We start from the raw sequence: 57,671 nt of genomic DNA, 5'->3' as shown, positions 1-57,671 counted from the left end.
CGCGGGTCACGACGGGGGTCGAAGAGCCGCTCGCGCCCCTGTCGGCGAGGGCCGTGCCGCCGAGCGTGACGCCGAGACCGAGGGTGACCGCGGTCACCGCCGCGACCGCCACCGCGGCCCTTCGCGGTGCCCTGCCGGACCACCTCGCTGCGGCTGCTGTGCTGCTCCGTGACATCGAATGCTCGCTTCTCTCGGGGGGTGAACTCCTGAAGACGTTCGAGGCGAGCGAACGCCATGAGGGTGAGGTGACATTAGGACTGCGATGCCCCGTTCCACAAGGCTCCTGCGAAATAGTTTCGCAATCTTGCTGTAGAGCTGCGTCAGTCTTGTGAATTCTTGCGCGGCCTGCCGTGAGTGTTGCGACGTTTTCGCAACCGCCGCATGGCGGCGCCACGGGACGCAGGGAAGACCCGGACCTCGCAGGCGGCCGGTGATCGCGGGGTCAGGAAAGGCCGAGGCGTTTGCGGAGCTGCCGGGAGGTCGCGAGGACGTGCTCGACCTCTGACGGGGTCGGCCAGGGGGCCGTGCCGGGACGGACCAGGGTCATACGGACCGAGCTGAGGTGCTCGACGGCGCCGGAGTGCAGGCCGCTCTGCTCGGTCAGCCAGGCGATGGCGTCGATGGGTTCCCTGAGCCGCCGGGTGAGCAGGTCCCAGGTGCCGAGGATCTCGGTGAGATCGGCCAGGCGCAGGACGGTGCCGCCCCGCCGGCCCGCCGCCGCGACGGCCAGCTCGGCGCGGGCGACCAGCTCCGGTTCCACGGGGCGATCCCACGCCGGCGCCGCCTGGTCGGCCGTCAAGCGAGTGCTCTCCGCCGTCTGGTTTCCGATGACCGACTCCAGCGTGCCGAGCTCGGTAGCCGCCCCCTGGTGCCCGTACATGGCGGCCTGGCGGAACCAGTGCTGCCCGCCCCGCAGGTCGTTGTGCTCCGCGATCAGCAGCAGGCCGAAGTTGTAGGCCGACTCCGGGTCCCCGCTGGCCGCCGCGCGGCCGAACCAGTGGCTGGCCGCGCGAGGGTCCTCAAGCTCGACGCAGACGAAGCCGGCCATGCGCTGGTCCTCGACCCTGCCGAAGTGGGCGGCGCGCTCGAACCAGGCGCGGGCCGTGCGCAGATCCCGGCGCGCCAGCGCCAGCCTGCCGAGCTGGGAGGCCGCCGCGGGGTGGTCGACCTTGGCGGCCAGGCGGTAGAGGGTCTCCGCGCCCTCCGGATCGCGGTCGGCGTGCAGGAGCCGGCCCAGGTAGTACGCGGCGTCGGCGTGCCCGCCACGGGCGGCGTACTCCCACCAGCCGCGAGCATGCCCCTCGTCACCCGTGGCGTAGCTCATGAAGGCGAGGTCGTGGGCGGAGGAGAGATCTCCGGCCGACGCCGCGCGATGGTGCCAGTCGCGGGCGGCGGCGGCGTCACCGACGTCCTCGCAGAGCAGGGCGAGCCGCCGCGCCGCCGGACGTGAGCCGGCCCCGGCCGCGCTCTCGAACCACTGGCGCGCGCCGAGGACGTCTCCTCGCTGCTCCAGGAGCAGGGTGGCCAGGTTGACGGCCGCCTCGGCGTCTCCGGCTCCGGCCGCCAGCTCGTACCACGAGATCGCCTCGTCGAGGCTGCCGTGTTTCTCGTGCCAGATGCCGAGGTTGTAGGTGCTGTCGATGTTCCCGGCTCCCGCGGCCCGCTCCCACCAGTGGCGCGCCGCCGACCGGTCGCCGCGCTGGGCGTACAGGCGGCCGAGCCGGTGGGCTGCCCCGGAGTCGCCGGCCTGGGCGGCGTTCAGGAGGTCGGCCTCGCTGGGCTCGCCGGGGGGGAACGGCTCAGGCGCACGGGGCACCGGCACGGCGGGCCATGCGACGGCCGCCTCCGGTTCACCATGCCACCACGTCATGGGGGAAAGAGTCGCACGTGATCGAAAGGGAGGGAACATAATCGACAGCTTCTTGCCGTCCGGCGAAACGCGTTTGACTCGCCTATCGATACTGGTGGTGACCGTTCGTCAGGGTGACCACAGCCGGAAGCCTATGTCGGGTTATGTCGATAAATCCGGCATACATCCCCATCCCACAGACGAACCGGAGCCGTCCCGGCGCCTGCGGAGCCAGTCGCACCGTCGCCTCACCCGTGACCGGAAGCGTAAGGTCACGGCCCTGGATGGTCAGCGTTCGGGTGCATCCCCTGTTGTCCAGGGTGCGGAAGACGATCTCCGCGGGCCGGTCCGCCTCGATGGCCGCCACGGCCGGCCGGTAGCCGCGGTCCGTGGACCAGATGGTGACGACCTGCGTGCCGTCCGCACGCGTCTGTACGGGAGCCGCCGCGACGGGAGGGGAGAACTCGGGCAGCCACCCGCCCAGACGAAGCCCGGCGACGACGGTCACCGACCCGGCCACGAGTGCCGCGGCCGCGGCGAGCGAAGCCAGCCGCGTCGTGGCGAGGCGGCGGACCAGCAGGCCGAGCAGGGCGAACGCCGGGGCCGTGCCCGCCACGAACCCGGCCATGACGGCCGCCCCGCCGATCCAGGACCCGCTGGACACCGCGACGACCTCGGTGCTGAGCGTGACCCCGCAGGGGATCATTATGGTGGCCGCTCCCACCAGCGCCGGCGAGAGCGTGCGCGAGACCGCGCGGGAGTGGCGCGCGGAGCGGTCCGGGGCACGGCCGCCGTTCCTGACGAGCCGGACGGCGAAGAAGATCACAGCGGTGCCCGCCCCTGTCAGGAGCACCGCACGTGCCTCGGGCGGGATCCGCACCACGCCGCCCAGCAGCCCGAGCAGCGCGCCGGCCAGCACATGGGACGCGAGGCGTCCCAGGATGAACGCCGTCACCATCGCGGGGCCGGACGAGGGCTCGCCCGTGGCCGCGCGACCGGCTCCGCACGCGCCGGACACTTCGCAGGGGCGGGGAGGATGCCCGTCCGGTGGCCGGTCGCGGCCCGGTGGGGAAGGCGGGGCCCGGTGGCCGGCGCGGGATCCGGTGAGGGCGATGAGAACCCCTCCCTGCACCGCCGTGCAGGAGGCGGTGCCCGCCACCAGCCCGGCGGCGAGCCCGCCCGCGAAGAGGGCCGCGGGTGTCATCCGTCGCGGCCCAGGGGCGCCGCGGTCTCCCGTGGTTCTGTGCTCGGCGGCACGCGATCCTCCTCCGTAAGGGGTTCCTCGCGGAACGTAACGGAGCGAGGCGGTGACGACCAGTGACACTTCGCTAACCCTCAGGTGCCCCCGCCATGTCAAGCGTCACCCCGCCCTCCGGGCCGCGCTTATGCCGAGCCGCCCTTCAGCACCGAGATCCGCTCGAAGTACTCGTCGTCGCTCAGCTCGCCGCGCGCGTACCGCTCGGCCAGGATCTTCTCCGCCGATGCGGTGGGGGAGGCCGTCGCCCCGCCGCCGCCCGCCCACGGGACCGTACGGCCCGCCGCGAACGGGCCCCAGCCCCGGCGACGGGCACGGATCACGAGCACCGCCATGGTGACCCAGAACAGTGCCCAGAACATCGGGATGATCGGCCACCACGGCCCCGGTCCGAAGTGTGTGTAAGGCATTTCCCTCTCCTCGCTGGTTGGATGCCCTCCACACTGCCCTTCCGCGGCGCGCCCGCAATCGCCCCACCGGCGCGTCCCGCGCTACCACGTCCGCCGGTGTCTGTCGGGTTCGCCCTACGCCCACGGTCGTACTCGCGGACGGGTCAGGGCCGGCCGATGGCGTCCAAGGGGTTGGCCGCGACGCGGCCGGCCATCCCCGAACGCACCGACCTCCCGGCGGAGCGACCGCGCGACCCCCGCACACAGGGCGGCCGGGTGTGGGGTGCCTCAGATCCAGCCCGGCTTCACCAGGCCCGACTCGTAGGCGATGACGACGAGCTGGGCGCGGTCGCGGGCGTGGAGCTTCATCATGGCGCGGCTCACGTGGGTCTTGGCCGTGGCGGGGGCCATGTACAGCTTGGCGGCGATCTCGTCGTTGGTCATGCCGGCCGCGACCAGGGTCAGGACCTCGCGCTCGCGGTCGGTGAGCTGGTCGAGCCCGGCGACCACACGCGGCTCCTTGGCCCGGGAGGCGTACTCGGCGATGAGCCGCCGGGTCACGCTGGGCGACAGCAGCGCCTCGCCGTCGGCGACGACGCGCACGGCCTGGATCAGCTCGGCCGGCTCGGTGTCCTTGACCAGGAAGCCGCTGGCCCCGCCGCGGAGCGCCTCGAAGACGTACTCGTCCAGCTCGAAGGTCGTGAGGATGATGACCCTGACGTCGCCGGGCATCCGGCGGGTCGCGGTGAGGCCGTCCGTCCCGGGCATGCGGATGTCCATCAGCACGACGTCAGGTCCGAGCCGCTCCGCCAGCCGGACGGCCTCGGCGCCGTCCGACGCCTCGGCCACCACGGTCATCCCGTCCTGGGCGTCGAGCAGGGCGCGGAAGCCCGCTCGTACGAGAGCCTGGTCGTCTGCCAGCAGGATCTTGATCACTCGGCGTCCTTGGAAGTGGTGCCCGCGATGGGCGGGATGGGAAGGCGGGCCTCGACGCGGAAGCCCGGCGGATGCGGCCCGGCGGTCAGCGATCCGCCGAGCGCCACGGCGCGTTCCCGCATGCCGGGGATCCCGTTGCCGCCGCCCTCGCCGGTCAGCGCGCTCGGCCCGGTCGAGCCGCTGTCGTCGACCTGGACGGACAGCTCCTCGGGGGCGTAGGTGAGCGTCACCGTGGCCCGGGCGCCGGGCGCGTGCTTGGTGACGTTGGTCAGCGACTCCTGGATGATCCGGTAGGCGGCCCGCTCGACGCCGGGCGGCAGCGGGCGGGGAGTCCCTGCGACCCGCTTGGTGACGGCCGGCCCCGTGCGTTCGATCAGCTCGTCGAGCTGGTCCAGGCCCGCCGTGGGCGACCGGGGGGCGTCGTCGCGGAGCACGCCCAGCACCGACCGCATCTCGGACAGCACGTCCTTGCTGGCCTGCTTGATGGTGGCCAGGGCCGTACGAGCCTGCTCGGGGTGCTCGTCCATGAGGTGCAGCGCCGTGGACGCCTGGACGTGGATGAGCGAGATGCTGTGCCCCAGCACGTCGTGCAGCTCCTGGGCCATGGTCAGGCGTTCCTCGCTGGCCTGCCGCCGCGACTCCTCCTCCGCGACGCGCTCCGCCTCCAGGCGCTGCTCGCGCCGGGCGCGGGCCACCTCGGCGGCGGTCAGCACGACCAGGATGATCGCGCCGATGCTCGCGTGGTGGAACCAGCCCTGCGACCTCGGGAGCAGCCAGGTCGAGTAGACGGCGAAGAAGGCCCACAGGGCGGTCGAGGTGATCCAGGCGGCACGGCGGTGCCCGGTCAGGACGGCGTTGACGATCGCGATGATCGGGCTGAGGAAGACGGGGCCGTAGGAGTAGCCCTCGTAGACGTAGACGCACGTCGCCGCGATCACCGTCACGAGCGTGGCGACGGGGTGCGCCCGGCGCATGAACAGAGCCAGAGGCCCGACGCACAGGAGCGCGAAGCCGAGCGGGTCGAGCAGCACGCGCGTGGTCGGGTCGGCGGCGTCGACCTGGCCCCTCTGCGCGCCCCAGGAGCCCCACACCTGTGCCATGCCCACGATGATCGGGAGCATGGGGTTGACCCAACCGGGACGTTTCGCGCGCACCTCAGAAAGGTATGTCAGCCCGCTTCCCGGTGCATCGTCCCCACGTGGCAGTGCCGCCTACATTGCTCGTCGTACCAGGTCCCGCTCCCGGTACCCGGCACCGGCGCGGCCACCTGGCCGGTTCGTGACGCTCTGATCATTGTTGACCTCGGTCGCGGAGCTGTGAGTCAATGCTGATGCGATCTAGGAATGAGGTCCACCATGAGCTTCCGCCGCCTGGCCCTCCCCCTCACGGGGATCGCCGTCTCCCTAGCACTCGTCGCACCGCCCGCGAACGCCCAGGACCCGGCCGCCGAGGCGCGGTCGGGCACCCACGGGCACGGGCAACCGGCGAAGGTCCCCGTCGCCGAGGGGTACGGCGGGGCGGTGTCGACCGTCGACCTGGACGCGAGCAAGGTCGCGCTCGCCATCTTGAAGCGAGGCGGCAACGCCATGGACGCGGCCGTCGCCGGGGCGGCCACGCTTGGTGTGACCGAGCCGTATTCCGCGGGCCTCGCGGGCGGGGGCTTCATCGTCTACTACGACGCCCGGCGTGGCAGGGTCGTCACGCTCGACGGCCGCGAGAAGGCTCCGCAGGCGATGACGGAGACCTCGCTCCAGGAGAACGGCGCCCCCATCCCCTTCGCCGACGCCGTGACCAGCGGCCTTTCCGCCGGCGTGCCGGGCAGCGTGGCGCAGTGGGAGGTGGCGCTGCGGCGCTTCGGCACCATCTCACTCAAGCAGGCGCTCCAGCCGGCCGCCGACGTGGCCGCCAACGGCTTCACGGTCGACCAGACCTTCCACGACCAGACCGCCCAGAACGCCGCCCGCTTCGCGGACATCACCTCCACCGCCGCTCTGTACCTGCCGAACGGCGCTCCGCCGCCCGTCGGCTCGGTCTTCCGCAACCCCGACCTCGCCGCCACCTACCGCGAGCTGGGGCGGCGCGGCGCCGAGTGGCTGTACGGGGGCAGTCTCGGCCAGGAGGTCGTGGCCACGGTCAAGGCGCCTCCGGTCAGGCCGGGCGCCACCCGGGTCGTGCGGCCGGGGCTGATGGAGGTCTCCGACCTGCGGGCGTACCGCGTGCTGGAGCGACCCCCGACCAAGATCGAGTACAACGGCATGGACGTGTACGGCATGGCGCCGCCGTCCTCCGGTGGCTCCACGGTCGGCGAGGCCCTGAACATCCTGGAGGCGCTGCCGAAGGCCGGGCTTCACGAGTACCTCGAGGCCTCCCGGCTCGCGTTCGCCGACCGGAACAAGTTCGTGGGCGACCCCGGCTACGTCGACGTGCCGCTCAAGGGGCTGCTCTCCGACGGGTTCGCCAAGGAGCGCGCCTGCCTGATCGGCGACGTCGCCATGCCGCATCCTGCCGCTCCCGGGTCCCCCGACGGCTCGTACGGCGGATGCCGGATCGAGGGCACGCCCTTCACGGGCGGCGAGGGCGCCGCGGCGCAGACCGGGCAGGGAGCCGAGGCCGAGAAGCCCGAAGGGCCGGAGACCACGCACCTGGTGGTGGCCGATCGCTGGGGGAACGTCGCGGCGTACAACATCACCATCGAGTCGACCGGCGGGAACGGCATCGTCGTCCCGGGACGCGGGTTCCTGCTCAACAACGAGCTGACCGACTTCACCTTCGGGCCGGCGCCGGGCGACCCCAACCTGCCCGCCCCGGGCAAGCGCCCCCGGTCGTCGATGGCGCCGACGATCGTCCTCAAGCACGGCAAGCCCCTGCTCGCCGTGGGCTCCCCGGGCGGGGCGACGATCATCACGACCGTGCTGCAGATTTTGCTCAACCGCTATGAGCTCGGGATGACCCTGCCCGAGGCGGTCGCGGCGCCGAGGGCGAGCCAGCGTAACGCCGCCGCGACGCAGGCGGAGCAGGCATTCATCGACCGGTACGGCGCGGAGCTGACCGCTCGCGGGCACACCTTCACGACCGTCCCCGGCCCGCCGGCCGGAGAGCTCGGCGCGGCCACCGCGCTGGAGTTCCTCGGCCGGGGCAAGATCCAGGCGGTCGCCGAGCCTTCCCGCAGGGGAGGCGGCAGCGCGCTGGTCGTCTCGCCGGACAGGCCCTAGCCGATCAGCTCGTAGGCCTCCGGCCGCACCCTGCGGGTACGGGCCCAGAACTCGAAGGTGAAGCCGGGCCACAGGGTGCGGTTGCGGCCTTTGTCGTCGAGGTACCAGCTGACGCAGCCGCCCTCGGACCAGACGAGCCGCGACAGCCGCTCCTGGAGCCTGTCGTTGTACGCCTGCTGGGCCGAGGGCCGGACGTCCAGGGCCTTCGCTCGTGTCCTGGACAGGAGGCGAAGGCAGGACATCACGTACCGCACCTGGGCCTCGATCATGAAGACGACCGAGTTGTGCCCGAGACCGGTGTTCGGGCCGAGCAGGAAGAACAGGTTCGGGAACCCGGCCGTGGAGGTCCCGAGGTAGGACTCGATGCCCTCCCGCCAGGCTTCCTGGATCTTCAGGCCGTTCCTGCCGATGATGCGCTGCTCGTTCAGCGCGTCGGTGACCTTGAACCCGGTGCCGTAGACGATCACGTCCACGGGGTGCTCCCGGCCGGTCGCGTCCACGATCGAGTGCTCCCGGATCTCGGTGATCCGGTCGGTGATCAACTCGACGTTGTCGCGGCCGAGCGCGGGATAGTAGTCGTCGGAGAGCAGGATGCGCTTGCAGCCGATCGTGTAATCGGGCGTCAGCTTGGCGCGTAGTGCCGGGTCGGGCACCTGGGCGGCGAGGTGGCGTTCCGCCATCACCTGATGCACCTTCATCAGCCGCGGGTCGACGGTGAAGCCGAGCGCGCGCGTCTCCAGGAGCCAGTAGACCGCGTTGCGCAGCGCGCGGCCCGCCAGGGGCATCGTCCTGAGGGCACTTCTCAGCCGCGGGGAGAGCGGGACATCGGGCTTGGGCTGGATCCACGGAGCGGTGCGCTGGAAGAGGTGCAGCCGCTCCACTTGGGCGGCGATCCGCGGGACGAACTGGATCGCGGAGGCTCCCGTGCCGATGACCGCCACCCGCTTGCCGGTCAGGTCGCAGGAGTGGTCCCAGTTCGCGGAGTGGAAGGCCCGGCCGGCGAAGCTCTGGCGTCCGGGGATCTCCGGCAGGGACGGGACGTGCAGCGCGCCGATGCCGGAGACCAACGCGTTGGTGGTGAACGTCTCGCCGTCGCCGGTGCCGACCCGCCAGCGGCCGGTCGCGTCCTCGTACTCCAGCCCGCAGACCTCGCGGCCGAAGCGAAGGTGCGGCGTGAGCTCGTACTTCTCGACGCAGCGCCGCATGTAGTCCCAGATCTCGCGCTGCGGGGCGAACAGCCGTGACCACTCCGGATTGAGCTCGAAGGAGAAGGAGTACATGGGGGAGGGGACGTCGCAGGCGCATCCGGGGTAGGTGTTGTCCCGCCAGGTGCCGCCGAGGTCCTGTTCCTTCTCCAGGATGACGAAGTCGTGGTATCCGGCCTCTTTCAGCTTGATCGCCATGCAGAGGCCGGCGAAGCCGGAGCCGATGATCGTGATCCCGGGGCCTGCGGCTGCCATTCCATCTCCTCCGGTCCGTATTGGACTCAGGGTCCAATTTAGCCGGGGAAGGTCCTTCTGGTCCACCCGCCTCTTACGGGCCCCGTCACTCTATTTCGGATGCGAGCTTCGCTTTCAGGCATGGGAAAAGCGCCGCTGGCGGTCGGCCGGCGGCGCGCTACACCTATGAGCGGTAGGACGTTACTGGAGCACCAGGAAGACCACCACGGCGACGACGATGACGGCGGCGATCACGACGATCGCGGGGACCAGGTAGGACCGCTTGGGCGCGACCGCTTCGGGCTCCTGGCGCTGGGCGAAGGCCTTGAACTGCTGGGTGTTTCCCGCAGGATCAATCTGAGGTTCGGACATGGCATGACTTTATCGACCTCAGAGGTGAGTTGACGCTGTTTATGCCAGTTCGGCCTTCGAGGTTGTGACCTTGCCCTGATATGCCCGAACCCGACCCTGATCGCGGATGTCGCGGCTTTCTTCCCTTCTGGTAGCCAAGGTGGATGTGATCCGAAAAGATGTCGTCGATGAACGGGGAGCAGCCATTACGGGAAGCCGCCCTGACCGACCCGCGAAGTGTCGGCCCCTACGTGATCCTGCGCCGGCTCGGTGAGGGCGGCATGGGCATCGTCTACCTCGCGCGGGACGACGCCGGGCGCCAGGTGGCGCTCAAGGTGATCCGCCCCAACCTCGCCCACCAGGAGCAGTTCCGCCGACGGTTCCGCCAGGAGGCGGAGGCGGCACGGAAGGTCGCCCGCTTCTGCACCGCGGCCGTCCTCGACGTGGGGCTGGAGGGCGAGCAGGCCTACATCGCGACCGAGTACATCGAGGGCCGGGACCTGTCGTCGGTGGTGGGGGCGCGGGGGCCGCTCACCGGATCGAACCTGGAAGCCCTCGCGGTGAGCGTGGCGACCGCGCTGGCGGCGATCCACCGGGCCGGCGTCGTCCACCGTGACCTCAAGCCCGGCAACATCCTGCTGTCCCCCCTCGGCCCACGGGTCATCGACTTCGGCATCGCCCAGCTGGCCGACACGGGCGGGGACACCGGCCTGGTGATCGGCACCCCTCCGTACATGTCACCCGAGCAGGTGAGAGGCGGCCGGGTCACCGGGGCCAGCGACGTGTTCGCGTGGGGTGGCGTGGTCACCTACGCCGCCACGGGCACCCCTCCGTTCGGCACCGGAGCCCAGGCCGAGGTGGTCTACCGGGTCGTCAACCACGTGCCGCGGCTCGACGGCCTGGATGAGCGGCTACGGCCGCTGGTCGAGCGCGCCCTCGACAAGGACCCCGCGAGGCGGCCGACGGCCCAGCAACTCATCGACCGGCTGCTCGGGCAGGAGGAGGTGACGGCCGAGGCCGCGACACGGCTCGTCAGCGCCACCTGGACCGCGCCGGAGGCCGGCCCGGCGTCCACCGCCACACCTCCGGTCCTGCCATCGGCCACGGCCACCGCCGGACCGGCCGAACCCGCGGCGGAGCCGGCTTCGGCCGCCCCGCCACGGCGGCCGCGCGCTCGCAGGCGGTGGGCGCCGCTGGTCGCCGTCGGGTCGGCGCTCGCCGTGTCCGCCGCGGTCCTGCTCGTGTGGCCATCGCTGCTGACCGGCGGGTCGGACGCTCCGCCCACGGGACGCCAGATCTATCAGGACGACTTCAGCGACCGTACGACCGACTGGTCGCTCTGGGACTACTCCACGGGCGGGTACAGCGATGGCTACCTCCCCGAGGGCGCCCTCGCGCTCGACGCCCCCAATCCGCCCTTCGAGACCCACATGCTGGTCTCGCCGTTCACCGAGGTGCCGGAACGGGTGTTGATCCAGGTCGAGGCGTCCACGCGCAAAGGGACGAGCCCGCGCTGGTCGTTCGGCCCGACGTGCATGGGCGAGGGCAACGACTCAGGCGACCGGTACGAATTCCTGCTCGACCACGACGGATTCACCCGGATCCGCCGGGTGATCGCGGGAACGGGCGGTGAGCTGGCGGTGTCCAAGAAGGCCGTCGTCCCCAAGGAGGCGCTCAACGGCACCCGCCACCGTCTCCAGGTGTCCTGCGAGCCGGGCCAGAGGGCGGGGGAGGTGCTCCTGCGGATGTGGGTCGACGGAGCCCTGGCCAACTCCGTCACCGACCCGAACGGGCTCAATAAGCGGGGGGTGGGGCTGATCGCGAGGGTTTCGGGTGGGGGGGCCGTCAAGGTGTCTTTCGACGACTACACGCTGTACGACCTGACGCCGGTGAAGAGCCCGTCCGTGGCGCGCGGCGGTGCCGCCGGGACGGGGATCCACGAGGGCGCGGGCGCGGCACCGACCGGCACCACTGGAGGGACCACCACCAGGGACGGATAGCGTGGGGGCATGCTCAGGACGCTGTTCTCGCCCCGCCTCGTGGGCCTCCACCTGGTGACGATCGGGGTGCTGATCTCGTTCACCCTGCTCGGGCGGTGGCAGCTCGGCGTCTTCGAGGACTCCGCCCGCCCGCACGCCCTCCGCGACCCGGCTCCGGTGGCGCTGTCGACGCTCGTCGAGCCGGGCAAGCGCGTGCCGGTGGAGGCCATCAGCCGTCAGGTGACGGTGCGGGGCACCTTCGACGCCTCACGGCAGTTGCTGGTGGCGGAGCGCGAGCCGACCGTCGAGTCCGGCGGCGGCGCGAGCAAGGACGGCGGCTACTGGCTGCTGACGCCGATGGAACTGGCCGACGGAAGCCTGCTTCCCGTCGTGCGGGGCTGGGTCGCCACCCCCTCCGATCCGGGGACGGCCGTGCCCGAGGGGACGGTGAGCGTGAGCGGACGGGTGCAGCCATCGGAGCCGACCGACTTCGCCAAGCGGCGGACCGCCCCCCTGCCCGCGGGCCAGGTGGCGACCGTCTCGACGGCGGAGCTGATCAACGTCTGGCACGGGGTTCGCGTCCAGGACGGGTTCGTGGTGGCCACCGCGCCGGTGTCCTCCGGGGCCGCCACCCGGCTCGTGGCCGTGCCCCCGCCCTCCGAGGGAGGCGGCTTCACCTGGCGGAACCTCGCCTACGCCGCCCAGTGGTGGATCTTCGCGGCGTTCGCCGTGTTCATGTGGTTCCACTTCGTACGAGACGCCGTGCGCACCGCCCGGGCCGGCGCGGCCCCGGCCCGGGAGCTCCGCGCCTCCCCGCAGGGCTGACCACCCCTCCACCGGGATATCGTGTGGTGACCGCTCAGCAAGCGAGGTAATGATCGTCGTGGAATCCGCGCTCAAGCCCTTCCGGGTGATGGCCTATGTCGTCGGCTGCATGCTGCTCGCCCTCGTGGTGGCCATGGTGGTGAAATACGGTTTCGGCAACGCCACGCCCGTGGCCGTCATCGGCCCCGTGCACGGCTTCGTCTACGCCGTGTATCTCCTGGCCGCGCTCAACCTCGGGCTCAAGGCGCGCTGGTCGTGGCCCTACACCCTCGGCGTGCTGCTGGCCGGCACCATCCCGCTCCTGTCGTTCGTGATCGAGCGCAAGGTGACGCAGCGCGTCCACGACCAGATCGCCGTCGCCACCGCCTGACCGTCCGGCCCGCCCGCACGGTCACGCGGTCGTCGCCCGCGTTCAGCGGCCGATCTGCCGGCGGCGGATCCGGCGCAGGCGGCGGCGCTGCGACTCGTCCAGCATGAAGTAGGCCGCGACCGGTGCGGCGAGCCCGGCGATGACCAGGATCCACGTGATCGTGGACGGGATTATGAGAAGCGCCAGGATCGAGACGATTCCCGCACCCAGGTAGTACTTTGCCAGTGGCGACATTGCCGGGCCTTTCTCTTCGCCGAGCGGGGGCGGTCCCCACCGCCCATTCTGCGTCGCCCCTTCAACGTGTGGCCCGCCGCGTGGAGTTCCTTTAGGCGACCCGCACAGGTGGCTACTCGGCGAGGGCCTTGAGCGTCGCCTCGCCGAAGGGGTCGGCCTCGGTGCTGACGGGCACGAGCGCCACCTCGTCCACACCCGCCTCGGCGTACGCGTCGAGGCGGTCCATGATCTCGACCGAGTCGCCGATCAGCGCGACGGACTCCAGCAGGGCGTCGGGGATGGCCGCGAGCAGCTCCTTGGGATGCGGCCCGGACCGGGCGTACCACACCACGTCCTCGAAACCGGCCTCGGCGAACATCTCGCCGTAGCCGGGCGCCGCCAGGTACGGCAGCACGCCCCGCCGGATCTGCTCGATCGCGGGGGCGTCGGGGTCCACGGCGGCCGTCACCCACGCGGCGACCCGCGTGGTCCGCGAGAGCAGCCGCAGGTCGGTGATGAGCCGGGCGGCGGAGGCCGGGGTGAGGAGGTTGAGCACCATGCGGTCGGCGAGCGCGGCGGCGCCCACCGCGGCCGGGCCGAAGGCGGCGACGGTGAGCTCCGAACGAGGAGCGGGCAGCCGCAGCCGGTAGCCCGTACTGCTGAGCCGTGTGCCGGAGAAGCCGGACTTCTTCCCGTCGAGCAGCGGCCGGAGCGCCATGACGGACTCGCGCAGCGCCGTGGCCGAACCGGCCCTGGAGCGTCCGTGCCACTGTTCCACCACCATCGGGCTGGACGTGCCGAGCGCGACGTTCACCTGCCTGCCGGTGAGTTCCGCGACCGACGCGGCCCCCATCGCGATCATCATGGGATCCCGCACGGTGACCGCCAGCGGCCCGACGGTGAGCGCGACATGGTCGGTCCGCATGCCGATCGCCGTGGCGAGCGCGAAGGCGTCGTAGGTCGCCATCTCACCCACCCATATCTCGGGGTAGCCGTGCTCGTCCGCGATCTGCGCGGTCCGCACCGCCTCGCCCGCCGGGCGGTCCTGCCACAGCCCGAGGGAGACGCTGAGCCTCATGTGTAACGCTCCTGCCATTGCCCGGGGACGCCGCCGTGCCTCGTACGGCAGGCCCTCGGCGCCGTCCTTACGAGACGCTTAGTCAACCTCATAACGGACGCTCTTTACTACTGCCTGTGCGAGCCCTTTATGGGCCATCTGAAGATCGGTCCGGCGGGGACGGGTCAGCGCAACTGGTCCGATCTGACCCAGGTGGCGTGGAACCCCAGGGGGACCCGCTGGGGGATCAGGACGCGGGCGATCGGCCCCGCGGCCAGGTCGGCGGCGGACAGGATCTGGACCTCGGAGGTGCCCTCGCGCTCGTCGGTCACGAAGGTCACCAGGTAGCCGTCGTCCTCGCCGGTCGCGCCGTCGCGGGGCGCGAACGGCGCCTCGCTGCCGTAGCGGTGCTCGCCGAAGTGGTACGCCTGCCTCTCGCCGGTCACGTTGTCGTACCGGACCAGGCCGTCGAAGAGGTTGACGTCCGCGTCCTTGACGGACACGTTGTACGCATATCGCGTGATATTTCCGGTTTTGCGGGCGTCGATCGACGGGAACTCGGTGTTGTGGTCCTCGTCCACGAACTCCTCCGAGGTCCGTCCGGTGCGCAGGTCGAAGCGGTAGCGGTACATCCGGGCGTCCAGCTTGAGATAGGACAGCATGCGCGTCAGCGGGCTTCCGGTGCCCCGGGGCACCGGGCGCGAGACCCGGCAGACGTCCATGACGATCTCGTCCCCGTACTCCCAGGCGTTGACCACGTGGTAGATGTAGCAGGGCCGGGCCTCGAACCAGCGGATCTCGTGCGCGAGACCCCGGCGCGGGATCACACCGAAGCGTGAGGGCAGCTCCCGGTCGAAGGTCAGCTTGTGCCTTCCCTGCCGCGCGGCGTCGAGGTCCTGGAAGAGCGGCAGGTCCATCAAGATGGCGTGGTTCTCGGTGATCGCCATGTCGTGCGGCAGCCGTGCCCCGGGAAGGTCCAGCTCCACGCAGTGCTCGACCGCGCCTCCCGCGCCGACCACCCCGTAGCGGAGGTACGGCTCGCGCGGCCCGTAGTCGAACCAGAACAGCTCACCGGTGCGCTCGTCGACCTTCGGATGTGCCATGACGTCGCCCGTGAGCGTGTTCAGGAAGTTCTCGACGCCGAGGGTCTCCAGAGAGAGCGGGTCGAGCGAGTAGGGCGAGCCGCACAGGTACCAGGTGGCGAGCACCTTGCCCCGGTGGAAGATCACATCGGTGTTGGCGGAGTCCTTCAGGTTCAGCCCGCGGGTGTTGCCGAAGGGGTTGCCCTTGGGGCTCTCCATGACGCCGGTCCACAGCGACTCCCCTGCCGCGGACTCCGCCTCGAAGGCGCGGGTGCGGACGTACCGGTTGCGGTAGCGCGCGCGGCCGTTCTCGAAGTGCATGGCGTGCACCATGCCGTCGCCGTCGAACCAGTGGTAGCGGCCCTTCATCGGGTAGCGCGCGTTGGGCCCGTTACGCAGGTAGACGCCGTTCAGGTCGCGAGGGATCTCCCCGATGACCTTGAGATTCACGGCGGTGATCTGCTCGTGGACCGGGGCGTGGACGCCGAGGAGGTAGGGGTTCGGCTCGCCCGACTCGTCCATGACCGTCGCGACCGCCGTCGGCTGTTCCCTCATTCCTGGAAACTACGATAGAAAAAGTCAGCTAGTCAACGCGCCGGCCGGCCTTCCATACCCGGGGCGCTGTTTAGAGTTGACGTGGTGGAGACGAAGGAGTCGCCGGTCATGGCCGGGGCCGAACACGCCGGTGACCGCGAAGCCGCCGAGCTCAGTGCCATCGGGCGCGCGCTGGGCATCCTGGGCGACCGCTGGGTCCTGCTGATCCTCCAGCGGGCCTTCCTGCTGCGCATCCGCACCTTCGCCGGATGGCGCGACGAGCTGGGCATCTCCGAGTCCGTGCTCGCGGCTCGGCTGAAGGAGCTGGTCAGGCACGGCATCTTCGTGCCGGCGGCCTACCGCGACGGACGCACCCGCTACGAGTACCGGCTGACCGGCGCGGGCCTGCGGTTGTGGGCCTTCCTGGTCGCGATCCACAGCTGGGAGCGCGACTGGGCCGACAGGCCGGGCCTGCTGGCGCCGGTCCACGACACCTGCGGCCACGACGCCCGGCCGTACCTCGCCTGCGGCACCTGCCGCAAGCCGATGAGCGCCAGGGACACCCATACACGGCGCGGTCCCCTCGCGTCGTTCGCCCGCATCGGTGTGCCGCGTCACCATCGCCGCACCGTGCGCGCCGACGACAGGACCGACTTCGTCGGCTACTGCCCCCACTCGATGGAGATCCTCGGCGACCGCTGGAGCACGACGGTCCTGGCCGCGGCGTTCCTGGGGATCAGGCGCTTCGTCGACTTCCAGAACGAGCTGGGCATCGCTCCGTCGGTGCTCACCGAACGGCTCAAGCGGTTCGTCGAGCTCGGCGTGCTCCAGACCGACGCCTGCCGTCTCTACCGGTTGACCGACAAGGGCCTGGGGTTCTTCGAGGTCTTCGCCTTCCTCACCGACTGGGCCCAGCGCGAGCTGCCCGCCCCGGAGGGGTCCGGCCTCACCATCACGCACAAGCCCTGCGGGGCCGCGCTCCAGCCCGTCCTGCTCTGCCGGTGGTGCGAGGAGGTGCTGGAGCGCCGGGAAATCCACTTCGACATGTCCGCGTACCCGGCTGAGAGTCGTGGTATCTAGCGAGTCCGCCGTGTCCGGCCCGGTTCGGAGTGGCGTTTCCCAATTCTTCCGGTCACGATGTGTTCGGCCACCATTGACCGGCTGGCTGCTGTCTTCGTAGTGTCGCTCCATCCACGATGGGAGTCGCGATGAGGCTGCACCCGGCCGAGCACGTCGAGCGCTTCACCTCGAGTGGATGGTGGACCGGCGACACCGTCGACGGGCTGTTCAGGAGCCAGGTGAGCGCGCGGCCGGACGCCGTCGCGATCATCGACCCCCTCAACAAGCCCAGCCTGATGGACGGCCCGGCCAGGCGGCTGACCTGGGGCGAGCTGGGCGACGAGGTCGACAGGATCGCGGCGCTGCTGCTGGAGACCGGCGTCGGCCAGGGCGACGTGGTGGCGGTCCAGCTGCCGAACAGCGTCGAGCTGGCGGTGACCTTCCTCGCGGTCTCCCGGATCGGCGCCGTGGTGACGCCCCTGCCGGTGCAGTACCGCGAGTACGAGCTCGCGCAGGTCATGGGCCTGGTCACGGTCAAGGCGTTCGTCACCGCCGAGCGTGTGGGCGACCGCGGCAACGCCGAGATCGTCCGAAGGCTCGAGGCGCCCGCGCCCCCGGCCGTGCTCGCCTGGGGCGATCCCGTACGGGACCTGGAGAGCGCGAGCGCCGACCCCGCGCTGCTGGCGGCCCACCTCAAGGGACTTGAGACCGACCCGAACGACTGCGTGACGATCTGCTGGACCTCCGGGACCGAGGCGACGCCGAAGGGCGTGCCGAGGTGTCACTACGACTGGTTCGCCGTCGAGTCGAACACCACCGCCGCGCCCTCGCTGACCGGCGACGACGTGGTGCTCAACCCGTTCCCCATGGTGAACATGGCCGGCATCGGCGGCGTCTTCCTGCCCTGGCTTCGCACCGGGTTCCAGATGGTCCAGCACCATCCGTTCGACCTGCCGGTCTACCTCGACCAGATCACCGAGGAGCGGGTGACCTACACGCTCGCCCCACCGGCGCTGCTGACGATGCTGCTTCGCAAGCCCGAGATGCTCGGCCGGTACGACATCTCCTCGCTGACGCGCATCGGCTCCGGCTCGGCGCCGCTCCCGCCGTGGATGGTGAAGGGCTGGCAGGAGCGGTACGGCATCGCCGTCATCAACTTCTTCGGTTCCAACGAAGGCATCGCGCTGCTCTCCGATCCGGTGAACATCCCCGATCCCGTGGAGCGCGCACGGTTCTTCCCGCGGCCGGGCGTCCCCGGAGGCGCCTGGCCCGGGACCCTCGACGCCACCCAGGTCAAGCTGGTGGATCCCTCCTCCGGCGAGGAGATCACCGAGCCCGGGCGTCCGGGCGAGCTGCGCCTTTCCGGACCGACCGTCTTCGCGGGATACCTCGCGGGCACGGCGGCCGAGGACCCGTTCGACGCCGACGGTTACCTCGTCACGGGCGACGTGTTCGAGATCGACGGGCCGGGCGGGCGGTACCTGCGGTTCGTCGACAGGGCCAAGGACATGATCATCCGGGGTGGCATGAACATCGCGGCGGCGGAGCTGGAGGCCCTGCTGGCCGGGCACCCGGCCATCGTGGAGGTCGCGATCGTGGGGTATCCGGACGAGGTGCTGGGCGAGAAGGTGTGCGCGGTCGTCGTGCCGCGGGACGACATCGACCTGCGGTCGGTCGTGGACTTCCTCCGGGACAAGGGCATCGCCTCCTACAAGCTCCCCGAGAGGCTGGAGATCGTCGAGGACCTTCCGCGCAACGCCGTCGGCAAGATCCTCAAGCGGGAGCTACGGGAACGGCTCTGAGCCGCCGGCCCGGGGTGAAAGATTCAGCCCTGCCCGAGGTCGGTGACGGCCGCAGGGGCGATGTCGTTGACACTCCGGTCGCTCGCGGAGCACGATCGGCGATCGAGCGCAGCTGAGCGATCCCGGTCCGGCGTGTGGGAGCGCTCCCATTGCTAGTGAGCCTCCGTAGAAAGCGAGCCGTCCCATGAGTGCTCCCGTTCCCGGCCGCGAGTTCCCACCGCCGCGATCCCGCCCGCCGACGCCCGGATGGCACGGGTCGGCGTACGTGGGGCGCGATGTCCTCGGCATGGTCGCCGTGCTGGCCGCGATCGCCGCCCTGCTCTTCCCGATCCGCGCCGCCTCGGCCGCGGATCCGGTCTGCCGGGTCGACTACCGCGTGAACCAGTGGGGCGGTGGGTTCACCGCGCAGGTCAAGGTGACCAATCTCGGGCCGGCCGTCTCGAGTTGGACGCTGCGGTGGACCTTCGGCGCCGACCAGAAGGTCACCTCCGGCTGGAACGCGAGCATCACCCAGTCCGGTGCCGCGGTGACCGCCGTCAACGCGCAGCACAACGGCTCGCTGCCGACCGGCGGTTCCACCGAGTTCGGCTTCCAGGGCACCTGGACGACCTCCAACGCCATCCCCACGGACTTCGGCGTCAACGGCGTCCCCTGTGAGGGCTCGGTGACGCCGACAGGCGGCCCGACCCCGCCGGTCACCCCGACGCCCACGGTCACCCCGACGGTGACGCCGACGCCCACGCCCACGCCGTCCGTGCCCGCGGGGTGCTCGGGAGCGGTGGTCTGCTCCGGGTTCGACGACCAGGCGACCACCACGCCCAGCGGGGACTGGCAGGTCGTGACGCCCAACTGCGCCGGCACCGGGACAGCGACGATCGATGGCTCCATGGCCCACAGCGGCACCAAATCGCTCCGGGTGAATGGCGGAGGGGGATACTGCAACCACATCTTCGTCGGCACCACCAAGAACGTGTCCACGGTCGGGCCCGTGGTCTACGCGCGGATGTGGGTCCGGCACACCACCGCCCTCCCCGCCTCGCACGTCACCATGATCACGATGGCCGACTCGGCCAACGGCGGCAAGGACCTGCGTATCGGCGGGCAGAACGCCGCGCTGCAGTGGAACCGCGAGTCCGACGACGCCACCCTCCCCGAGCAGAGCCCGGCGGGGGTCGCGCTCAGCACGCCGCTGGCCACCGGCCGCTGGGTCTGCCTGCGCTACCAGATCGACACCACCAAGCAGGCGATGAGCACCTGGGTCGACGGACAGGAGGTCGCGGGCCTGCACCTGGACGGGACCCCCACGCGTGACATCGACTCGCAGTGGCTGAGCCGTACGACGGCGGCGCGCCCGGCGACCCTGCGTCTCGGCTGGGAGAGCTACGGCAGTGACGCGGACACGCTGTGGTTCGACGACGTGGCCTTCGGCTCCTCGCCGATCGCCTGCTGATCCCGTAGGGTCCGGACCGCCGCGCCCGCGGCCGGTCCGGGCCCTGTCAGACCGAGGTGGCGAGCCATTTCTCGTGCGTCTCGGTGAGCCGTGTCCACAGGGCCGCCTTCTCCTGGGCGGTGACCTCGTCCAGGGTCAGCCCGAACACGTCGGCCAGCGCCTCGAAGTAGTCACGGTCGCTCGACAGCGTCGAGGTCCCCTCCCCGGAGCCGCGGCGGGACAGGACCAGGCCGCGCATGTAGTCCGACCCGGTGGCGTCGCGGCGCTGCGCGCACAGCACCTTCTGGAAGCTGGACTCCGGTGACGTCGACAGGTGCCGATGTTGCTCGTCGAAGGCCGACATCGGCGCCGGCTCGTGGCGGAAGTCCATCCCGAGGAAGCTGCCGCGCGGGTCGTGGTCGAAGCGCCAGCCGCCCGGCTCGGCCTCCGAGGGCCGCAGGCCGTACACGAAGGGCCCCTGCCGGTAGGTGCCCTCGACGAGGGGGAGCGGCTCGTGGATCGCGTCTCCCAGGCCGAGGTCGACGAACCACACGCCATCGGGGCACTCGGCCGACGGCAGCCCCGAGACGGTCAGCGCGAGGTGGTTTCCGGTGGCGCCGGCCGGATGCTCCGCGGAGCCCTGCACGCCTCCCACATGGCGGGTCACCTGGAAACCCAGTTCGGCCAGCAGTAGTGAGAACGCGCCGTTGAGATGGAAGCAGTAGCCGCCCCGCCCGCGCAGGATGCGCCCGGCCGACTCCAGCGGCTCGACCGTCGTCGGGTGCTCCAGCCAGATGTGGAAGTACTCGTACGGCACCCGCTCGACGTGCGCCGTGTGCAGGAGGATGAGCCCATCCACGCTGGGCGGCCCGGCGGGAGCGTCCAATCTGAGGCGGCGGAGATAGGCGGAGACGTCCAGAGATCTTGTCACGATCCCCAGCTAATCAAGATTGCATCGGATCTGCACATATCGGTAGGGAATGTCTGCACGAGTCGGTCCTAGGCTTCCGTGCGTGACAGACCAGCGGCGCATCCTCGTCGTCGAGGACGACAGCACCATCGCCTTGGCCCTGCAGAGCCGGTTGCTCGCCGAGGGCTTCGAGGTCCGTATCGCGGGCGACGGCATGGAGGCGCTCGCGGCGTACGCGAAAGCGGAGCCGGACCTGGTGGTCCTGGACCGGCTGCTGCCAGGGCTGGACGGGGTGGAGGTCTGCCGGCGCATGCAGGCCGCGCGGCCCGTTCCGGTACTGATGCTGACCGCCCTCGGCGAGGAGACCGACCTGCTGGTCGGGCTGGGCGTCGGCGCCGACGACTACCTCACCAAGCCGTTCAGCATGCGCGAGCTGGTCGCGAGGATCCACGCCCTGCTGCGCAGGGTCGAACGGGCGGCCCAGCTCGCCCACGAGGACCGGGTGATCCGGGTCGGCGATGTCGAGATCAACACCGCCGAGCGCAGGGTGTTCGTACGCGGGGCCGAGGCCCAGCTCACCCGTACGGAGTTCGACCTGCTCAGACGCCTCGCGGAACGTCCTGGGCACGTCTTCGAGCGCGAACGGCTGCTCTCCGACATCTGGGGCTTCTCCGAGGCCGCGGCGACGCGCACGGTCGACAGCCACGTACGCGCGCTGCGCCGCAAGCTCGGCGCGGGGGTCGTCCGTACGGTCCACGGTGTCGGATACGCGCTGGTCAAACCATGAGGCCGCTCGACTTCCTCGGCAGGATCAAGATCAAGCTGGGGCTGGTGATCCTGCTCGCGGTGGCGACCGCCTTCGCCATCAACGAGTACGGCCGCTCGCTCGGCGTCGTCGCGTCCGTACGGATGGGCCTCGCGGCGTTGCTCAGCGTCGGCATGGTGCAGCTGATCGGCCGTGGCATGACCAGGCCGCTGCGTGAGATGGCCGCCGCCGCCCAGACCATCGCCAAGGGCCGGTACGGCATGCGGGTCCGCGCCACCTCCCGCGACGAGGTCGGCGAGCTGGCGCGGGCCTTCAACGCGATGGCGGCCGACCTGGAGGAGGTGGACCGGCAGCGCCGCGAGCTGGTGGCCAACGTGAGCCACGAGCTCCGCACGCCCATCACCGGGCTGCAGGCCGTGCTCGAGAACGTCGTCGACGGGGTGTCCCCGCCGGACCTCGCCACGCTGAGCACGGCGCTGGCCCAGACCGAGCGCCTCGGCAGGCTGGTGGCACAGCTGCTCGACCTGTCGCGGCTGGACTCGGGAGCCCGGCCCATCGAGCCGGAACCGGTCGAGCTCGTGGCGCTGTGCGGCCAGGCCGTACGGGAGGCGAGCCTGGCACGTGACGACGTGTCGCTGTCGAGCGCGGTGTCCCCCCGGCTCGGTGTCCGCGCCGACCCGGCGCTGCTCGGCCAGGTGCTGGCCAACCTGCTGGACAACGGCGTACGGCACAGCCCGCCCGGCGGGCTGGTCCGGCTCGAAGCGCGTCCGGAGGGGGCGGGCGTACGGCTGAGCGTGACCGACGAGGGACCCGGCATTCCCGAGCCGGAACGGCCTCGGGTGTTCGAACGGTTCTCCCGCCTCGACACCGCACGGGCGGCCGACGCCGGAGGCGCGGGCCTCGGCCTGGCCATCGTCAAGGAAATCGTTGAACTTCACGGCGGTTCCATCAGGGTCGCCGAGTCCCCGGTCGGTTGCCGCATGGTCGTCGACCTCCCAGAAAGGACAACGATCATGAGTGACGTCCCGGACCAGGAATCACCGGGAGAGAAGGCGTCCGCCACCCCCACCGGGGACCGGGCAGGCCTTGCTGGGGACCGGGTCGGTCACTCCGGAAAGGCGGCAACCGTAGCCGGGCGCGCCGATGACGTGCGCGCCCCGGTGGACGCGGTAGCGAAACCCGTCGATGCCGCGGGCACCCCGGCGGACGTCGTAGGCGGGCCTGCCTATGCCACGCGCACGCCGGCTCCCACCGCGCCACCGGCCGATCGGGTGGGCACGCCGGTTCACGCCGAAGGCCCGCCGGTTCCCCCCGGGACGCCGGTTACCGGGACGCCGGTTCCTGGGACGCCGGTTACCGGGACGCCGGTTACCGGGACGCAGGTTCCCGGGACGCCGGTTAACGCAGGGGCGGCGGTTCACGCCGGGGGCGCTCAGGCTGATGCGGGAACGCCAATTCACCCCGGGGGCGTGCCGGTTCACGCCGGGGGCGTGCCGGATGCGGGAGGTGTGCCGGTGGACGCTGGAAGTGCGCCGGCTTATGCGGGGGGTGCCGGTGGTGCGCCGGCTTATGCGGGAGGGGTGCCGGTGGACGCCGGTAGCGCGCCGGCTTATGCGGGGGCGCCGGCGCACGCCCGGAGCGTGCCGGTGCAGGGCCTGGGGAGTGGTCTCACGGGAGGTCTGCTGGGGCTCGTCTGCGGCTTCGTCAGCGGGCTGTGCGCGGCCTTCTTCGTGGGCTTCTTCTTGGGTGGGCCCTACTCCCTCGCGGTGCTGCTGCTCTTCACCGTCGGCGGTACGCTCCTGGGCTCGTCGCTGGGGGCCGCGAGCGCCCGCTCGCACACCGCTCCCTTGCCCGAACCGGCGCTCGCCGGACGCGGGGTGTACCCACCGCCGGCCGACTACGTGCCGCCCCCGCTGTTCCCCCGCCCGGTCCTGCCGAAGACGCCCCGCGGGCTGTTGGTCCTGGCCGCGGCGGTAGGGCTCATCGCAGCGGTCGCGCTGCCGGACGCCAGGCCGGGACTGGGCATCGTGCTGGTGGCGGTCGCGACCGGCGCGGCCGTACTCCCGGCGGCCCGTCGCAGGATCACGCCGTGGACGGCGGTGTTAGGCCTGCTGGCGTACGCGCTGGTGGCCGTCGCCCTGTTCCGGGACGCCGAATGGCTGGTGCCCCCCATGCTGCTCGCCGGTTTCGGGCTCGCGGCCCTCGCGGTCTCGGGTGCCGGGAGCGGCTGGCTGGGCGTGATCAGAGGAGGGCTGTCGGTGATCCTCGCGCTTCCGCCGCTCCCGTGGTTCCTCCTCGTGCCACTGAAGAAGTTGAAGGATCGGTGGCGTATCGGGTCCGTGCTCGCCGCGCTCGGGCTGACGACCGTCCTGATCGTCGTCTTCGGCACGCTCTTCGTCTCCGCGGACGCCGTCTTCTCCTCCCTGGTCGCACGCCTGTTCACCGCTCCGGGGTGGGTCTCCTCGCTACCGTCGCGGCTGTTCGTCTTCGTCGCGTTCGCCACGCTGGTGGGGGCGGCTACGCTCGTCGCGCTGCGGCCCGTGGTCGAGCCCGCCACCCCGGGCATGCGCGCTCGTGTGAGCAGCACCCTGTGGATCACTCCTCTGGTGGCGCTTAACCTGCTGTTCGTCTTCTTCGTGGTCGTGCAGACCGCCACGCTGTTCGGCGGCAACCGCAAGGTGGTGGAGACGGCCGGGCTCACCTACGCGGAGTACGCGCGGTCGGGCTTCTTCGAGCTGGTCACCGTCAGCGTGTTCGTGCTCGCCATCGTGGCCGTGGCCGTGGCGGTGCTCGCCCCCGGGAGGACGGAGCGCTGGCTGCTCGCCGGGCTCCTCGGCCTGCTGTGCGCGCTCACCCTGGTGATCCTGGCCTCGGCGCTGCACCGCCTCGGGCTCTACATCGACGCCTACGGCCTGTCCAGGATGCGGGCGTCGGTGGAGGCGGCCATCTGGTGGCTGGCCGCGGTCTTCGCGATGGTGCTGGTCGCCGGGGGACTGCGGCTGGCGGGGCAGCGGACGAGTTGGCTGCCGCGCACGCTGGTGGCGCTGACGGGGCTGTCGCTGGTGGTCTTCGCCGTCTGGAACCCCGACCTGCGGGTCGCCGAGACACAGCTCCAGGTCCGCGGTGTCGGACGGGTGGACGTGGATTACCTCAGCGATCTCGGCGCCGAGGCCGTGCCGGCGGTCGACGGGCTGGCCGAGCCGTGGCGGAGCTGCCTGCTGGACAGGATGTCGGTCGTGGGCCGGCTGGGCGGCTCCGAGTCGTGGAACGGGTGGAACCTCGCCCGCGAGCACGCCCGCGATCTGCTCCGCGTCCGCCCCCTGCGGCAGCAGTCTCCGCTCGGCTGCGAAGATATAGGGTCGCCTGGGACATAGGTCATTCACAGCGGGCTCCTTGAAAGGCACGGCTGCGTTGGACGGTTCGGTTTACGTCTATGTCGAGGACGTGCGAGACGAGGGCATCGGCCAGGTCCTCGACCGGATCGCCGGCTACGGCGTGCGCGAGGTGACGGTCGCGGCCGCCGGACACGGAGCCCGCGACGTCACCCCGCACGGCGCCTCGCGGGTGACCATCCGCTTCGACGGCGTCCACTTCACACCGCCCGCCGATCTGTTCGGGAACCTGCGCCTGGCCCCGCCGGCGCAGCCCGGAGCCGAGGGGGAGCCGCTCGCCGCGCTGCGCGAGGCCGCGGCCGACCGGGGGATGGCCCTGCACGGCTGGACGGTGTTCCTGCGCAACATCACGCTCGGCCTGGCCAACCCGGACGTGACCGTGCACGACTGCTTCGGCGGGCGCGGCTTCCCCGCGGCCCTGTGCCCCGCCCACCCCGACGTCCGCCTCTACGCCGTCGCGCTGGCCCGGTCGGTGGCCCGGCACGGGGTTGCCAGCGTGGTCGCGGAGTCGCTGCACTTCGGGGGGTTCGCCCAGGGATACCAGCAGGAGAGGTGCTTCGTCCCGCTAGGCCCGATGGACGAGTTCCTGTTCGCGCTGTGCTTCTGCTCGTGGTGCATGCGGCGAGCGGCCGACCTCGGGGTCAGGGCCGACGTGGCGCGCGAGGAGTGCGCCCGCATCGTCGGCGGGGTGCTCGACGGCGACCCGCCCGCGCAGGGCGAGGTGACACGGGCCGCGCTGACCGCATACGCCGGCCCGGAGGTGGTGGCGTACGCGCGCGCCCGTTCGGAGACGGTGACGTCGCTGGTCAGCGAGGTGTCGTCCGCGGTGGCCGCCGAGGGCTCCAAACTCACCTTCCTCGACGGCACGGGCCACCAGAAGGGGTACGCCGACGGGCTTCCCCCGGCGGGCCTCGCGGCGCACGACGCCTGGCAGTTCGGCGTCGACCTGGTCGCGCTGGGCGACCTCGTGCCGTCCTTCGGCGTCCTCGCCTACGCGAGGGACGCCGCGCGGGTGGCCGACGACGTGGGCGCCTACCGCCGTTCCGTCGGCAACGACCGCGAGCTGCGGGTGGTCCTCCGACCCGGCCTGCCCGACACCGACTCCGAGGACCGGCTGGCCGCGAAGGTGCGCGCGGTCAGGGCGGCCGGTGGTGACGCCGTCGACTTCCACGCCTACGGGCTCGTGCCGTACAGCGTGCTGAACCGCATCCCGGGCGCGCTCGGCGTGAAGGGGTGAAGCGTCCGCTCGGCGTGAAGGCGTGAAGCGTCCGCTCGGCGTGAAGGCGTGAGCCTCGGTCAGAGGGTCGTGCGCCTCGGTCAGAGGGACGTGTGCCTCCGCCAGAGGGCGTGAGCCCTCGTCAGGCGGACTCGCGGATGACCAGCTCGCTGGGCAGGATGACGTGCTCGCTCGGGCGGTCCTTCGGCGGGGTGAGCAGCAGCCGCACCATCGCGGTCGCCTGCTCGGGGATCGGATGGCGCACGGTGGTGAGCGGCGGATCGGTGTAGCGGGCCGACTCGATGTCGTCGAAGCCCACCAGGGCCACGTCGTCGGGCACCCTGCGTCCGGCCTGCCGCAACACCTGCAGCGCGCCGATCGCCATGGCGTCGTTGGCCGCGAACACGGCGTCGAGCGAGGGGTCGTCCTCCAGGAGCTGCCGCATCGCGGCGACGCCGGAGGCGCGGGTGAAGTCGCCGACGGCGACGATCGACCGGCGGTCGGAACCGCGCAGGGCGTCCCGATAGCCGGTGAGCCGGTCCTGACCGCCGATCATGTCCTGCGGCCCCGCGATGGTGGCGATGCGCCGCCTGCCGGTGTCGAGCAGGTGCCGCACGGCCGCCGCGGCCCCGCCCACGTTGTCGTTGTCGACGTACGGCATCTCGACCGCCACCGCCGGCCTTCCGTAGGACACGACCGGCACGCCCATGCGGGTGAGGGCGGCCGGCAGGGGGTCGGCGCCGTGCATGGACAGCAGCAGGACCCCGTCGACGTGCCCGCCGGAGATGTAACGCTCCACACGAGCGTGGCTCCGCGGCGAGCTGGCCAGCATCAGCACGATCTGCTTGTCGGCGGCCTCCAGCTCGCTGCTCACCGTGCGGATCACCATCGAGAACAGCCGGTCGTCGGAGAACACCCTCGTCGCCGGCTCGGAGATCACCAGCGCTATGGAGTCGGTGCGCTGGGTGACCAGGCTGCGGGCGGCCGAGTTGGGGACGTACCCGAGCTCGCTGACGGCCCGCAGCACCGTGTCCCTGATCTCCGGGGTGACCGTCGCCTGGCCGTTGACGACCCGCGAGACAGTGGCCCGGGAGACGCCCGCGCGCGCGGCGACGGCCTCCAGGGTGGGTCGTTTCATTCGCAGAGCCTTGTCTTCCTCAAGTTGGAGGTCGTCGGGTGAGGTCATTCTCCCCGGACGACGTCTCAGTACCACAGCCCGCTGTCGCCGGGAAGCCGGTGCCGGGTCTGGAAGTCGACGTGCACGATTCCGGACCTCCGGCGGTACCCATCGTGCCACTCGAAGTCGTCCGGTAGAGACCATACGAGATTCGCCCGAAGATCGGCCCCGTCGGAGATCGCCGTGTGGGCGGCCCGCGGGTGCCCGTCATTTCTGGACCGACCCTCTCCGATCATCCGCCTCTGTGAGGCTCCCGGCCGGCTCCGGTACGTGCGGGAGCCGCCGAAGGCCGTCGCCACGGCGAGCAGGGCAGTGACGATCATGAGGACGCTGAACTCGCGGGCGGGAAAGGCGTGCCCGGTAGAGGCCGGTTAGGGATCTTTCAGAGAGAGCGTTCTCGGCTCGTGGTGGGGCCATGGCCGGTCGGCGTCCAGAGGCGTCCCGATGATGAAGCCCTTCGGTAACCGGTCCGCCGGATGCCTGCCAGAGCGCCTACCGGCCCGTTCGTGCCCGTGTCGTGCCTGGCGGAGGGGCCGGGGAGGCGGTGCGTCCCCGTGTCCGTCACACGCAAATAGTGGAGAGCGCTCTCACGATCTTCGAGAAACTTTTTCTTCCTGTTGACACCAGTTGTCAGCCCATCTAGCGTCAGCGGCGCTGAGAGCGTTACAAGCACGTTACGTCGACGCGAACATCTGGTTCCCAGCGCTGTGCGGGCATCGAACGGCCGTCGGGCCCGCGGTACGGAGTCGTCGCCGGCCACTGCCTCGTTGAGGCGGGCCGGTTCACCCCCCACGACGAAAGTCACGCCGCATGACCTGTGCCCCAGCTTCGAATCCCTCCTTCAGGAGACGGCTCACCGGCCTCGCCGTCGCCGCCTTGCTCGCCGGACTGCTCGCCACGGCGCCCGCCGCCCCCGCGAACGCCGCCATCGTCACCGTGGGGGCGGGCGGCTACACGACCGACCTGCCCGCCGGGGCGCTCGGCCCCACCAACAGCGCCGGCGCGCCGGTGAGCCCCAAGATCACCTCTGCGGTCACCGCCAAGGTCCCCACCAACGACTGGTGGTCATCGCTGGCCTTCCAGCGGTACGCGGGCAACCCGTACTCCGAGAACATGTACGCCCATCCGCTGGCCTTCCACGCCGTCGCCGGCGGCCTGGAGGTCAGCTACCCGACCGCGCCTGCCATCTCCGCCACGCAGTACAACCAGTCCCACGCCCGTGACCTCACCCTGGGCGTGACCGGGCTCAACGCGCCGAGCACGCAGGTCGACGGCTGGTCCGACTGGACCGTCACCCCCTACTGGTCGGACGGCACCCGCACCCTGCGCGCCACCATCGGCCACGGCCTCCCGTTCGTCTACGCCACGCCCTCGGGCGGCAACGCGCAGGTCGGCTTCGTCGCCACGCCCACCATCTGGGCCGACCGCGGCAACGTGCTGGGAGCCACGGTCAACGGGCACGACTACGCCCTCTTCGCCCCCACCGGCACCGACTGGACCGTCACGGGAACGACCGCGACCGTCCCCCTCGGCGGCAGGAACTACTACTCCGTCGCGGCCCTGCCGGCCCGCGGAGCCCTCGACCTGTTCGCCAAGTACGCCTTCTCCTTCGTCACCGGCACCAGGGTGAGCTGGGCGTACGACGAGGCGAGCGCCCGGCTGACCACCACCTACACGGCGACCACCACCGCCAAGGAAGGCACAGAGACCGGGACCCTCCAGGCGCTCTACCGGCACCAGTGGCTCGCGACCACCGACCCGCTCACCACCTACACCTACGTGTCGCCGCGCGGCACGATGAAGCTGCGTGAGGGCGCGTCGTTCAGCACCCGGCAGACCTTCCACGGCGTCCTGCCGTCGTTGCCGGACCTCGGCGCCTACGACCGGGCCCGGCTCGGCGACTTCGTGAGGCAGGAGGCGAACGCCGCCGACCCGTGGAAGGGCGCCGGGGACACCTACTGGTCCGGGAAGGCACTCGGGCGGCTGGCGCAGCTCGTCCCGATCGCCGAGCAACTCGGCGACATCGCCTCCCGCGACAGGCTGCTCGGCCTGCTCAAGACCGAGCTGCAGAGCTGGTTCACCGCCGGCGGCGAGCAGTTCCGCTACGACGGCGTGTGGGGCATCCTCACCGGCTACCCCGCCTCGTACGGCAGCGACACCGAGGTCAACGACCACCACTTCCACTACGGCTACTACCTGATGGCCGCCGCCACGGTGGCGCGGTACGACCGGGCATGGGCGGCCGACGGGCAGTGGGGCGGCATGGCCAAGCTCCTGGCCAGGGACGCCAACAACTGGGACCGCAGCGACACACGGTTCCCCTTCCTGCGCAACTTCGACGCCTACGCGGGCAACGGCTGGGCCTCGGGTCACCAGGGCTTCGCCGCGGGCAACAACGAGGAGTCCTCGTCGGAGGGCATGAACTTCGCGGCCGGAGCCCTGCTGCTGGGCGCCGCCACCGGAGACACCGCCCTGCGCGACCTCGGCGTCTACCTCTACACCACCCAGGCCGCCACCATCGCCCAGTACTGGTTCGACGTGGACAACGCGGTCTTCCCGGCAGGCTTCGGCCACGACACCGCGGGGATGGTCTGGGGCGACGGCGCCGCCTACTCCACCTGGTGGACCGGCAACCCCGAGGAGATCCACGGGATCAACTACCTGCCCATCACCGGCGGGTCGCTCTACCACGGCCTCTACCAGAGCGAGGTCAGGGCCGGGCTCGCCGAGATGGAGGCCAACAACGGCGGGCCGGCGGTGGAGTGGCGCGACGTGATCTGGCAGTACCGGTCCCTGGGCGATCCGGCGGCGGCCAAGGCCAACTGGGACGCGGGATGGAGCTCCTACGGTCCCGAGTCCGGTGACTCCAAGGCGCACGCCTACCACTGGATCTACAACCTGGCCAGGCTCGGCACGGTGGACGCGGCGGTGACCGCCGACACCCCGACGGCGGCGGTCTTCAGCCTGAACGGCACGCGGACCTACGTCGCGCACAACTTCGGGACGGCCGCTCGGACCGTCACCTTCTCCGACGGCAGGCGACTGGCGGTGCCGGCCGGCTCCACCGCGACCAGCGCGGGCACCACGCCGACACCCACGCCCACGCCCACGCCGACACCGACGCCGACACCGACGCCCACACCGACGCCTGGTTCGCCGACGCGGTACCTCCTGACCGGCGGGGGGATGGCCGCCACCGGCGGCGCGGCGGGTTCGGACGCGGTCTCCTCGGCCGGGGGCACCAACCACGACGGCACGCCGTACAACCCGCTCGTCTACACCTCGACCGGCCTCACCATGGCCCACACCGGTGCCGCCACCGCGTTCGACCTGTTCCTCGACGCGGGAACCTCGGTGGGCAACGGCGTCCAGGCCCGCGTCTCGTACGACCTGACGGGCGACGGCACCTTCGACCGCGTCGAGACCTACAGGTACTTCGCCACGGACCCGGTCGCCGGCTGGGAGCACTACACCCAGGCGGCGGGCCTGACGTCCTCGTCGGGCACGCTCGGCAACCTCACCAACGGCCGCGTGCGGGTCGAGGTGTGGAGCGCCATCGGCACGAATCCCACCTCGCTCGGGATCGGCAACCGTTCCGTGGTCACCATCCCCTTCAGCTGAGTCCAACGGCCCTCCGAGAGATGAGGATCATCAATGGGCACGTCCACCAACCCACCGGCGCGGGGCCGCCCGCGGCTTCGCGCCCTGCTGACCGCCATCGGCGCGGCGATGCTTCCGGTGATCGTGATGGCCGTCGCCGGCGGGCCCGCCGGCGCGGCCGTACCCCCCACGCCGAGCGGCTGGAGCCTGGTGTGGAGCGACGACTTCAACGGCGCCTCCGGATCCCTTCCGTCGTCCGCGAACTGGATCATCGACACCGGCCACGGATATCCGGGCGGACCGGGCAACTGGGGCACCGGTGAGATCCAGAACTACACCTCCAGCCCTTCCAACCTCAGCCTGGACGGCTCCGGCAACCTGCGCATCACCCCCATCGGCAGCGGCCAGAACTGGACGTCCGCCCGCATCGAGACCCGCCGCGCCGACTTCAAGCCCGCGGCCGGTCGCGTCCTGCGCATCGAAGGCCGCATCCAGATGCCCAACGTCACCGGCAACGCCGCCCTCGGCTACTGGCCGGCGTTCTGGGCGCTGGGCGCTCCGTACCGCGGCAACTACTGGAACTGGCCCGCCACCGGCGAGTTCGACATCATGGAGAACGTCAACGGGATCAACGCGGTGTGGGGCGTGCTGCACTGCGGGGTCAACCCCGGCGGCCCCTGCAACGAGACCAGCGGCCTCGGCGCCAACCGCCCCTGCCCCGGATCCACCTGCCAGTCCGCCTTCCACACTTACCGCTTCGAATGGGACACCGCCGTCACGCCCAACCAGCTCCGGTGGTACGTCGACGGGCAGCAGTTCCACAGCGTGAGCCAGAGCCAGCTCGACGCCGGCACCTGGGCCAACATGACCAGCCACGCCGGCTACTTCATCCTGCTCAACGTCGCCATGGGCGGGGCCTTCCCCAACGCGCTCGGAGGATCGACACCGACCGCGGCCACCGTGTCGGGACGTCCCATGGTCGTCGACTACGTCGCCGTCTGGCAGAGCGGCACCGGCACGACCAACCCGCCGACCACGCCGACTCCCACCACCTCGCCTCCGCCCGGTGGCGGGTTCGACGCGCGGTCCACCATCCAGGCCGAGAGCAACTCCGCCCAGTCGGGCACCGGGGTGGAGACCACCTCCGACAGCGGAGGCGGGCAGAACGTCTCCCAGATCGGCAACGGCGACTGGCTCCGCTACGACAGGGTGAACTTCGGAACCTCCGCGGCCACACAGTTCAAGGCGCGCGTCGCCTCCGGAGCGGCGGGCGGCGTCAGCGGCCTCGTCCAGGTGCGTCTGGACAGCCCCAGCGCGGCGCCCATCGGTGACTTCGCCGTCGGCAACACGGGCGGCTGGCAGAGCTGGCGCACCATACCGGCCAACATCGCCGGGGTCACCGGCACCCACACCGTCTACATCACCTTCAGCAGCGGCCAACCCGCAGACTTCGTCAACCTCAACTGGTTCACCTTCGGCAACTGACACCTCTCCGCCCGGAGTACGGCCTGCTCTCCGCACGGCGTACGGCCTGCTCTCCGCGCGGCGTACGGCCCGCGCCCTCTGACCGGGCGCGGGCTCCGCCGGGCGTACGGCCCGCGCCCTCTGACCAGGCGCGGGCCTCGTCCGGCGGGCCGGGGCGGATTCACCGGCTCTCGCCTGGGCGCCTGGTTAAGCTGGACAAGTGAAGATCGACAAGCTCGGTGTGGTGTGCGGGGGGCTCGCCCTGGTGGCCGCCCTGGCGGGATGCTCGGCCGGAAGTGCCTCACCGGCGGCCGGCCTGAAAGTCAGCAGTCCGGCGTTCGCCGAGGGCGCCGCGATACCCGAGAAGTACGTCTGCTCCGCCCAGGGAGGGCAGGACATCTCCCCTCCGCTGGCGTGGAGCGACGTTCCCGAGTCGGCCCGCGAACTGGCGATCGTGGTGGACGATCCTGACGCGCCCGGCGGGTCGTACATCCACTGGATCGTCACCGGCATCCCCGCCTCTGAGACCAGCGTGAGCGAGGGAGACCCGGTGGGCAAGGTGATGCCGGGCAGCGACGGCAAGCCCGCCTACGCCGGCCCGTGCCCGCCCGGCGGCACGCACCACTACCACTTCATCCTGTACGCGCTGCGCGACCCCATCACCCCCGCGGGCGACGCCGGCGCCGTCCACCAGCACCTCAAGGACACGGCCATCACCTCGGCCACGACGATCGCCACCTGGACCGCCGTCCGTCCGTCGTAGCGGCGGACGCCTGGTCTTTCACGCCCTTTCCGGGTCATGGGACCGGCGCGGTGAGCCGTTCACCATGGACTCCGCCACCGTTCACCACGGACTCCGCCACGGACGCGTTTGCAACCGCCATCGACAGGCTCGGCGGCCGGGCGTTGCTCGTGGGCCTGTCGCTCGGCGGATACGTGGGCATCGCCACCGCCGCTCGCTTCCCCGTCAAGGTCGCGGGCCTGGCCGCCATGGGCTGCATGGCCAGGCTCACCCTGCTGAACGCCTCCATCTACCGGCTCGCGGCCTCGCTCGCCGCCCGTTACCCCGATCTCGCCGACCGCGTCAGCGCGTACGGCTTCCGGCGGGCACTACCTGGAGCGCCCGGGGAAGCGGTCATCGCAGGGGCTCTCACCTGCCAGATCATGCCCTCGGTGGTCGAGGCGGTGGCCGCCCGGAACCCGCTGGCCGACCTGGCCGCCTACCCAGGGCGCGTATGGCTCGTGAACGGCTCCCGCGACCCCCTTCCGCTGTCACGAACGCGAATTCCTGCGCGCCTGCCGGAACGGCCGGTTCATCTGCGTCCCTCGGCGGGGCCACCTGACCGTGCTCGCCGAACCCATGCGCGTCGCCCGCCTCATCGAGGACCTCGCCTCCCTGGACGGCCTGGATGGCCTCACCCGCCTCGCCGATCAGCGGGAACGGCCGCTGCCCGCCAGCGCGGTGGCCACCCCCAGCCCCAGGTAGACGCATCCGCTGAAGTACTTCAACGGCTTCTGCCTTCCGCGCAGTAACCGGCTCAGCGTGCCGGCGCCGATGGCGTACACCATGTCACTGAGCAGACCGAGGAGTAGCAGCGTCACGCCCAGCACCACTATCTGCAGCGCGGGCGACCCCGCCGCCGGATCGACGAACTGGGGGAGGAACGCGAGGAAGAAGAGGATGACCTTCGGGTTCAGCACGTTGACCACCACGCCTTCGAGGAAGACCCGGTGGAGCGGCTGCCCGGTCGCGGCCTGTGCCGTCGTCTGGGGCTTGGCGGTCAGCGTACGGATGCCCAGATAGACGAGGTAGGCGGCACCCGCCCACTTGACCACGGCGAACGCGGCCGCCGATCTGGCGATCAGGTACGACAGCCCGGCCGCCGCGGCGGCGATGTGCACCAGCGTCCCCGTCTCCACCCCCACCGCCGACGCGATCGCGGCCGACCGGCCCTGGGCGATGCCTCGGGCGGTGATGTACAGGTTGTTGGGGCCAGGAACGACCACCAGCGCGAGAGCGGCCAACGAGAAGATCAGCAAGGTCGAAGGGGAGATCATGGCCCCGACCCTAGAACCCCCCACCCCCAGAAAAGAGAGCCACTTTTCATATCCAATCCAACAATCAAGCCATCAACCCGGCATTCACATCCTTCGAGTGATCCGTACCGTCGGCTCACCTTGTGCATTCGTGCCAGCTCGTACCGACGATCTTCATCGGTGGTCGTCCCTGCGTCCGGGATGCGTTTACTGGGGTTCGGCTGGGGGCGAGCGGGTGCGCAGAGCCGGATCGTGCCTTCGTGCTCGGCCGGAACGCGCTTCTCATGGGGGCGCTGATCTGTCGTTGGCGCGTGAAATACTCCCCAACGTGGTGTGGCGGCAGAACAACGCGCTGATCGGGCGGGCGAGCGAGCTCGACCGTCTCGTCGGCGTGCTCGATGCCGCGGCCGCGGGGCAGGCGGGCGCGGCGGTCATCGGCGGTGATGCCGGCATCGGCAAGACCCGCCTCGTCACCGAGCTGGTGAGCCGGGCACGCGCCCAAGGCTTCGCCGTGCTCATCGGGCAGTGCGCCGAGCTGGGCGACTCGTTGCCCTACCTTCCGCTGGCCGACGCGCTTCGCGTCGTGGGTGACGACCCCAGCGCCGGTCCCGATCTCGTCGAGGCGATCCAGGCCTGGCCCATGCTTCTTCGGCTGGTGCCCGGCTCGTCGGTGGGTTCCGGGCCTGAGTCCGGTTCCGGTCTCACCCAGCAGCAGCTGTTCGGCTCGACCCTTGGCTTCCTGGCTGAGCTGTCGGAGACCAGGCCGGTCCTGTTCGTCCTGGAAGACCTGCACTGGGCCGACACCGCCACTCGCGACCTGCTGGTGTTCCTCAGCCGCATGCTCCAGCGCGAGCGGGTGTGCCTCGTCGGCACCTACCGCACCGATGACCTGCACCGGCGCCACCCGCTGAGACCGCTTCTCGCCGAGCTCCAGCGGCTTCCCTCGGTGACGGCGGTTCGGCTCGATCCGCTCGGCACCGATGAGATGTCCGACTATCTCGTGGCGCTCGGCGGGGCCGATGCCAAGATGATCGGCGACATCATCGAGCGTGCCGAGGGCAATCCGTTCTACGCCGAGGAGCTCCTGGCCGCCGAGGGCCTTCCGTACGGTCTGGCCAGCCTGCTTCTGGCGAGGGTCGAGAGGCTTTCCGACCCCGCGCAGCAGCTGCTGCGCGCGGCGGCGGTCGCCGGCCGGCGGATGGACCACGACCTGCTGAGCAAGGTCTCCGGCCTTGAGGACGGCGAGCTGGAAGAGACCATGCGCGAGATCGTGTCGCGCGGGCTGCTGCTGCCCGACGGAGACTACGGCTACGCCTTCCGGCACGCGCTTCTCCAGGAGGCCGTGTACACCGATCTGCTTCCCGGTGAGCGCACCCGGCTGCATGGTCAGTTCGCCCGGCTGCTCGGTGGCTCTCCCGCCGAGCTCGCCTATCACCACCTTGCCGGCCACGACCTTCCCGGCGCGCTGGCCGCGTCCGTGGAAGCAGGGCGGCGCGCCGAGACCATGGGCGCGCCGGTAGAGGCGCATGGCCACTACGACCAGGCCCTGGCTCTGTGGCATCGCGTTCCCGACGCCGAGCGGGTCGCCGGCATCGATCGGGTGCGGCTGGCGGTGCTGTCCGCAGCCGCGGCCCACGAGAGCGGCGACACACACCGCGCGGTCCACCAGGTGCGTGAGCTGTTGACGACAGAGGAGCCGACAGCGGGGATCTGGGAGCGGCTCGCCTACTACCTCATCGACGCCGACGACGAAGCGGGAGCCATCGAGGCCGCCAAAACCGCCGTCCACCTGGCTTCCCAGCGGTCGGTGGGCCTGGCTTCCGAGCGGTCGGTGGGCGCGGCTTCCGCCCGCGATCACGCCGATCGTGACCTCGCCACGCATGGCGACCACGACGCCGGTCGTATCCTCGCGCGGGCGTTGGCGACGTACGCCCGGGCTCTCCTCTGGTCTTACCGGCACGACGAGGTCAAAGAGCTGGCCGGTCGGGCGCTGCAGGTCGCACGGGCGGCGGGTGTTCCCGATGCCGAGTCCAGTGCGTTGATCACCTTGGCCACGGTGGCCGACATCGACGGTGAGGTCGGGCAGGCTAAGGAGTTGCTCGCCCTGGCCAGTGGCATCAGCAGCGGCGATCTGTCCATCGACCTGCGGGCCATCTTCCATCACGCCCGGGTGCACTACGAGCACGGCGACCTGGCCGCCGCCGCGGACATTGCCGATCGCGGAGTGAAGCTGGCGCACGAAACCGGGCTCTCGTGGAGCACCTACGGCACCGACCTGCGGTTCCTCCGTCTGCTCATCCATTACGTGGCCGGAGAGTGGGAGCAGGCGAGCGCGGTGGCGGCCGAGTTCGCGGTACGGGTGAGCAGGCTTCCCGAGGCGGTCCTGTCCGGGTACGCGCTCTTCGTCGAGGTGGCGAGCGGTGATGCCACCGTCGAAGAACGCATGGCGTGGCTGAAGCACTTCTGGCACGACGGGTTCGTGGTCTACGTCGTGCGCGGGCTCGCCGCCGAGCATGCGCTCTGGAACGGCGACGTTCGCTCCGCCGTGCAGCACATCGAGGCGGTCCTGGAGGTCCTGGGGCCCTCCGAAGCCGCGGTGATCCGCATCGCCGCCACCGGGCTGTGGGCACTGGCCGAGCTGGGGGAGAGCCGCCCCGCTCAGGCGGACGACCTGCTGCGCCGGGCTCGCGTCGCGGCCACGACCGGGCCGGGCTCGGCCCCCCGAGGTGATCTGGGCCCCGAGGGGAAGGCCTGGCTGGCCAGGGCCGAGGCCGAGTGGCACCGCGTCCAGGGCACCGCCACCCCTGCGACCTGGAGAGCGGTCGTCGACGCGTTCGACTTCGGGTTCGTCTACGAGGTGGCGCGGTCGCGCTGGCGCCTCGCCGAGGCATTGCTGGCTTCAGGGAGCCGCGAGGAGGCACTGAAGGAGTGGGAGCAGGCCGTGGTCACGGCTGAGGCCCTGGGCGCCGCGCCTCTCCGCCGCGCCCTCGCCGAGCTTGGCCGCCGAGCCCGCTTCTCCCCACCTCCGTCACCCTCGTCGACCTCACCCTCGTCGGCCAAGTCCTCGTCAGCCTCATCTTCACCGGCCGATTCCTTCGCGTCATCGCCCGATGAAAGCGCGCTCGCCACGCTGACCAACCGCGAGCAGGAGGTCCTGGCCCTGGTGGCCACCGGCCTCTCCAACCGCGAGATCGCCGAACGACTGTTCATCGCCCAGAAGACCGTGAGCGTCCACGTCTCCAACATCCTGGCCAAACTAGGCGTCTCCTCCCGCACCCAAGCGGCCGCCTACGCCCACCAAGAAGGCCTCGCCTCCGAACGACCAGGCTCCTAAGGCCTCCCTTCAACGGGCAGCCTCCTAACGACTCGCCTTCTACCCACCCCGCCGAAATCGCCAACCCCGGACGTTTGGTTTCCGCATGCTGTGGCCGGGCCGCCGTCGTTGCCTCGGCACCGTGGTGTTTGGATCCGGCGCCGATGCGGTGAGTTGTGGGACGGTGATGTCGGCGCCGTTGTGCGGTGGTCGACCGTTGATCTTTTCGGGAAGCCGGACCTGGTCAAGGAGGGTCGGCGGCTTATGTCGGTGGTGGAAGCCGGTTGCTGGTCAGGCGCTGGTGGAGCGAGCGGCGAGGGCGAGATCCCGTACGACCTGGATCAGCTCGGCAGGATCGAAGGGCTTGGTCAGGTAGGCGTCGACACCGATCGCCAGACCCCTCTTCTTGTCGTCTTCCTGGGCCCGGGCTGTGATCATCATGATCTTGATGTGATTGGTGCTCTCGTCGCCACGAAGCCTGGTCGCCGTCATCCAGCCGTCCAGGCGCGGCATCATCACGTCCAGCGTGATCACGTCAGGTTGGACGGACCCCACCCGATCGAGGCAATCCTGCCCGTCGGTCGCCGTCTCGACCTGGAACCCCTCCAGGCTGAGATTGACGGCGATGAGCTGCCGAATAACCTCGTCGTCGTCCACAACCAGCACGCGTCCCAGAACGTCTTCCACGGCCGCGAGGCTAACTCCTGAGAGCATGTCCCGCGAGGTTTTCACGGAAGTTCGCCGCGCTCGGATACATACGGTGCCCCTCCTCACCCATGCCGCCGGCCTCGCGGACCTCAACTCCACCTATCCGACCGCACCCACTGGACCCCGTAGGGCGGTCCTCCCGCTGACATTGCGCCAGCCGTTCTGTTCGGCATGGCCAACGAACAACTCACCTTCGGCGATCTCAAAACAGTCCAACAGAAACGGCTGCAGCGCGATCTCTGAAACCAGGAGAGATGAAAGACAGTCATAACCCGTGGCTTCCGTCTCCGTCACGACCGCACCCTACGCACCCGTGCTTCCAGTACCTGGGTTATCCACAGCCGCGCACCTCTCACCTAGTCAGGCGTATCCATAACCGCAGATCAGACGGCAGTTACTCGTCCAACTTAGTTATCCACATTTTCGGATTATGCACAGAGCCTGATTCGGCCGGACGGTGACCAGGCCGCTCAACTGATCCTGGGGCCTCGATTACTCATCGAGCCCAAGGAGGGCATCCGTGATCACGATGCTCGTCACCACCGTCCTTGTCACGGGCGCGGCGCTTTCCGGAGGTCCCAGCGAAGGCGTGCAACGCCTGCCGGCCAACCGGTGCGCACAGGTCCGCTGGCTGACAGGCCTCGAGACCCATGGGGCCCTGCGAAGTCTTACCCCGACCCGATGGCACCGCGCTCCCTCGGCGCCATGGTGGGACCCCGTCCCGCAGCCGTTGGATCCGGCCCCGGCGCTCTGGTCCGACACCGCTCCCACGTCATGGTTCGACGCCGTCGTACCTCGATGGTCCGATGCCGCTCTGAGAAGGTGGCTCAGCGCCGTCCCCGCGGAGCTGCCTGACAAGGTGCCCGCACACTGGCAAGACGCCATCCGGGCACTTCGGCCCGACGTCACCTCGGCATGGCTACAAAGGTCCCTAGGCAACCCCATCGTCACCATCTGCCAGGACGACGACGCAACCACAACCACGACCGCCCTTCCCGAGCAAGGATCATCCACCACACTCCAAGACGGCGCGGGTGTCACTTCCATGGCCAACCCTGACCACCCTTCGGAGGACAGCCCCATCCTCCCTTCGCAGAGCGGTCCTCCCCAGAACCACTCGGTCGGCCCTCGCCACGCTTCGCAAGACGACCCCCGCCAAACTTCTGACGGCAGCTCACACCATGCTTTGAAGGCTGGCCCTAGCCATACTTCGCAGAGCGGTTCTCGCCAGGCCTCCTCGGTCGGCCGTCGCCACGCTTCGCAAGAGAGCTCCCGCCACGCATCCAAGGGCAGTCCCCACGACGCTTCTGAGGGACGCGAGCACGCAGTTGATCAGCATGCTGGAGGTGTGGCTGCTCATCGCGCCGCGCCTCGAGATGGATCCCGTAAGGCTTCCATGGGCAGTCCTCACCGCTCTTCGGAGTCCAGTCCTCATCCTTTCCAAGGGTCTGGGTCGCCGCCTCCGGCGCCCGTGCAACCGCCTGGGCCCTCAGATTGGCCATCTCACCGCCAGATCGACCCGCATGGCTCACCAGGTGCCCGCATGTGGAGATGGCCCGTCCATGACCTGGACATAGACGACACGGATGATCTTTCGGAGGAGAAGCCCATCATCAGGATCCACCAACCGGCAGCTCTCACCATGCCCGAGCACCGCCCTCCGGCTACGAGCGAGCATCGTCGTCCGGCCACCAGCAAGCACCGTCCTCCGGCCACTAGCGAACACCGCACGACCACTCGGACCAGATCACACGCCCGTCAGGCGATATCCGGGACTATCGCGGCGACGGCTGCGGTTCGACAGATCGGTACGCCGTACGTCTGGGGTGGAGGTTCCGGGACGGGGGCGACTCGTGGGGGATTCGACTGCTCCGGCCTCGCCCTCTATGCCTGGGCACGGGCCGGGGTGTCTCTTCCCCACTACACCGGCAGCCAGTTCACCAAGGGTACGAAGATTCCCTTCTCCCAGCTCCGCGCCGGCGACCTTCTCTTCTTCGGCGGCGGCAGCGGCGACCCAACCCACGTCGGCATATACCTCAAGAATGGCGTGATGGTGCACGCCCCCAAGACCGGCGACGTAGTCCGTAAAGTCGACTTCGCGCACTCCGCTTACTACCGGGCTCGCTACCGAGGGGCAATCCGACCGGCCAAGTAGGCCCAGTCCAACCCGATCCGGAGACGCTTTACCCCTCCCGATTGTGGTGAGGGGTAAAGCCGGACCGGACCGGACCGGACCACGGACCGGTGCCCAGGCCCATTTTGCGTGACCGACGGGGTATCGGAGTCCCCAGCTACCGCCACCAGCGCCCGGCGGTGCGTGTGGTTGAGCTTTGGGTGGTTGTGCCCCGGCTGCGGGCGGGCGAACGCGTCGGAGGCAGGGGTGGGCGGATGCGTCCGAGGTGCGGTCGGGCGGACGCGGCGAAGTGTGAGGGCAGGAGGATGTGTTGGAGGTGAGGGCGGGCGGGTGTCTCGGCGAGGCTGGTAGGTGCGTTCGAGGTGAGGGTGGGCGGGGCGTCTTGGGGTTGGCTGGTAAGTACGTTCGGTGGGGAATGATCGTCCGGTGGCTATCTGAGTAACCGAAGGTCCCCAGATGCTGGTAGCCTTACCACTCGGTGGGCCCCCTTAGCTCAGGGGATAGAGCACCGGCCTCCGGAGCCGGGAGCGCAAGTTCGAATCTTGCAGGGGGCACCAGATCAAGACCGGCTCACATGCTCTGTGAGCCGGTCTTCTTCATGTCTACGGTTGCCGCGATCTTGCCGTCCTACGACGGTGTTCGACACTTCGTGACGGGCTCTGCGGACAGCACAAGGGCGGCACGCAGGCGGCACGCAGGCAGCAATCGTCAGTAGGGTCGAGATCGGCGGTGAATCGTCTGCCTTAACTTAAGCGCCGACTCCGCGTCGGCGATCGATAGAGACTTTGGGTTGGCTGGGAAACTGGCACTACGTGGGACGCGCTCATGCATCCTGCGGTGAGCCCATCACCTGGAGCCAACGGCCGTGCGAGCCCGAGACCACGACCGCTCCACCAGCATCTGACCAGGAGCCCTGCCCCTCACGGCGAGGCTCGCAGGAGTTCACGGGCCCAGGTGCCGGTGTTGACAGTGGTGAGGAGGGCCGTCCACGGGGTGGCGGCCGGCGCCTGCCATCTCTGACCTGAGGGGCCGGATGCCGCCGGGTCGTCAGGCGTTGCTGACGTTGTAGGTGACGAGTGCCCAGTCACGTGGCTGGCCCTCCCTGAAGTTCCAGACCTTGATCTTGTACTGGGTCGACTGGCCGGCCCAGAGGTAGAACTGGTAGGCCACGCTGTGGGAGAGCTCATTGGTGTTGGATGTGGCGCCTTCGTAGAAGTCGACGCGTCCGGTGGTGAGGATGTTGCCGTTGGACACGAGCTTGTGGGTGGCGAAGACCTCGGTGCGGATCTCACCGCCGCACTTGGCATTGGGGCGGTAGCTCACGGTCCCGGTGACGGGTCGCGACAGCCGGATCGTCTGGCGGCAGTGTTCGTCGTCGGCCCAGAAACCGGGTTCGTAGTCGTTGGTCTCGATCACGAGCGTGCCGGAGATGTACCGGGCGAGGTTGGCCGACTCGGCACCGGCCGCCGGGGCCGCGCCCACGATGGCCAGGGACAGCAGTGCGGCGGCCGAGGCGATCCTTCGTCCGGCGTGAATGCCCGGGATTAGCTTCATGGCGTTACCGTCCTGATGGGTGGTGGGCTCTTCGGTCACTATTCAGTTGTAGCCAGGGTCGCTTGCAAGGACCTTGAGACCTCTTTGCGGCGGGGACACCCGCACCCCTGCCCCACGTGGGCGCCGACGGCAGGACAAACCGGAGCGGCCAGGTCGTCCAGATCCCGCTGCGGGACGCGCACGGTGAAGGGCCGCACTTGCCCTGGTGGCCCGTTCACCCGGCGGCCTCGTCTTCGGGTCGGCCCGACAGAGCGCGCGCGGCCGCCGCCTCGTCGTCGTCCCAGCCCCAGTGCCCGCCGTCACGGTGCCGGGCCTGTTCGTCGATCCACCGATTGTGCGCCTCCCAAGCCGCCTGCTTGGTGGTCCCCAGCGCGGCGCCGATCTGCGACCACGAGGCGCCGGCTGTACGGGCCGACCGCACGGTGAGCTGACGCCCGTGGATCGCCTTGCGCGCGATCACCTCACTCAGCGCCAGCAGTTCCAGGGCCTCCTGGCACGTCAGAGGCGTCATGTCGTCATCGGCGAGTGATCCGCTATCGGCGTCATCGTCCGGCGAAGCCAGGGCATCGCGGGTGCGCAGCGCGTCATACCGCGCGACCGCGGTCAGCAGTGTGACCTGGCGTTCAAGATCCTCAGGAGTGAGCATGCTCCCGAGTATTTCGTCAAGCCACCTTGACGTCAAGCCACCTTGACGTCAAGCCACCTTGACGAATGAGAGGATCGGCCGGCGCGGTGCTAGTGGGTTGGTGGTGTCAGGTTGTAGCGTGTCACGATGTCGGCGAGCCAGGTTGGGTCGCCGTAGGTGAGGCCGTATTTCATCGCGAGCTCCACGAATTCGGGTGACGCGTGGAGGTTCACGTCGGCCGTCGGTTCGACGGAGGTGAGCCGGTCTGAAGCTAGTGCCGGACGCGTGCCAGGGTGAAGAACTCCTGCCGGGTCGCCGGGTGTTCGCGGTGTAGTCCGAGTAGCGTCGAGGTGACCGTGTGTGCGCCGTGGGCGCGGACGCCTCGCAGTGACATGCAGAGGTGTTCGGCCTCCAGCACGACGGCCACGCCTTTGGCCCGTAAGTTCTCCTGGAGGCAGTTCGCGATCTGCTGCGTGAGTCGCTCCTGCACCTGCAGGCCGCGAGCGAAGTGCTCGGCGACTCTGGCCAGCTTCGACAGCCCGACGATGCGTTCGTCCGGCAGGTATCCGATGTGCGCGACGCCGTGGAAGGGAAGCAGGTGGTGTTCGCACAGTGACCGGAACGGGATCTCTCGGACCAGCACGAGTTCGTCGTACCGCCCGTCGTTCGGGAACGTCGTCAGTGTGAACGGCTCGGAGGTGAGCAGTTCGGCGTACGCGGCGGCGACTCGGCGCGGCGTGTCCTGTAGATGAACCGAGTGCACGTCCTGCCCGAGGGCCACGAGCAGGGAGCGCACGGCGTCCGCGGCCGCGTCCAGGTCGACCGGGACGCCGTCGCGGACGAGGCCTGGATGCGACGGTGACCGAAGGGCCCGATTGGGATCTATCTCGTCGATCCAGGTGGTGCTCGTCACGTGATCTCCTTCGATGTCGTAGGTCAGTTGCCAGGAAGCGCCGGCTGGTGGCGCACCGCCGCGGCGAGACGAGCGAGGGTGAGTGCGCCGAGCAGCAGCCCGAGGTCGCGCAGGGCCACGTCGTAGAAGTCCCCGAGAACGAGCAGGTTGATGATGATCCCGCCGAGCCACGCGGCGACGAGGTAACCGCCGAAGCGGGGCAGCGCGGCGACGGTGAGACCGGCGACGACCTCGATGACGCCGACGGCCAGCATCGCCTGGTGGGCCGTGCCGGGCGCCAGCCGGTCGAACGCCGGGGCGAGGTAGCGGTCCCAGTCGGTGAGCAGTCCGGCGAACTTGTCCAGGCCGAACAGGACGGGCGCGACGGTGAAGCCGATGCGCAAGAGCCAGAACGCCTGGAATACCGGGTCTGTCGTCAAGCGGTGGGACACGGAAGCGGCTGCGGGATGTCTGTGTTCGGCGGTACCGGCCATCGTCGGCTCCTTCTATCGGATACTTGACTTGACGTTAGAACGGAGAAGTTCAATTCGTCAACACATCTGTCCGTTAGAGTGAAGGAGGATGAGGGACTCCGGAGGTGAGCGATGTTCGAGGAGCTCGACGGCGACATAGTCAGCGTCGCGGCGCTCGGCGAGCCGGTGCGCCGGAACCTGTACCGCTACGTCGTCGCCCAGGATCGACCGGTCGGCCGCGAGCAGGCCGCCGCCGGCGTCGGCGTGGCGCACCACGTCGCCAAGTTCAATCTCGACAAGCTGGTCACCGATGGGCTGCTGGAGGTGGAGTACAGCCGGCCACCCGGCCGGACGGGTCCGGGCGCCGGGCGCCCGGCGAAGCTCTACCGGCGTGCCACCCGGGACATCTCGGTGACCCTTCCCGAACGCCATTACGACCTCGCCGGCCACGTCATGGGCGAAGCGATCACCATCGCCATGCGCGACGCCGTACCGGTAGGCGACGCGCTGCGGAAGGTGGCCAGAGCCACCGGCCGCCGACTGGGGGAGACCGCCGAACCGGCTGGGCTCACCGCCCCGCTCGAGGCGGTGAGCCACGTTCTGGCCTGCAACGGCTACGAGCCACGCGCCGCCGCGGACGGGCTCATCCTGGCCAACTGCCCTTTCCACCGCCTCGCCGAGAACTACACCGAACTGGTCTGTGGCCTGAATCTCGACCTCATCGACGGGCTCCTCGACGCCATCGGCCACGAGGGGGTGTGCGCGCGCCTCGACCCCGGCCCCGGCCGGTGCTGCGTCACCCTCGGCACGTCCGACGGTGAGCACCCCGCCGGACGCTGAGACAGGCGGCATCCATGACCGTCAATGGGTGGATCGGGTCCAGCCGTCGGGGAGGAACAGGGCCGCGTCGCCGGGGTTGTGGTCGGTGAAGTGGACCCCCGGCCCGCTGATCCGTACCTTGTCCACGTACACGCCGCGGCCCTGGTAGAGCGCGTCGTTCACGTAGCGCCACCGCAGCCCGGTGGTCCCGGCCGGGAGGCGGGCCTCCGCGCGCAGCCACTGGCGGCCCTCGAAACCCGAGAACGTGCCGTCCGACGACCAGCGGTGCCGTCCGGCGCTCAGCTCCATCGGCACCGGGCTCCAGGTGGCCCCGCCGTCGGCGCTCGCCTCGAGGGACCCCGTGTCGGCGTCCGCCTCCGTGTCGTACCACAGGGCGAAGGACAACTGCGCGCCCCGCGGTGCGCCGACCGGCAGCGTGAGCGTCACCGTCCGGGCGTCCCCGACTCCGGAGAACCACGCGTCCCGCCCCTGGGCCGGCCGTACTGGAATGGCCAGCGCCAGGTCGCGGGCGACCGCCCGGCGAGCCGGGTTGTTGGAGCCCCAGTCCCGGCTGGGGTGCACCCGGTTGGTCAGCAGGATCAGGAACGAGCCGGACAACGGGTCGATGACGAAGGACGTCCCGGTGTAGCCGGTGTGCCCGCCGGTCACCGGTGAGGAGAGCCCGTCCATGTACCACTTCTGGTCGAGGTCGAAGCCGAGGCCGTGCGAGTTGCCGGGGAAGGCGGTGTTGAAGTTCGTCAGCAGCAGCCGCACCGAGTCCTTCGACAGGATGCGCGCCTGGCCGTAGCGACCGCCGTTGAGCAGCGTCTGGGCCAGGAGCGCCATGTCGTACGCCGTGGAGAAGATCCCGGCGTGGCCCGCGACCCCGCCGAGCGACCAGGCGTTCTCGTCGTGCACCTGGCCCCAGACCATGCCGCGGTCGGGCTCCGTCGTGGTCTGGTACTCGGTGGCGGCGATCCGCGGTTTGAGCGCCGGGTCGGGGTTGTAGCCGGTGTCGCGCATCCCGAGCGGCCCGGTCAGGTTCTCCGCGACGACCGCGTCGAGCCGCTTGCCGGTGACCCGCTCCACGATCACCCCGAGCGTGATCAGGTTGAGGTCGGAGTAGCGGTAGACGGTGTCCGGCGGGTTCGTCGGCGCGACGTTCCAGGCCGCGGCGTACCGTTCCTCAATGGTCGGTTGGTTGTACAGCGGTATCCACGCAGGCAGCCCCGATGTGTGGGTGAGCAGGTTCCGGACCGTGATTCCATCCTTGCCGTTCGCCGCGAACTCCGGGATGTACGCGGTCACCGGGGTGTCGAGCCCGATCCGGCCCTGCTCGATCTGCCGCACGGCCACGATCGAGGTGAACAGCTTGGACACCGACGCCATGTCGAAGATCGTGTCCTTGCGCATCGGGATCTGCTGGTCCGGCGGCAGTTCGGTGGGCTGGGAGTCGGAGTAGCGCACCGCCTTGCCCATCGCCTCGTGGGTCGCGATCACGCCGTCCCGGCCCGCGATCACGACCGCGCCCGCGTAGAGCGGCCGCGTCGGCGACGGCTCCATGAACATCGCGGCGTCGGGCGCGATCCGGTCCACGTGCTCGGCGACCAGGCCCGCCATGCCTGCGTCGCCGTACCGCAGCGCCTTGTTGGCGAAGCGCACGTCGTCGGCGGTGACGGTCGGCGGGCCCTCGACGGCCGCCTGCGCGGTCAGGGGGGTCGCCACGGTGAGCGCCGCTGCGACCAGGAGGACGGGCAGTGCTCGCACCACTAGTTCCCTCCGCGGTAGATCAGGTATTTCGCGCGCATCGCGGCGAACGCTTTTAGCGCGCCGGCCCAGCCGGCCTCGACCTCGTCCGGGTTCTTCCCCGCGTCGATGTCGGTCCTGACCTGGGTCGAGCCGGTCAGCTTGTCGATCCAGTACGGCCGGGCCGGGTCGGAGGTGTCGTATCGCCAGGCGAAGTCGTCCGGGTAGAGCCGCTTCGCTGTGACGAGCATCGCGATGCCCGTCTTGACCGGGTCGAATGGCCCCCGGTCTGTGACGTACAGCTGCACCCCGCCGCACAGCGTGTTCACGTGCTTGGCGAACGTGGGCGTGAAGTAGGCCAGCCGGAACCCCGCGCCGGGCAGGCGCAGCGCGTTGAGCGCGTCCGCCCACCGGTGGTCGACGTACGGGGCGCCGATGAGCTCGAAGGGCCGGGTCGTGCCGCGTCCCTCCGACAGGTTGGTGCCCTCGAACATGCAGGTGCCCGGGTAGGCGAACGCGGTGTCCACGGTCGGCATGTTCGGCGACGGCAGGACCCAGGGCAGGCCGGTGTCCTCGTACTCCAGGTCCCGCTTCCAGCCGCGCATCTGCACGACAGTGAGATCGACCGGCTGGTCCAGGAACTCGGCGTCGAACAGCTTCGCCAGCTCGCCGACGGTCATGCCGTGCGCCTGGGAGATCTCCCGTCGGCCGATGAACGTGGAGAACTGCGGCGTCATGACGGGCCCGTAGGCCCGGCGGCCGGTGATCGGGTTGGGCCGGTCAAGGACGACGAACCGCTTGCCGGCCAGCGCCGCGGCCTGCATGGAGTCGAACAGCGTCCAGATGTAGGTGTAGAAGCGGGCGCCCACGTCCTGGATGTCGAACATGATCGTGTCCACGCCCGACCTCGTGAAGATGTCGGCCAGCGCCTGGCCGGTCTTGAGGTAGGTGTCGTAGACCGGCAGCCCGGTCTGCTCGTCCACGTAGAAGCCTTCGGAGCCGCCGGCCTGCGCCGCGCCGCGGAACCCGTGCTCGGGGCCGAACACCGCGACCAGATCGATCCGGTCGTCGGCGGCCATCACGTCCACCTCGTGGCCGAGGTCCGGCAGGATGCCGGTGGGATTGGTCACGATGCCGGTCTTCTGGCCCCGCACGAGCTTGTAGTCGTCGGCCATCAGGACCTGGACGCCGGTCTGGAATCTGCGGGGCCGAGGATCGTGGCCCAGTGGAGGAATGCCCATGCTCGTCCCGGCCGTGGCGACGGCCGCGGTGGACAGCAGGGCCCGCCGGGAGAAGAGGTGGCCCATCAGCTGGTGCTCCGTTCTGGGGAGGGTCAGTAGCGCAGGCCGTGTCCGTAGGGGTAGAGGACGGTGCCGTCCGCGGCCGGGATCGTCACCGGCAGCTTGCCCCTGGGGCTGGTCCGGCCGAACAGCACCCGTGCGGTGGCCTCCATCGCCGGCTTCTCCCACGAGTACGTCGCGAGGTACGTCGGAGCGTTGGGGAAGTCCGCGATGTCGTACGGGTTCCGGGCGGCGACGATGACGACGGGCTTGCCGGTGGCGAGCAACGCGTTGACGAGGTTGCGCTGGGACGCCGAGCTCTTGGAGTTCACCGTGGTGACCACGACGAGGTCGCTGGAGCCGGCCTTGGCCGCCGCCGCTGTGACGGTGGCCTCGCTGGGGGCCGTCCCCGTCTCGAACAACTCGGTGGTGACCCCGAGATCGCCGATCGCCTTGGCCAGCCGCTCGGTCGGCGGGATCTTGATGGACGGCGGCGTGACGTTGCGGTAGCCGGTCACCAGCACCCGCTGCCCGGTCTTCTTCAGCGGCAGCACCTTGGCGTTGTTCCGCACCAGCGTCACGCTGTGGTCGGCGACCACGCGAGCGAGCACCTTGTGTGCGGGGGAGCCGAGGCGGCCGGCCACCTTGCCCTCGTCGACCTGCTGATCACTTGTGAAGAAGCCGCGTTGCTTCTTCAAGCGTAGGACCCGGTAGACGGACTCGTCGATGCGCTCCTCGGTCAGCTCGCCCGAGCGGACGGCGTTCAGCACGGCGTTGTAGGCGACGTCGAGGGAGATCGTGCTCGCGGTGTCGTCGACGATCATGAGCAGGTCGACCCCGGCCTTGAGCGCGAGCACCGGGATGCGCTCGTCGCCGTACTTGTCGCGTACGCCCTGCATGGACAGCGAGTCGGTGACCACGACCCCGTCGTAGCCGAGCTCGCCGCGGAGCAGTCCGGTCATGATCTCCGGGTCGAGCGTCGCGGGGTCGCAGCCCTGCTGGGTGGCCACGTCGCAGTCGCTCTGCAGGTGAGGCATGATGACGTGCGCCGTCATGACCATGTCGGCGCCCGCGGCGATGCCGGCCCGGAACGGCGGGGCGTCGACCTGCTCCCACTGCTCCTTCGTGTGGAAGATCCACGGCACTCCGGTGTGGCTGTCGGTGACGGTGTCGCCGTGGCCCGGGAAGTGCTTGAGGCTCGCCGAGACGCCGCCCAGTTGCAGGCCGCGGACCGAGGCTCGCGTCAGGTCCGACACGAGCTTGGTGTTCTCCCCGAACGAGCGGACGCCGATCACCGGGTTGCCCGGGTTGATGTTGACGTCGGCGACCGGCGCGTAGTCCTGGTTGATGCCGAGCGCGCTCAGCTCCCGGCCGGTGACCAGCCCCGTGGTGAGCGCCTCACCCGCGCTGCGGGTCGCCCCGAGCGCCATCTGCCCGGGGAACGCGGTGAACGGCTCGTCCAGCCGGTAGACGGCGCCGTGCTCCTGGTCGGTGGCGATCAGCAGCGGGATCTTCGCCGGCTGCGCCAGCGCCGCCCGCTGCAGGTCGTTGGAGAGCCCCGCCGTCTTGACGGGGTCGTTCAGGTTGTTCGCCCACCGGAAGTAGAGGACCGCGCCGAGCTTGTACTTGGCGATGAGGGCGTCGCCGTTCCGGATGTCCGGCCCGTACATCGCCTGGTTCGCCGCCACGTCGGCAGGGTTGGCCGTGTCCCCGCTCTCCCCGTAGACGTCCGCCACGAACAGCTGCCCGACCTTCTCCTCAAGGCTCATGCTCGCGATCTTGCCGAGGATCCAGGAGTCCTTCCCGGCGTCGGCGTGCACGACCGGCGCCGCCACCGCCCCGAGAACCACCGCAGCCGCCAGAGCCAGTAACCGCCGGTAACGCATCTGTCCTCCAAGCCCTCGCATGTAGGTAAATGCCATGCAAGGTAGCGATGCTTGGAAGTTACTTTCATCCGACTTGATGGTCAACGCTTTCTGGACGCGGGGTTTGTCCATATAACGGGGTATCGGCCCGGGCGCCTTGCCGGGCGGATCCAGGCGTTCACGGCCGACAGGTCATCCCGCGTCGTTCGCCGGCTCCAGATGCTCACGAAGGAACGGCAGTGCGGCCAGGTGCCGTGCGGAACGGTCGCTCACCCGCGGCCGGCACCCGAAACTGGCCGATTGTGTATGCGGCTGAGCAGCCACAAGAGTGGGTACCGTTACCCAATTCGGCCTTGACGCCCCCTCGGGTAACGCCTACGTTAACGACATTAGGTAGCCGTTAAAACGTTTCAACCCCCTGAGGGACGTCGTGACAACTTCTCGCACATGCTCGGGAAAGGCCTAGTCGTCTCTCGCGATGGCGGCCCAGGTTCCAGGTCCACCTTGGTCGACGCGCACGCCAAGGGCCGAGTCAACGAAGGATCCGGCCAGCCGCGCCCCACCCGGCACCGGAAGCGACCGGTAAAGCAAGGCGAAGTGCCGGCCGGCTCAGCGATGTCGGCCGAGGAAGGGAATGACCTATGCCCAAATTCAGTCATTGGACACGTGTACTCGCGGGGATGGGAGTGTCGGTCATTCTCACGCAGTTACTCAACGTCCCACCGGCCGCGGCAAGCGCACAACCCGGCGTCAGAGTCGTCGACCTGCGGGTGGACGGCAGAGACGACGAGCCCCTCGGCATCGACGACACCGCCCCCTCGCTGGGCTGGCGAATGACAGAGACCGGACAGGCCGCCGCCCACCCGTGTCGCCGGGCCACATCGCGCGCCGCCTGCCCGGGCGACGCGCAGACCGCCTACCAGGTCCAGGCCGCGACGAGTGAAGGGAACCTCAAGCGCGGGCGGCTGATCTGGGACTCCGGCAAGGTCGATTCCGCCACCCAGTCCGGAGTCCGCTACGCAGGACAGTCCCTTGGATCCCGCCAGAAGGTCATCTGGCACGTCCGCGTCTGGGACGCCGACAAGAAGCCGTCCGACTGGAGCGAGCCGTCCTCGTGGGAGATGGGCTTGCTGCGGCAGAGCGACTGGGGGTCGGCTCGTTGGATCGAGTATCCCGGCCGTACCGAAGCCCAGCCGATGCCGATCTTCGCCCGCCGGTTCGACATCGACCGCAAGAAGCGCGTGGCCGGCGCCCGTCTCTACCTGTCCGGTGTCGGTCTGCAGCTGCCCACCCTCAACGGGCGCAAGCTCGGCGACGAGGTGCTCGCGCCCGGCAACTCGAACTACCAGCTCTCCAGCGAGTACCGCACCTACGACGTCACCGGCGACCTGCGCACCGGAGCCAACACCCTCGGCGTCCGGCTCGGCAACGGCCCCGCCTACGTACGGCGCAGCGTCACCAACGCGGCGGTCGGCCGTACGGCGCCGTACTCCTGGTGGCAGAGCCAGCTGAAGGGCAACGGCACCCTCACCGCCGATGCCGCGGCCGGCGCCACGACCGTGAAACCGGACAGCGTCACCGGCTACCACATCGGCGGCACCATCAACATCGACACCGGAGACGGCGGTGACGGTCTCGAATCGCGCACGATCACCGCGATCGGCACCGCCGGCGCCGACGGAACGGGGATCACGTTCACTCCGGGGTTGTCCAAGCCACACTCGGCAGGTGCGACGGTGACCGGGTCGGGCAACAACATCGCGGCAAGTGACGCAAGCGCCGGCGCGGCGGTCACTCCACGCATGATCGCGCGGCTGGAGATCGTTTACACCGACGACTCGGCAGACGTCATCGTCTCCGACCGCGGCTGGCGAAGCGCTCTCGGTGCCCTTGTCACCGACGCCTGGTACTCCGGCGCGGACCATGACGCGCGTCGCGAGCAGGTCGGCTGGGACGCACCCGGTTCCGACCTGTCAGCCACCGCGAAGCGGCGCGACGGCTCGGACATGTCCTGGGTGGACGCCGGCATCGCGCCGCCGCCGAACCTCGCCACCAAGCTGGTCGCCCGCACGGCCGAACCCGTGAAGGTCGCGGAAACGTTCACGCCCGTCTCGATGACCAACCCGGCACCGGGCACCTGGGTGTTCGACTTCGGGCAGAACATCGTCGGGTGGCCGCAGCTGCACCTCAAGGGCGCCATGCCCGCGGGAGTCACCATCAGGATGTCACCGGCCGAGTCGCTCGCCCCGGACGGCACCGTCGATCAGGCCTCCCTGATGGGGGGCGGCGGTTCCCGAGGTCGCGACCTGTTCAACACCTACACCACGGCCGGAGTCCCTGGCGGAGAGACCTGGCACCCCGACTTCAACTACTTCGGCATGCAATGGGTCCAGGTCACCGGCCTGCCTGAGGGATACGTCCCCACGAAGCAGCTGATCAAGGGGATCCGGCTGCAGGCCGCCACGCCCGTGGCGGGTGAGGTGACCACCTCGAACGCACGCATCAACCGCATCCACAAGATGGCCCGCTACTCCTTCGCGGCGAACATCATGTCGGTGTTCACCGACTGCCCCGGGCGCGAGAAGCTGTCCTACCCGGCCGACTACACGATGCCGATGGGCGCCATCCACCGTAACCACGAACTCGCCGCCTACCTGCGCACCACCATGCGGCACCTCGTCGAGGGACAGTCCATCGCCGACACCCCGATGGCCGGCAACGTGGCGCTGAAGACCCCCGTCTACGACTGGGGATACACCGGCCGCTTCGGTGACGAGATCAACTGGGGCAACGCCATCATCCTGGTCCCATCGCTGCTGTACGAGCTCTACGGCGACACCGCGACGATGACGCGGTACTACGACCAGATGATCGACTTCGCCGACTACATCCAGCGCCAGAAGGTCGGGACGGGCGCTGACGCGCACATCGTCGACGCCGCCCTCGCCGACTGGGTGGCAGCCGACCAGACCTCGGGCCGGATCACCGGCACCTGGGGCTACTACATCATGATCAGCAAGCTGGCCACGATGGCCGAGCTGACCGGCCACCCCGACGACGCCGCGCGATACCGCACACTCGCCGGTGACATCAAGAACGCCTTCAATGCCCACTTCTACAACAAGGAGCTACGCCGCTACACCACCGACGGCGACGCCGGGACCACCGGTGCGACGCAGACGGCGCAGGCGCTCGCGCTGGACGCGGGGCTCGTCCCGGACACCGAACGCCAGGCCGTCCTCGACACGCTCGTCGAACTCGTCTACGCCTTCCACCCCAACGGCGACGGCCCGCACTTCAGCGGCGGCACCATCGGGATGGCTCCGACCGTCCGAGCCCTGGCAGACGGCGGCAGAGACGACGTGCTGTGGGAGTTGTTGCAGGAGAACGATCAGCCGAGCTACGGGTTCTTCATGGAGTCCACCAGCGCGAACCCCAACGGCATGACGACCATGGGCGAGCGCTGGAACCGGGGCGACTCGAAGAACCACATGATCCTGGCCCAGATCGAGGAATGGTTCCACACCGGTCTGGCCGGCATCCGCGAGGCCGACGGCTCGACCGCTTACCGGCGCCTCGTCATCCAGCCCAAGCCGGTCGGCGACCTCACCTCCGTGAAGGGCGCCTATCGCACGCCGCAGGGTGTCGTGCGCTCCGAATGGACCAGAGGAGACCGACGGTTCACGCTGACGGTCGAGGTACCCGCGAACACCACCGCGGAGATCTGGGTGCCGGCGAAGGACCGGCGTCTCGTCACGGCTCCGCACCGGGCCGAGTTCCTCCGGATGGACGGAAACCACGCCGTCTACCGGGTGGCGTCCGGCTTGTTCACGTTCGTGGCGGCAACGGGTAGTTGATCCCACGAGCCCGGTCTCCGCTCGCCCTACCGAGCGGAGACCGGGCAATACGGGTTCCATTTGGATGTGACCGCTAACAAAAACTGGCCTATAGAGCATCGATACTCCAAGCATTCCCTGCATTGCCGGCCGATCGCCGCCGACGGGCGACGGGCCGCCGGCGGGGACCGGAGCATGTACCCCTGAGCGAAGCCGGTCGGTGGTTCAGGGATGAGAACGCGTGCAACTTTCGGAGTGGAGTCCGATGGCCAGGTGGGGCGCTGAGCTTCCGGTACGTTGTGGGGCTGTGGTCTGACCTGCGATGAATGGCGAGTTTCGGCTTCGCGGGGGTGGCCGGTAAGTAGGCCGGTGGGCGCGACCGCCGGCGCGGGGATTGACAGTCAAGTCGTCACCGAGTTATGAATACGCCCAACACGCCACATCACCATCACATAACGACGACAGTGAAATGTTCGCGTTAACATGTTTACGCAAACATCGAGTCGGTGTCGACATTACGCCTGCCCGAAATGAAGGGCCGCTTTATGCGTACCCGTCAGAGCATCCCGATGCGGACCACCTCCGCGGTCCTGGCGCGAGCGGCCGCCAGGAGAGCGCTCGCCGGCCTCACCGCGCTGCTCACCGCGGTGGCGGTGATCGTGCTGCACCCTGTCGCGGCCCACGCCGCCGGCCCCGTCCCGCACTACCTGATGACCGCGTTCACCAACAGCAGCGAGTCGAACATGTACGTCTACGACTCGGCGAACGCGACGAACTACAACCTGGTGCGGGCCAACGCCTACACGCCGCCGTCGGGGTTGATCCGTGATCCCAGCGTGATGCGGCACACCGACGGCCACTACTACCTCGTCTACACCACCAACTGGACCGGCAACACCATCGGGTTCGCCCGCAGCGCCGACTCGGTGAGCTGGACGTTCCTGCGTAACGTGGCCGTCGGCCTGAACGGCGCCACCGGCAGCACCTGGGCGCCTGAGTGGTTCAGGGACTCCGACGGCAGCGTCCATGTGATCTTCTCGGCCTCCACCACCGGCACGGCAGGGCAGTTCAGGCCGTACCGCGTCACCGCGACCAACAGCGCCCTGTCGGCCTGGACCGCCCCGGTGGCGCTGGGCATCCCGGCGAACCACATCGACAGCTTCGTGGTCAAGGTCGGCTCCACCTACCATAATTTCCTCAAGAACGAGACCACCAAGTACATCGAGCACGCCACCGCGACCTCACTCAACGGCCCGTGGCAGTTCACCGGCGTCGGCAACTGGGCGGGCTGGGGTTCGGGGCTGGAGGGGCCGGCGCTGACGCGCCTGGCCGACGGCAGGTGGCGGATCTACTTCGACAACTACACCGGCGGCCGGTACTACTACGCCGACAGCCTCGACCTGTCCTCCTTCGGAGCGAAGACCGAACTGCCCGGCCTGTCCGGCGTGGCCAGGCACTTCACCGTGCTCCGCGAGGACGTCGGCGACGCGACGGCGATCCCCACCGGCAACCGGTCGCTGCGGTCGGCCAACGTGCCCGACCGCTACCTGCGCCACCGGGACTACCTGGCCTACATCGACCCGCTCGGCGCCTCCAGCCCGCTCGCCGACCGTCAGGACGCCACGTTCACCGTGGTCGCGGGACTGGCCCAGGCCGGTTGCCATTCGTTCCGGGCGACGAACCTGCCCGGCTACTACCTGCGCCACTACAACATGCGGCTGACCTTGCAGCAGGACAACGGCTCGGCCATCTTCAAGAGCGACGCCACCTTCTGCGGGCGGGCCGGGCTGGCGGGCGGCGGCACGATCTCCCTGGAGTCCTACAACCTGCCCGGCCGCTACCTGCGCCACTACAACTACGAGATGCGGCTCGATCTGAGGGAGTCCACCTCGGGATTCGCCTCGGACGCCTCGTTCACGGTGACCTCACCGCTGGCCTGAGCACGCCCGCCCTCCCTGGAGGGACTCCGACCGAAAGGACGAGCCGATGTCCGCGCCCCCCTCACCCGCGCGCCGCCCGCTCCGGCGGGCGGTGCTCACCGCCGCGGTCGCGCTGCTCGCCATGGTCGCCGTCCTGCTGCCGCCGGGCACCGCTCACGCCTCGCCCGCCGTGCAGTACACGAACCCGCTGGCCGCCCAGCGCGCCGACCCGCACATCTTCCGGCACACCGACGGCTACTACTACTTCACCGCGACCGTCCCGCAGTACGACCGCATCGTGCTGCGCCGGGCGACCACCATCCAGGGCCTGGCGACCGCCGCGGAGACGGTCATCTGGCGCAAGCACACCAGTGGCGAGATGGGCGCGCACATCTGGGCGCCGGAGATCCACTTCATCAACGGCAGGTGGTACGTCTACTTCGCGGCAGGCCGGGCCGACGACATCTGGCGGATCCGGATGTACGTGCTGGAGAGCTCGAGCGCAAACCCGCTGACCGGGACCTGGACCGAACGCGGCCGGATCACCACCCCCTGGGACACCTTCTCCCTGGACGCCACCACCTTCGTCGCGAACGGCGTGCGCTATCTGCTGTGGGCGCAGCAGGAGCCGGGCATCGCCACCAACTCCAACCTGTACATCGCCCGCATGGGCGCCAACCCATGGACGATCACCGGTGCCACGACCCGGCTGACCGTGCCGGCGCTGGCCTGGGAGACCCGCGGGTACAAGGTGGCCGAGGGCCCGGCGGTGCTGCAGCGCAACGGGCGGCTCTTCCTCACCTACTCCGCCAGCGCCACCGACGCGAACTACTGCCTCGGCATGCTGACCGCGTCGGCCTCGGCGAACCCGCTGCAGGCCTCCGCCTGGACCAAGAGCGCCAATCCGGTCTTCGCCACCAGCGAGGCGACCCGCCAGTACGGCCCGGGCCACAATTCCTTCACCGTGTCCGAGGACGGGCAGAGCGACATCCTGGTCTACCACGACCGTGGCTACCGGGACATCACCGGTGACCCCCTCAACGATCCCAACCGGCGCACCCGCGTCCAGAAGGTGTACTGGAAGGCGGACGGCGCCCCGGACTTCGGCATCCCGGTGCCCGACGGGGCGACGCCGGTGCGGCTGATGTCCTTCAACACCGCGGGGCACGCGGTCCGGCACTGGGAGTACCGGGCGCGCCTGGAGGCGAACGTCTCCCCCCTGGCCGACTCGCAGTTCCGGCTCGTCTCCGGGCTGTCCGGCTCGGGGACGGTCTCGCTGGAGTCCACCAACTTCCCCGGCTATTACCTGCGGCACCGCAACTACGAGGCCTGGGTGGAGCGGGGCGACGGCACGAGCCTGTTCAACTCGGACGCTGGCTTCACCCGCCGCAGTGGGCTCTCCGGCACGGGCACCGTCTCGCTGGAGTCGGTGAACCTCCCCGGGTACTTCCTGCGGCACCGCGCCGGTCAGGTGTGGGTCGAGCGGAACGACGACACCGCCGCCTTCCGGGACAGTGCCGCTTTCATCCTGGAGTGACCGGTACGGCCGCACCGCGGCCTGTGCATGCGAAAGCCGGCCGGTAAGTGATCTCGCCCCGACGCCAAGGTCTTCCCGCAGAGAGAAGTCGGCCCATGTCCATTTTCCGGAGCATCATCCCCCGATCCCGATTCGCGCACTTCGTCGGCGCGCTGTGCCTGGCCCTCGCCGGCGCGATGGTGTCCGCCACGCCGGCCGGTGCCTCGCCCGTAACCGTGCCGGTCGGCGCCCAGTTCACCGACACCGGCGGCGGCCTCGTGCATGCGCACGGCGGCGGCGTGCTGAAGGTCGGCGGCTACTACTACTGGTTCGGGGAGAACCGCAACTCCAACGGCACGTTCCGGTACGTCTCGGCGTACCGATCGACCGACCTGCGGAACTGGGAGTTCCGCAACAACGTGCTGACCCAGTCGAGCGCGTCGGAACTGCAGGTCGCCAACATCGAACGGCCGAAGGTCATGTACAACGCGAGCACCGGCCAGTACGTCATGTGGATGCACAAGGAGAACGGCAGCGACTACGGCCAGGCGCGGGCGGCCGTCGCCGTGTCCGCCAGCGTGGACGGCAACTACACCTATCTCCGTAGCTTCCGGCCGTTCGGCCATATGTCGCGGGACATCACCACGT

Annotated in this window: 44 protein-coding genes and 1 tRNA gene (2 of these 45 cut by a window edge); 22 read left to right on the top strand and 23 right to left on the bottom strand. The window is 69.9% G+C overall.

Annotated elements, in window-relative coordinates:
• The 6 genes from ABD810_RS28520 to ABD810_RS28495 all read right to left on the bottom strand — a co-directional run.
• A protein-coding gene (locus tag ABD810_RS28520; protein WP_344947128.1) for a glycosyl hydrolase family 28-related protein crosses the window boundary here: on the bottom strand, positions 1 to 112 show its 5' end (the start). It extends 1,895 nt beyond the left edge of the window; only the first 112 of its 2,007 coding nucleotides appear in the window; it begins with the start codon at positions 110 to 112; the stop codon falls past the left edge of the window.
• 330 nt (positions 113 to 442) lie between these two features.
• Complete coding sequence (locus ABD810_RS28515; protein WP_344947126.1) at positions 443 to 1,870, bottom strand: tetratricopeptide repeat protein; 1,428 nt, start codon at positions 1,868 to 1,870, stop codon at positions 443 to 445.
• Positions 1,871 to 1,952: 82 nt separating this feature from the next.
• Positions 1,953 to 3,053: a sulfite exporter TauE/SafE family protein gene (locus ABD810_RS28510; RefSeq protein WP_344947123.1), complete on the bottom strand. Its 1,101-nt coding sequence runs from the start codon at positions 3,051 to 3,053 to the stop codon at positions 1,953 to 1,955.
• Positions 3,054 to 3,232: 179 nt separating this feature from the next.
• A complete protein-coding gene (locus tag ABD810_RS28505) occupies positions 3,233 to 3,514 on the bottom strand; it encodes an SHOCT domain-containing protein (protein WP_344947120.1) in 282 nt (93 codons plus the stop codon).
• 267 nt (positions 3,515 to 3,781) lie between these two features.
• Positions 3,782 to 4,429, bottom strand: a complete 648-nt coding sequence (locus tag ABD810_RS28500; protein ID WP_344947118.1) for a response regulator — start codon at positions 4,427 to 4,429, stop codon at positions 3,782 to 3,784.
• A complete protein-coding gene (locus tag ABD810_RS28495; protein ID WP_344947116.1) occupies positions 4,426 to 5,550 on the bottom strand; it encodes a sensor histidine kinase in 1,125 nt (374 codons plus the stop codon). The genes ABD810_RS28500 and ABD810_RS28495 overlap by 4 nt, the downstream gene beginning before the upstream one ends.
• 234 nt (positions 5,551 to 5,784) lie before the next feature.
• Between ABD810_RS28495 and ggt the strand changes: the two genes are divergently transcribed.
• Positions 5,785 to 7,641, top strand: a complete 1,857-nt coding sequence (gene ggt / locus ABD810_RS28490) for a gamma-glutamyltransferase (protein ID WP_344947114.1) — start codon at positions 5,785 to 5,787, stop codon at positions 7,639 to 7,641.
• Here the strand turns inward: ggt and ABD810_RS28485 are convergent.
• A complete protein-coding gene (locus ABD810_RS28485) occupies positions 7,638 to 9,101 on the bottom strand; it encodes a flavin-containing monooxygenase (protein ID WP_344947112.1) in 1,464 nt (487 codons plus the stop codon). The genes ggt and ABD810_RS28485 overlap by 4 nt on opposite strands.
• Positions 9,102 to 9,281: 180 nt before the next feature.
• Positions 9,282 to 9,452 carry a hypothetical protein gene (locus ABD810_RS28480; RefSeq protein ID WP_344947110.1) on the bottom strand — a complete coding sequence of 57 codons (171 nt, stop codon included), beginning with the start codon at positions 9,450 to 9,452 and terminating at the stop codon, positions 9,282 to 9,284.
• Positions 9,453 to 9,619: 167 nt separating this feature from the next.
• On the opposite strand from ABD810_RS28480, the gene ABD810_RS28475 reads away from it, so the two are divergent.
• From ABD810_RS28475 to ABD810_RS28465, 3 genes are read left to right on the top strand one after another with little or no spacing between them, the layout of a single operon-like run.
• Positions 9,620 to 11,431 carry a serine/threonine-protein kinase gene (locus ABD810_RS28475; RefSeq protein ID WP_344947107.1) on the top strand — a complete coding sequence of 604 codons (1,812 nt, stop codon included), beginning with the start codon at positions 9,620 to 9,622 and terminating at the stop codon, positions 11,429 to 11,431.
• Between the two features lie 9 nt (positions 11,432 to 11,440).
• Entirely contained in the window at positions 11,441 to 12,235 is a 795-nt protein-coding gene (locus ABD810_RS28470; protein WP_344947105.1) for an SURF1 family protein, read from the top strand.
• A gap of 49 nt (positions 12,236 to 12,284) precedes the next feature.
• Positions 12,285 to 12,605, top strand: a complete 321-nt coding sequence (locus ABD810_RS28465) for a DUF3817 domain-containing protein (RefSeq protein WP_344947102.1) — start codon at positions 12,285 to 12,287, stop codon at positions 12,603 to 12,605.
• A gap of 42 nt (positions 12,606 to 12,647) precedes the next feature.
• On the opposite strand, the gene ABD810_RS28460 is transcribed toward ABD810_RS28465, so the two are convergent.
• The 3 genes from ABD810_RS28460 to ABD810_RS28450 all read right to left on the bottom strand — a co-directional run bounded on the left by ABD810_RS28460 (position 12,648) and on the right by ABD810_RS28450 (position 15,512).
• The gene (locus ABD810_RS28460; protein ID WP_344947099.1) at positions 12,648 to 12,839 is read right to left on the bottom strand and encodes a hypothetical protein; all 192 of its coding nucleotides are present in this window, start codon (positions 12,837 to 12,839) and stop codon (positions 12,648 to 12,650) included.
• A gap of 112 nt (positions 12,840 to 12,951) precedes the next feature.
• Positions 12,952 to 13,896, bottom strand: a complete 945-nt coding sequence (locus ABD810_RS28455; protein ID WP_344947095.1) for an LLM class F420-dependent oxidoreductase — start codon at positions 13,894 to 13,896, stop codon at positions 12,952 to 12,954.
• A 164-nt stretch (positions 13,897 to 14,060) separates the two neighbouring features.
• A complete protein-coding gene (locus tag ABD810_RS28450; RefSeq protein WP_344947092.1) occupies positions 14,061 to 15,512 on the bottom strand; it encodes a carotenoid oxygenase family protein in 1,452 nt (483 codons plus the stop codon).
• A gap of 81 nt (positions 15,513 to 15,593) precedes the next feature.
• Between ABD810_RS28450 and ABD810_RS28445 the strand changes: the two genes are divergently transcribed.
• The 3 genes from ABD810_RS28445 to ABD810_RS28435 all read left to right on the top strand — a co-directional run bounded on the left by ABD810_RS28445 (position 15,594) and on the right by ABD810_RS28435 (position 19,802).
• Complete coding sequence (locus ABD810_RS28445; RefSeq protein WP_344947089.1) at positions 15,594 to 16,571, top strand: winged helix-turn-helix transcriptional regulator; 978 nt, start codon at positions 15,594 to 15,596, stop codon at positions 16,569 to 16,571.
• A 128-nt stretch (positions 16,572 to 16,699) separates the two neighbouring features.
• A complete protein-coding gene (locus ABD810_RS28440; RefSeq protein WP_344947086.1) occupies positions 16,700 to 18,352 on the top strand; it encodes a class I adenylate-forming enzyme family protein in 1,653 nt (550 codons plus the stop codon).
• Positions 18,353 to 18,536: 184 nt separating this feature from the next.
• Positions 18,537 to 19,802 (top strand): cellulose-binding domain-containing protein, encoded by a 1,266-nt coding sequence (locus tag ABD810_RS28435; RefSeq protein ID WP_344947083.1) that lies wholly within the window; start codon positions 18,537 to 18,539, stop codon positions 19,800 to 19,802.
• Between the two features lie 46 nt (positions 19,803 to 19,848).
• Here ABD810_RS28435 and ABD810_RS28430 read toward each other — a convergent pair whose 3' ends face one another.
• A complete protein-coding gene (locus tag ABD810_RS28430) occupies positions 19,849 to 20,712 on the bottom strand; it encodes an arylamine N-acetyltransferase family protein (RefSeq protein WP_344947081.1) in 864 nt (287 codons plus the stop codon).
• Between the two features lie 82 nt (positions 20,713 to 20,794).
• Here ABD810_RS28430 and ABD810_RS28425 point away from each other — a divergent pair, with 82 nt between their 5' ends.
• Genes ABD810_RS28425 through ABD810_RS28415 form a run of 3 tightly spaced genes read left to right on the top strand, consistent with a single transcriptional unit; the run spans position 20,795 to position 26,086 of the window.
• The gene (locus tag ABD810_RS28425) at positions 20,795 to 21,478 is read left to right on the top strand and encodes a response regulator transcription factor (RefSeq protein WP_344947078.1); all 684 of its coding nucleotides are present in this window, start codon (positions 20,795 to 20,797) and stop codon (positions 21,476 to 21,478) included.
• Positions 21,475 to 24,831 carry a DUF4153 domain-containing protein gene (locus ABD810_RS28420; RefSeq protein WP_344947074.1) on the top strand — a complete coding sequence of 1,119 codons (3,357 nt, stop codon included), beginning with the start codon at positions 21,475 to 21,477 and terminating at the stop codon, positions 24,829 to 24,831. The genes ABD810_RS28425 and ABD810_RS28420 overlap by 4 nt, the downstream gene beginning before the upstream one ends.
• Positions 24,832 to 24,868: 37 nt before the next feature.
• The gene (locus ABD810_RS28415; protein ID WP_344947071.1) at positions 24,869 to 26,086 is read left to right on the top strand and encodes a hypothetical protein; all 1,218 of its coding nucleotides are present in this window, start codon (positions 24,869 to 24,871) and stop codon (positions 26,084 to 26,086) included.
• A 121-nt stretch (positions 26,087 to 26,207) separates the two neighbouring features.
• Here the strand turns inward: ABD810_RS28415 and ABD810_RS28410 are convergent, their stop codons facing one another.
• Entirely contained in the window at positions 26,208 to 27,203 is a 996-nt protein-coding gene (locus tag ABD810_RS28410; protein WP_344947068.1) for a LacI family DNA-binding transcriptional regulator, read from the bottom strand.
• Between the two features lie 65 nt (positions 27,204 to 27,268).
• Entirely contained in the window at positions 27,269 to 27,565 is a 297-nt protein-coding gene (locus tag ABD810_RS28405) for a family 1 glycosylhydrolase (RefSeq protein WP_344947065.1), read from the bottom strand.
• 487 nt (positions 27,566 to 28,052) lie between these two features.
• On the opposite strand from ABD810_RS28405, the gene ABD810_RS28400 reads away from it, so the two are divergent.
• The 4 genes from ABD810_RS28400 (at position 28,053) to ABD810_RS41135 (ending at position 33,839) form a co-directional block, all read left to right on the top strand.
• Positions 28,053 to 30,863, top strand: a complete 2,811-nt coding sequence (locus ABD810_RS28400) for a glycosyl hydrolase (RefSeq protein WP_344947062.1) — start codon at positions 28,053 to 28,055, stop codon at positions 30,861 to 30,863.
• Between the two features lie 33 nt (positions 30,864 to 30,896).
• Positions 30,897 to 32,327, top strand: a complete 1,431-nt coding sequence (locus tag ABD810_RS28395) for a glycoside hydrolase family 16 protein (RefSeq protein WP_344947060.1) — start codon at positions 30,897 to 30,899, stop codon at positions 32,325 to 32,327.
• A 199-nt stretch (positions 32,328 to 32,526) separates the two neighbouring features.
• Positions 32,527 to 33,069 (top strand): YbhB/YbcL family Raf kinase inhibitor-like protein, encoded by a 543-nt coding sequence (locus ABD810_RS28390; protein ID WP_344947058.1) that lies wholly within the window; start codon positions 32,527 to 32,529, stop codon positions 33,067 to 33,069.
• A 50-nt stretch (positions 33,070 to 33,119) separates the two neighbouring features.
• Complete coding sequence (locus tag ABD810_RS41135) at positions 33,120 to 33,839, top strand: alpha/beta fold hydrolase (protein WP_425566967.1); 720 nt, start codon at positions 33,120 to 33,122, stop codon at positions 33,837 to 33,839.
• Here the strand turns inward: ABD810_RS41135 and ABD810_RS28385 are convergent.
• On the bottom strand, positions 33,738 to 34,364 hold the full coding sequence (locus ABD810_RS28385) for a LysE family translocator (protein ID WP_344947055.1): 627 nt from the start codon (positions 34,362 to 34,364) through the stop codon (positions 33,738 to 33,740). The genes ABD810_RS41135 and ABD810_RS28385 overlap by 102 nt on opposite strands.
• A gap of 283 nt (positions 34,365 to 34,647) precedes the next feature.
• Here ABD810_RS28385 and ABD810_RS28380 point away from each other — a divergent pair, with 283 nt between their 5' ends.
• Entirely contained in the window at positions 34,648 to 37,677 is a 3,030-nt protein-coding gene (locus ABD810_RS28380) for a helix-turn-helix transcriptional regulator (protein WP_344947052.1), read from the top strand.
• A gap of 270 nt (positions 37,678 to 37,947) precedes the next feature.
• Here ABD810_RS28380 and ABD810_RS28375 read toward each other — a convergent pair whose 3' ends face one another.
• A complete protein-coding gene (locus ABD810_RS28375) occupies positions 37,948 to 38,370 on the bottom strand; it encodes a response regulator transcription factor (RefSeq protein ID WP_344947049.1) in 423 nt (140 codons plus the stop codon).
• A 523-nt stretch (positions 38,371 to 38,893) separates the two neighbouring features.
• On the opposite strand from ABD810_RS28375, the gene ABD810_RS28370 reads away from it, so the two are divergent.
• Entirely contained in the window at positions 38,894 to 40,519 is a 1,626-nt protein-coding gene (locus ABD810_RS28370; RefSeq protein WP_344947841.1) for a C40 family peptidase, read from the top strand.
• Between the two features lie 461 nt (positions 40,520 to 40,980).
• Positions 40,981 to 41,055: transfer RNA gene (locus ABD810_RS28365), tRNA-Arg, on the top strand.
• A gap of 490 nt (positions 41,056 to 41,545) precedes the next feature.
• Here the strand turns inward: ABD810_RS28365 and ABD810_RS28360 are convergent.
• The 4 genes from ABD810_RS28360 to ABD810_RS28345 form a co-directional block, all read right to left on the bottom strand.
• A complete protein-coding gene (locus ABD810_RS28360; RefSeq protein ID WP_344947046.1) occupies positions 41,546 to 42,052 on the bottom strand; it encodes a hypothetical protein in 507 nt (168 codons plus the stop codon).
• A gap of 214 nt (positions 42,053 to 42,266) precedes the next feature.
• Positions 42,267 to 42,698: a hypothetical protein gene (locus ABD810_RS28355; RefSeq protein WP_344947044.1), complete on the bottom strand. Its 432-nt coding sequence runs from the start codon at positions 42,696 to 42,698 to the stop codon at positions 42,267 to 42,269.
• A 250-nt stretch (positions 42,699 to 42,948) separates the two neighbouring features.
• Entirely contained in the window at positions 42,949 to 43,590 is a 642-nt protein-coding gene (gene folE / locus ABD810_RS28350) for a GTP cyclohydrolase I FolE (RefSeq protein ID WP_344947042.1), read from the bottom strand.
• A 23-nt stretch (positions 43,591 to 43,613) separates the two neighbouring features.
• Positions 43,614 to 44,063 carry a hypothetical protein gene (locus tag ABD810_RS28345; RefSeq protein ID WP_344947040.1) on the bottom strand — a complete coding sequence of 150 codons (450 nt, stop codon included), beginning with the start codon at positions 44,061 to 44,063 and terminating at the stop codon, positions 43,614 to 43,616.
• Positions 44,064 to 44,174: 111 nt separating this feature from the next.
• On the opposite strand from ABD810_RS28345, the gene ABD810_RS28340 reads away from it, so the two are divergent.
• Positions 44,175 to 44,882 (top strand): helix-turn-helix transcriptional regulator, encoded by a 708-nt coding sequence (locus ABD810_RS28340; RefSeq protein WP_344947037.1) that lies wholly within the window; start codon positions 44,175 to 44,177, stop codon positions 44,880 to 44,882.
• 21 nt (positions 44,883 to 44,903) lie between these two features.
• Here the strand turns inward: ABD810_RS28340 and ABD810_RS28335 are convergent, their stop codons facing one another.
• From ABD810_RS28335 to ABD810_RS28325, 3 genes are read right to left on the bottom strand one after another with little or no spacing between them, the layout of a single operon-like run.
• Positions 44,904 to 46,628 carry a serine hydrolase domain-containing protein gene (locus ABD810_RS28335; RefSeq protein WP_344947034.1) on the bottom strand — a complete coding sequence of 575 codons (1,725 nt, stop codon included), beginning with the start codon at positions 46,626 to 46,628 and terminating at the stop codon, positions 44,904 to 44,906.
• Between the two features lie 2 nt (positions 46,629 to 46,630).
• Positions 46,631 to 47,914 (bottom strand): exo-beta-N-acetylmuramidase NamZ family protein, encoded by a 1,284-nt coding sequence (locus ABD810_RS28330; protein WP_344947031.1) that lies wholly within the window; start codon positions 47,912 to 47,914, stop codon positions 46,631 to 46,633.
• A 26-nt stretch (positions 47,915 to 47,940) separates the two neighbouring features.
• Positions 47,941 to 49,773, bottom strand: a complete 1,833-nt coding sequence (locus tag ABD810_RS28325; protein ID WP_344947028.1) for a glycoside hydrolase family 3 protein — start codon at positions 49,771 to 49,773, stop codon at positions 47,941 to 47,943.
• 665 nt (positions 49,774 to 50,438) lie between these two features.
• Between ABD810_RS28325 and ABD810_RS28320 the strand changes: the two genes are divergently transcribed.
• The 4 genes from ABD810_RS28320 to ABD810_RS28305 all read left to right on the top strand — a co-directional run.
• Entirely contained in the window at positions 50,439 to 53,609 is a 3,171-nt protein-coding gene (locus ABD810_RS28320; protein WP_344947025.1) for a family 78 glycoside hydrolase catalytic domain, read from the top strand.
• 524 nt (positions 53,610 to 54,133) lie between these two features.
• Positions 54,134 to 55,528 carry a glycoside hydrolase family 43 protein gene (locus ABD810_RS28315; protein WP_344947022.1) on the top strand — a complete coding sequence of 465 codons (1,395 nt, stop codon included), beginning with the start codon at positions 54,134 to 54,136 and terminating at the stop codon, positions 55,526 to 55,528.
• Positions 55,529 to 55,574: 46 nt separating this feature from the next.
• Positions 55,575 to 57,044: a family 43 glycosylhydrolase gene (locus tag ABD810_RS28310; protein WP_344947019.1), complete on the top strand. Its 1,470-nt coding sequence runs from the start codon at positions 55,575 to 55,577 to the stop codon at positions 57,042 to 57,044.
• 95 nt (positions 57,045 to 57,139) lie between these two features.
• Positions 57,140 to 57,671, top strand: the beginning of a protein-coding gene (locus tag ABD810_RS28305) for an RICIN domain-containing protein (RefSeq protein ID WP_344947016.1). It continues 920 nt past the right edge of the window; 532 of the gene's 1,452 nt are visible here — the first part of the coding sequence; the start codon lies at positions 57,140 to 57,142; the stop codon falls past the right edge of the window.

Source organism: Sphaerisporangium flaviroseum, assembly GCF_039537005.1.
GTDB lineage: Bacteria > Actinomycetota > Actinomycetes > Streptosporangiales > Streptosporangiaceae > Sphaerisporangium > Sphaerisporangium flaviroseum.
The sequence above is the reverse complement of the archived record's forward strand: the minus strand, read 5'-3'. Positions and strand labels throughout refer to the sequence as shown.

Coding starts and splice junctions, on each gene's coding strand:
- ABD810_RS28515 (WP_344947126.1), bottom strand. CDS start 1,870: ATGACGTGGTGGCATGGTGAACCGGAGGCGGCCGTCGCATGGCCCGCC.
- ABD810_RS28510 (WP_344947123.1), bottom strand. CDS start 3,053: ATGACACCCGCGGCCCTCTTCGCGGGCGGGCTCGCCGCCGGGCTGGTG.
- ABD810_RS28505 (WP_344947120.1), bottom strand. CDS start 3,514: ATGCCTTACACACACTTCGGACCGGGGCCGTGGTGGCCGATCATCCCG.
- ABD810_RS28495 (WP_344947116.1), bottom strand. CDS start 5,550: ATGCTCCCGATCATCGTGGGCATGGCACAGGTGTGGGGCTCCTGGGGC.
- ggt (WP_344947114.1), top strand. CDS start 5,785: ATGAGCTTCCGCCGCCTGGCCCTCCCCCTCACGGGGATCGCCGTCTCC.
- ABD810_RS28485 (WP_344947112.1), bottom strand. CDS start 9,101: ATGGCAGCCGCAGGCCCCGGGATCACGATCATCGGCTCCGGCTTCGCC.
- ABD810_RS28480 (WP_344947110.1), bottom strand. CDS start 9,452: ATGTCCGAACCTCAGATTGATCCTGCGGGAAACACCCAGCAGTTCAAG.
- ABD810_RS28475 (WP_344947107.1), top strand. CDS start 9,620: ATGAACGGGGAGCAGCCATTACGGGAAGCCGCCCTGACCGACCCGCGA.
- ABD810_RS28470 (WP_344947105.1), top strand. CDS start 11,441: ATGCTCAGGACGCTGTTCTCGCCCCGCCTCGTGGGCCTCCACCTGGTG.
- ABD810_RS28465 (WP_344947102.1), top strand. CDS start 12,285: ATGATCGTCGTGGAATCCGCGCTCAAGCCCTTCCGGGTGATGGCCTAT.
- ABD810_RS28460 (WP_344947099.1), bottom strand. CDS start 12,839: ATGTCGCCACTGGCAAAGTACTACCTGGGTGCGGGAATCGTCTCGATC.
- ABD810_RS28455 (WP_344947095.1), bottom strand. CDS start 13,896: ATGAGGCTCAGCGTCTCCCTCGGGCTGTGGCAGGACCGCCCGGCGGGC.
- ABD810_RS28450 (WP_344947092.1), bottom strand. CDS start 15,512: ATGAGGGAACAGCCGACGGCGGTCGCGACGGTCATGGACGAGTCGGGC.
- ABD810_RS28440 (WP_344947086.1), top strand. CDS start 16,700: ATGAGGCTGCACCCGGCCGAGCACGTCGAGCGCTTCACCTCGAGTGGA.
- ABD810_RS28435 (WP_344947083.1), top strand. CDS start 18,537: ATGAGTGCTCCCGTTCCCGGCCGCGAGTTCCCACCGCCGCGATCCCGC.
- ABD810_RS28420 (WP_344947074.1), top strand. CDS start 21,475: ATGAGGCCGCTCGACTTCCTCGGCAGGATCAAGATCAAGCTGGGGCTG.
- ABD810_RS28410 (WP_344947068.1), bottom strand. CDS start 27,203: ATGAAACGACCCACCCTGGAGGCCGTCGCCGCGCGCGCGGGCGTCTCC.
- ABD810_RS28405 (WP_344947065.1), bottom strand. CDS start 27,565: ATGATCGTCACTGCCCTGCTCGCCGTGGCGACGGCCTTCGGCGGCTCC.
- ABD810_RS28400 (WP_344947062.1), top strand. CDS start 28,053: ATGACCTGTGCCCCAGCTTCGAATCCCTCCTTCAGGAGACGGCTCACC.
- ABD810_RS28395 (WP_344947060.1), top strand. CDS start 30,897: ATGGGCACGTCCACCAACCCACCGGCGCGGGGCCGCCCGCGGCTTCGC.
- ABD810_RS28385 (WP_344947055.1), bottom strand. CDS start 34,364: ATGATCTCCCCTTCGACCTTGCTGATCTTCTCGTTGGCCGCTCTCGCG.
- ABD810_RS28375 (WP_344947049.1), bottom strand. CDS start 38,370: ATGCTCTCAGGAGTTAGCCTCGCGGCCGTGGAAGACGTTCTGGGACGC.
- ABD810_RS28370 (WP_344947841.1), top strand. CDS start 38,894: ATGCTCGTCACCACCGTCCTTGTCACGGGCGCGGCGCTTTCCGGAGGT.
- ABD810_RS28360 (WP_344947046.1), bottom strand. CDS start 42,052: ATGAAGCTAATCCCGGGCATTCACGCCGGACGAAGGATCGCCTCGGCC.
- ABD810_RS28355 (WP_344947044.1), bottom strand. CDS start 42,698: ATGCTCACTCCTGAGGATCTTGAACGCCAGGTCACACTGCTGACCGCG.
- ABD810_RS28345 (WP_344947040.1), bottom strand. CDS start 44,063: ATGGCCGGTACCGCCGAACACAGACATCCCGCAGCCGCTTCCGTGTCC.
- ABD810_RS28340 (WP_344947037.1), top strand. CDS start 44,175: ATGTTCGAGGAGCTCGACGGCGACATAGTCAGCGTCGCGGCGCTCGGC.
- ABD810_RS28330 (WP_344947031.1), bottom strand. CDS start 47,914: ATGGGCCACCTCTTCTCCCGGCGGGCCCTGCTGTCCACCGCGGCCGTC.
- ABD810_RS28325 (WP_344947028.1), bottom strand. CDS start 49,773: ATGCGTTACCGGCGGTTACTGGCTCTGGCGGCTGCGGTGGTTCTCGGG.
- ABD810_RS28315 (WP_344947022.1), top strand. CDS start 54,134: ATGCGTACCCGTCAGAGCATCCCGATGCGGACCACCTCCGCGGTCCTG.
- ABD810_RS28310 (WP_344947019.1), top strand. CDS start 55,575: ATGTCCGCGCCCCCCTCACCCGCGCGCCGCCCGCTCCGGCGGGCGGTG.